Below are 57,671 nucleotides of genomic sequence, written 5' to 3'. Positions count from 1 at the left end.
CGTCCGCCGTGGATCAAAGCCTGCTGTACCCCTCGCCGTACAAAGAATTCTGGCAAGCGTTCTCGAAAAACAAGGGCGCGGTTGCCGGCCTGCTGTTCATGCTGCTGATCATTTTCTGCGCGATCTTCGCGCCGTGGGTCGCGCCGCATAACCCGAGCGAGCAATACCGTGACTTCCTGCTGACGCCACCGGCGTGGCTGGAAGGCGGGCAAATGCAGTTCCTGCTCGGCACCGACGAACTTGGTCGTGACCTGCTGTCGCGTCTGATCCAGGGTTCGCGCCTGTCGCTGCTGATCGGCTTGTCGTCGGTGGTGATGTCGTTGATTCCGGGGATCCTGCTGGGTCTGTTCGCCGGTTTCTTCCCGAAAGTGGTCGGCCCGACCATCATGCGTCTGATGGACATCATGCTGGCCCTGCCGTCGCTGCTGCTGGCCGTGGCGATCGTGGCCATCCTCGGCCCTGGCCTGATCAACACCGTGATCGCGATTGCCGTGGTTTCCCTGCCGTCCTACGTGCGTCTGACACGTGCCGCCGTGATGGGCGAACTGAACCGCGACTACGTTACCGCCGCGCGTCTGGCCGGAGCCGGTCTGCCGCGTCTGATGTTCATCACCGTGCTGCCCAACTGCATGGCGCCGCTGATCGTGCAGGCGACCCTGAGCTTTTCTTCGGCGATTCTCGATGCCGCCGCACTGGGCTTCCTCGGCCTCGGCGTACAACCGCCAACCCCTGAGTGGGGCACCATGCTGGCTTCGGCCCGCGACTACATCGAACGCGCCTGGTGGGTGGTAAGTCTGCCTGGCCTGACCATTTTGCTCAGCGTGCTGGCAATCAACTTGATGGGCGACGGCCTGCGCGATGCGCTGGACCCGAAACTCAAGAACGCCGCCTGAGGAGATTCAAATGTCACTGCTAGAAATCAAGAATCTCAACGTCCGCTTCGGCGACAAGACCGCCACGCCGGTGGTCGACGGCCTCGACCTCAAGGTCGACAAAGGCGAAGTACTGGCCATCGTTGGCGAGTCGGGTTCGGGTAAATCCGTGACCATGATGGCGCTGATGGGCCTGATCGAGCATCCCGGCATCGTCACCGCTGACTCGCTCAGTTTCGACGGCAAGGACATGCTCAAGCTGAGCAATCGTCAGCGTCGGCAGATCGTCGGCAAAGACCTGTCGATGGTTTTCCAGGACCCGATGACCGCGCTGAACCCGAGCTACACCGTCGGTTTCCAGATCGAAGAAGTGCTGCGCCTGCACCTGAAAATGTCCGGCAAGCAAGCGCGCAAGCGTGCCATCGAACTGCTGGAAAAAGTTGAAATCCCGGGCGCCGCCAGCCGTATGGACGCCTACCCGCATCAACTGTCTGGCGGTATGAGCCAGCGCGTCGCGATCGCCATGGCGATTGCCGGCGAGCCGAAATTGCTGATCGCCGACGAACCGACCACGGCCCTCGACGTGACGATTCAGGCGCAGATCATGGATCTGCTGCTGGCGTTGCAGAAAGAGCAGAACATGGGTCTGGTGCTGATCACCCACGACCTCGCGGTCGTTGCGGAAACCGCACAGCGTGTCTGCGTAATGTACGCAGGCCAGGCCGTAGAAGTCGGTCAGGTGCCGCAACTGTTCGATATCCCGGCGCACCCGTACAGCGAAGCGCTGCTCAAGGCGATTCCCGAGCACAGCCTCGGCGCCACACGTCTGTCGACCCTGCCGGGCATCGTCCCGGGCCGCTACGACCGTCCGCAGGGTTGCCTGTTGTCGCCGCGCTGCCCGTACGTGCAGGACAACTGCCGTACCCAGCGTCCGGGCCTCGATCCGAAAGCCAACAGCCTCGCCCGCTGCTTCTACCCGCTGAATCAGGAGGTGGCGTAATGGCCGTCGTACTTACCGCCCGCGACCTGACCCGTCACTATGAAGTCTCCCGTGGCCTGTTCAAGGGCCACGCCACCGTGCGCGCGCTCAACGGCGTGTCGTTCGAACTGGAAGCCGGCAAGACCCTCGCCGTGGTGGGTGAGTCGGGCTGCGGCAAATCCACCCTCGCCCGCGCCCTGACGCTGATTGAAGAGCCGTCGTCGGGCTCGCTGCAGATCGCCGGCCAGGAAGTTGCCGGCGCCGACAAGGCTGAGCGCAAGCAACTGCGCAAAGACGTGCAGATGGTGTTCCAGAGCCCGTATGCGTCATTGAATCCCCGGCAGAAAATCGGTGATCAACTGGCCGAGCCGCTGCTGATCAACACCAAGCTGTCGGCCACTGAACGTCGCGAGAAAGTCCAGGCGATGATGAAGCAGGTCGGCTTGCGTCCCGAGCATTACCAGCGCTATCCGCACATGTTCTCCGGTGGTCAGCGCCAGCGTATCGCCCTCGCGCGGGCGATGATGCTGCAACCGAAAGTGCTGGTGGCGGACGAACCGACCTCGGCGCTGGACGTGTCGATCCAGGCCCAGGTGCTCAACCTGTTCATGGACCTGCAGCAGGAGTTCAACACCGCCTACGTGTTCATCTCGCACAACCTCGCGGTGGTGCAGCACGTGGCCGATGACGTGATGGTGATGTACCTCGGCCGCCCGGTGGAACTGGGCCCGAAGAACGACATCTACGAGCGCCCGCTGCATCCGTACACCCAAGCGCTGCTGTCGGCGACCCCGACCATTCACCCGGACCCGAACAAGCCGAAAATCAAGATCGTCGGCGAACTGCCTAACCCGCTCAACCCGCCATCAGGCTGCGCCTTCCACAAGCGCTGCCCGTACGCGACCGAGCGTTGCAGCAAGGAAGAGCCGTTGTTGAGGGAACTGGATAATCGCCAGGTGGCCTGCCACTACGCCGAGCAGTTCCTCGACGGCGCGGCGTAAGCCACAGCAACCTGTAGGAGCTGACGAGTGCAACGAGGTTGCGATCTTTTGATTTTCAGAAGCAAGATCAAAAGATCGCAGCGTTCCGCAGCTCCTACAGGGGATTTGCGTCGAACCAGAGTTAACAAAAACCCCTTCCACCTCGATTGCGCATCAGTCGAGGCAGAAGGGGTTTTCTTTTGCCTTCGATCTATGTCTGGCTGTCGCCTTCGTCATCCGGATCATCGGTGTCCGGCTCGTCAGTGGTCGAGTCGTCATCATCGGCGCTGCCGCCCTGCCCCTGATCACCCGGCTCCGAGTCGGACTTGGCAAGCATCAGCCCGCTATGCCCGACCTGGCCGTTAAACGCCTGCGAATCGTGATCCTCGCACTCGGCCCACGCCGTTGCGGTACCGAGGGACAGCATCACCATCACTTTCAACAACATCAAAATCCGTAGCAATCTGCTTTTCATGGCCGACTCCATCCTGTTGCGCTAAGACATGCTTGCCGGACTGGCTCCGTGTGAAATCTAGTCGCGATCCGCCCGGCTCACCACTTAGGACGCGGCAGCTAGCGGAGAAATGCTATCGGCGGACAGATTGCTTTCGAATAAAGCCAATAACTGAAACAGCTAAGCGGCGCGCGTGGCCTGCCAGGTCAGCGGAATAGAGATCAACACCAGCAGCGCACTCATCAGCCACACGCTGTGCCCGCCATACTGGCCGTAGAGCTGACCGCTGAGCACCGGCGACAACAACGCGCTGGCGCTCCAGCTCATAAAGAACAAGCCGAAGTACTGACCGCTCTTGCCGCTCTGGGCAAAGAGCATTGCCAGTACATTCAACGGCGGCATGAACAGCGCCTCGCCCAGCGTCCAGATCAGCGTCGACAGACAGACAAAAGCCAAGCCGGAACCGAACGGCAACATCCCCAATCCACAGGCCAACAGCACACTGCCAACCAGCATCTGCCAACGCCAGCCCCAACGCTCCACCGAGTGCGATAGCGGGATTTGCAAAGCGATCACCAACAGCGCATTGAGCCCGAACTGCCAGCCGATCGCTTCCGTGCTCAGGTGGTAATAATCCCGCAGATAATTGCCCAGCGTGCTGTACACCGTGTCGAATGCAATGCCGAGCACGGCCGTCGCCGCCAGCAGCCAGAGGAACGGCTTGTCCCGATACGGCACGCTTGAGCCATCGGAGGAGTTGTCTTCAAGCACCAGCACCGGTCGCCGCCACGTCGTGCGCACGAACCACAGCAACGCCAGCATCGTCATCGCCGCACTGACAAAAAACACCCACCGAAAGTCAGCCTGCGCCAACACTCCACCCGCCACCCCGGCAGCGGCCATGCCCAGATTGCGCGCAACCCGACTCAATGCTTGCGCCCGCGAGCGCTGCGCAACTTCGCAATACTCCATGATCAGCCGCTGGTGCAACGTCCGAATCGCCCCGTCGATGACACCGCTGAGCAACAGCAAACCGGCCAACCACGGCACCTGCGTCACCAGCCCCAACAGCATCAGCACCCACACCGAAACGAAAAACAGCGCCGCCGTCAGCCGCGCCGTACGCACATGATCACTGAGCCAGCCACCGAGCATCGAACCAACCAGCAAGCCAGCGCCATACGCCGAGAGCAACCAGCCGACGGTTTCAATCGCCAGCCCCAACTCCTGACGCAGGTACAACGCCATGAACAGCTTGACCATGGCGCTTAGGCGATTGATGAATAAAAGCGCTGCGAGGACCCAGGCCATGGGGGTGAAATAGCCGGTGGGGTGCAGGAAGTGGGTCAGTCCTTTGAGCATGTAACGTCCGATGGGCGCGAGGGTTTGCTGAACAGTAGACGGGTTGGATTGGAATGTCGTGGGGGTGAGGTCAGGCGACGTAAAAGCAGAGTATGGCTACGACGCTGAAGGAAAATGCCTTACAGAGAAATCACCTGACCTGGATGCAACTCCGTTTTTCACGCGGCGCTGAAGATCAAAAGCCCCTCACCCTAGCCCTCTCCCGGAGGGAGAGGGGACTGTCCGGGTTGTTCGGGCAAGGTACGCCGACCTGAAATACCGAGCCGAACTCAGGATTTGAACAGCTCATCAATCGGCTCCCTCTCCCTCGGGAGAGGGCTGGGGTGAGGGGCAGCAACAATGCAAATCAAAAGCCGAACACCCACGCTTTTCTCCACTCAATAGGCCGAGTGTCAGCTCGCCTGCTCTTGATCTTGATCCACCGGCGACGTCGGAAGGCTGAGCGGAGGGATTGATCCGGGCGTGGGAGCGCAGCGACCGTCTGGCGCAGCCAGACACAGCGGAAGGAGGTGCAGCGAAGCAAACCGGAGCCGCTGCGCCCGGATCAGTCCCGGAGCGAAGGAACCCGAGCCTGCGAGGGCCGAACGCAGGAGCAAGCCTTTTGGGTTACCTTTTTGGCGTCTGAAAAAGGTGACTCGCCGTAAGGGCGAAACCGCCTGCCGCAACACCCGCAGAAACGGATATACACCCGGCAAAAAAAAGCCCCCAAGTCTTCACCTCAGGGGCTTTCGCACAACTCAGCTCAACGCTTAATGATGCTCCCGCGTCGCGCGGAATTTCACATCCGGCCAGCGCTCTTCCATCAACGCCAGATTCACCCGCGTCGGCGCCAGATAGGTCAGATGCCCACCGCCATCCAGCGCGAGGTTCTCCACCGCCTTGTTGGAAAACTCCTCAAGCTTCTTCTTGTCATCGCACTCGATCCAGCGCGCCGAATACACAGTGATCGGCTCATACGAGCACTCGACCTTGTATTCCTCTTTCAAGCGGCTGGCGACCACATCGAACTGCAGCACACCGACGGCGCCAAGAATGATGTCGTTGCTGCGCTCGGGGAAGAACACCTGGGTCGCGCCCTCTTCCGCCAACTGCTGCAGGCCCTGACGCAACTGCTTGGATTTCAGCGGATCACGCAGACGCACGCGACGGAACAGTTCCGGGGCGAAGTGCGGAATACCGGTGAAACCGAGGACTTCGCCTTCGCTGAAGGTGTCGCCGATCTGGATCGTGCCGTGGTTGTGCAGACCGATGATGTCGCCGGCGTAGGCCTCTTCGAGCTGTTCACGCTCGGAGGAGAAGAACGTCAGGGCGTCGCCGATGCGCACGTCCTTGCCGGTGCGTACGTGGCGCATCTTCATGCCTTTTTCGTACTTGCCGGAGCAGATACGCATGAAGGCGATGCGGTCGCGGTGTTTCGGGTCCATGTTCGCCTGGATCTTGAAGATGAAGCCCGAGAACTTCTCTTCCACCGGCTCGACGGTGCGTTCGTTGGCCACCCGGGCCAGCGGACGCGGCGCCCAATCGACGACAGCATCGAGCACGTGGTCGACACCAAAATTGCCCAGCGCGGTACCGAAGAACACCGGGGTCAGTTGACCGTCGAGGAATTCCTGCTGGTTGAATTCGTGGCAGGCGCCCTGCACCAGTTCCAGCTGTTCGATGAAGCGCTCGTACTCATCGCCCAAGTGCGCGCGCGCCTCGTCGGAGTCGAGTTTTTCGATGATCTTGGTTTCGGTGCGTTCGTGGCCATGACCGGCGGTGTAGACGATGATGTAGTCGTCAGCCAGGTGGTACACGCCCTTGAAGTCGCGATAGCAACCGATCGGCCAGGTGATCGGCGCAGCCTTGATCTTCAGAACGGCTTCGATTTCGTCGAGCAGTTCGATCGGGTCGCGGATGTCACGGTCGAGTTTGTTGATGAAGCTGACGATCGGCGTATCACGCAGACGGCAGACGTCCATCAGCGCAATGGTCCGTGGCTCGACACCTTTACCGCCGTCGAGAACCATCAACGCCGAGTCCACCGCTGTCAGGGTGCGGTAGGTATCTTCGGAGAAGTCTTCGTGGCCCGGGGTGTCGAGCAGGTTGATCATGTGTTCGCGATAGGGGAACTGCATGACCGACGTGGTAATGGAAATACCCCGCTGCTTCTCCATCTCCATCCAGTCGGATGTCGCATGGCGATCGGATTTGCGGGATTTCACCGTACCGGCCACTGCGATCGCCTTGCCCATCAACAGGAGCTTTTCGGTGATCGTGGTTTTACCGGCATCGGGGTGGGAAATAATGGCGAAAGTGCGGCGTTTCGCGACTTCGGCGGCCTGTTGGGTCATGGGAAATCGCCTGGCGGTGATTCAAAAAAGGGCGGCGAGTATAGCTTAAAAAGTGATCGCCAAACCACCGTCCCTCGGCCGCGCGAAACCCGTAGGAGCTGCCGCAGGCTGCGATCTTTTGATCGTGTTTTTTACCAGCAAAGTCAAAAGATCGCAGCCTTCGACAGCTCCTACAGGTGGCCAGATGGCATCTTATGTGGGAACCTTTTAAAGCTCGGAGACGTCCATCCCCTGTTACGAATTTTCGTCAGGGGCTGAAAAATCAGCAAGTTAGCCTGACGAGGCTGCGCTCATGGCTCGCTTTCACGCCGCTTGGCCGGTGCTGGAAAACGGCTACTTTTCGCGAACGCTGACTTCGGCAACCAGAAATGGTCCTGCCACGCGGAGCAGCGCTCGCCGACTACAAAAAAAGGAGTCCGCCTGTGGCTATCCGCTATGGCAAAGGGCTGATGGGAGGTGCGGTGGTGATCGCGCTCCTGGCCCTGCTGGTCCACTGGATCGGCATCAACACGATCGAACACTACCGCGACGATTTGTTGTTTTACCTGCAAGCTCATCTGATTCTTGTCCTCGCTTCCATGCTGGCCGCCCTTGTCGTGGGCATCCCCGCCGGCATCTTCCTCAGCCGCCCGACCATGGTCGGCCGCGCCGAACGCTTCATGCAGATCTTCAATATCGGCAACACCGTGCCACCGCTGGCCGTGCTCGCGATCGCGCTGGGCATCCTCGGCATCGGCAGTGGCCCGGCAATCTTTGCGCTGTTCCTCGCCTCCCTGTTGCCGATCGTGCGCAACACCTACGAAGGCCTGAAAAATGTGCAGGGCTCGCTGAAAGAAGCCGCAGTCGGCATCGGCATGACCCCGCGCCAAGTGCTGTGGAAAGTCGAATTGCCCAACGCCGTGCCGATCATCGTCGGTGGCGTGCGTGTCGCTCTGGCCATCAACGTCGGCACCGCGCCGCTGGCGTTCCTGATCGGCGCCAACAGCCTCGGCAGCCTGATCTTCCCCGGCATCGCCCTGAACAATCAGCCGCAACTGCTGCTCGGCGCCGCGTGCACCGCGCTGCTGGCGCTGCTGCTCGATGGCGTGGTCACCCTCGCCAGCCGTCTCTGGCTGGAACGCGGTTTGCGCCCGTCTTAAGGCTCTGCGAAGGAATATTTATGAAACGACTTAGCTTGATCGTAGGCTGCCTCATGCTGTTCGCAGGAATCGCGCAAGCCGCTGAAAAACCGCTCATCCGCCTCGGCGCGCGCGTATTCACCGAGCAGACCCTGCTCGCCGAAATCACCGCGCAATACCTGCGCAGCAAAGGCTACGACGCGCAGATCACTGGCGGTCTGGGCAGCAACCTCGCTCGCAGCGCCCACGAAAGCGGCCAGTTGGACCTGCTCTGGGAATACACCGGCGTGTCGCTGGTAGCCTACAACCACGTCACGGAAAAACTCGACAGCGCGCAGTCCTACGCCCGGGTCAAAGAACTCGACGCAAAAAAAGGCCTGATCTGGCTGACGCCGTCGAAATTCAGCAACACCTACGCCCTCGCCCTCCCCAAGAAAGTGGCTGAGGAATATCCGCAGATCGGCAACATCAGCCAGCTCAACGAAGTGCTGCGCGCCGAGGCCAAGACCAATCATCTGGTGGCGCTGGATACCGAGTTCGCCAACCGCTCGGACGGTCTCGACGGCATGGTCAAGCTCTACGACATGAACCTGACCCGCAAGAACATCCGTCAGATGGACGCCGGCCTGGTCTACACCGCGCTGCGCAACGGTCAGGTGTTTGCCGGTCTGGTCTACACCACCGATGGCCGGCTCAATGCGTTCGGCCTGAAGTTGCTGGAAGACGACAAGCATTACTTCCCCGACTACACCGCAGCTCCCGTAGTGCGTCAGGCCACGCTGGACGCCAATCCGAAACTGGCCGAGCAACTCAAGCCGCTGGCTGAACTGTTCGATGACGAAACCATGCGCCAGCTCAACGCGCGGGTGGATGTCGATCACGAAAGCCCATCGTCCGTTGCCGCCGATTTCCTGCGCCAGCATCCACTGAATTAAGAGAGGAGAAGTCATGGAATTTCTGAACGCCTTTTCCCATCTCGACTGGCAGCAGGTGATGCACCTGACCTGGCAGCACATCACCCTGGTCGGCATCGCCGTGACCCTGGCGATCGTCATCGGCGTGCCGCTGGGCATTCTGATGACGCGCTTTCCGAGCCTCGCCGGCCCCTTGCAGGCCAGCGCCACGGTGCTGCTGACCGTGCCGTCGATTGCCCTGTTCGGCCTGCTGCTGCCGTTCTACTCCAAGTTCGGCCAGGGCCTGGGGCCGCTGCCGGCGATCACCGCAGTGTTCCTTTATTCGTTGCTGCCGATCATGCGCAACACCTATCTCGCCCTGACTGGCGTTGAACCGGGCATCCGTGAAGCTGCACGGGGTATCGGCATGACCTTCGGCCAGCGCCTGCGCATGGTTGAACTGCCGATTGCGGTGCCGGTGATCCTCGCCGGTGTGCGTACCGCCGTGGTGATGAACATCGGCGTAATGACCATCGCCGCGACCATCGGCGCCGGCGGCCTCGGTGTGTTGATCCTCGCCTCCATCAGCCGCAGTGACATGTCGATGCTTATCGTCGGCGCGCTGCTGGTCAGTCTTCTGGCGATTTTCGCCGATCTCGTTTTGCAGTGGCTGCAACGCTCGCTGACTCCAAAAGGACTCCTGAAATGATCGAACTTCAAAACCTCAGCAAGACCTTCCAAAGCAACGGCAAAGATGTCAAAGCCGTGGACTCGGTAAGCCTGACCGTCAATGAAGGCGAGATCTGCGTGTTCCTCGGGCCATCGGGTTGCGGCAAAAGCACCACGCTGAAAATGATCAACCGCCTGATCAAACCGACTTCGGGCAAGATCCTCATCAACGGCGAAGACACCACCGATCTCGACGAAGTGACCCTGCGCCGCAACATCGGCTATGTGATCCAGCAGATCGGTCTGTTCCCGAACATGACCATCGAAGAGAACATCGTCGTCGTGCCGAAGCTGCTCGGCTGGGACAAACAGAAATGCCACGACCGCGCTCGCGAACTGATGAGCATGATCAAGCTCGAGCCCAAGCAGTATCTGCATCGTTATCCGCGGGAACTGTCCGGTGGTCAGCAACAGCGGATCGGCGTGATCCGTGCATTGGCGGCAGATGCCCCGCTGCTGTTGATGGACGAACCGTTCGGCGCGGTCGACCCGATCAACCGCGAGATGATTCAGAACGAGTTCTTCGAGATGCAGCGCGCGCTGAACAAGACCGTGATCATGGTCAGCCACGATATCGACGAAGCCATCAAGCTGGGCGACAAGATCGCCATCTTCCGCGCCGGCAAGCTACTGCAGATCGATCATCCGGACACCCTGCTCGCGCATCCGGCAGACGACTTTGTCAGCAGTTTCGTCGGCCAGGACAGCACGCTCAAACGTCTGTTGTTGGTGAAGGCGGAAGATGCGGCGGACAACGCGCCGTCGGTGAGCCCTGAGACGCCAGTGGCCGATGCGCTGGAATTGATGGACGAGCACGACCGTCGCTATGTCGTGGTCACTTGTGCCGAGAACAAGGCACTGGGTTATGTGCGCCGTCGCGACCTGCACCGCCAGACCGGCACCTGCGCGCAATTCCTCCGTGAATTCAACGCCACGGCGGCGTACGACGAGCACCTGCGCATCCTGCTGTCGCGCATGTATGAGTTCAACCGCGCCTGGTTGCCGGTGATGGACGCCGAACGGGTGTTCCTCGGCGAGGTGACGCAGGAGTCGATTGCGGCATACCTGAGCTCGGGACGTTCGCGAGGGATGAAGACCAATATCGTCTCGCCGGCTGAGACAGTAGTGGCTTGATCTCCGATTAGCCTGCGCAAATGCAGTCCCTTGTAGGAGTGAGCCTGCTCGCGATGGCGTCATCCCGGTCGACAAATATATTGTCTGGGAAAAAGCTATCGCGAGCAGGCTCACTCCTACAGGGATCGGTGTGAATTACCGATGTTCACAGGGCGGCAAAGAATCTCAACAAGCAAACCTGCAAAAGCCGCGCAGATTCACGACTTCCCCTCTCCAAAATCCCGCTCCTGACACTCCCTCGCTGCCAACGTCGCCGATGTTGCAGTTATCAGACTTATCGACAACTTGGCTGACAAAAACCTCGAACGTGCAGATATGTTTAACACTCGAAAATTCGCCGGGAACATCTGTCCGTCATCTCGGTCGGGTACAAGGAGTGATGAACGCGACGCACGTCAGAAGCGTGCAAAAACGCGACATTTTTAGTTGATCTCACGCCCCTCACGCCCTAAAGTTCGCGCCGAACGTCCATGCTGGAAACGATCCATCCGGCTCAAGTACTGACGACGAGACAGCAAGGCCAAGGGATAGCGGCACATCTCTGGGCCTTTTTGCTTTCGGCGACATGCCTTGGGAAGTAGGCGAACCAAAGTGGGGATACGGAGGGCGTTCATGCACCCATTGTTTTTACGAGTTTGCCCATAGGAGCACCCAGCATGTCGATCCAGGTCGAAGACTATTTCGCGCGCGCTACATTCGACAAAATGAAGGCGTTCGCCGACAAACAGGAAACCCCGTTCGTGGTGATCGACACCGCGATGATCGCCCAGGCCTACGATGACCTGCGCGCCGGTTTCGAATTCGCCAAGGTCTACTATGCGGTCAAGGCCAACCCTGCCGTCGAGATCATCGACCTGCTCAAAGACAAGGGTTCGAGCTTCGACATCGCCTCGATCTACGAGCTGGACAAAGTGATGGATCGCGGCGTCAGCCCGGACCGCATCAGCTACGGCAACACCATCAAGAAATCCAAGGACATCCGCTACTTCTTTGATAAGGGTGTGCGTCTGTTCTCCACCGACTCCGAAGCCGACCTGCGCAACATCGCCAAGGCTGCACCGGGTTCGAAAGTCTATGTACGTATTCTGACTGAAGGCTCGACCACGGCTGACTGGCCGCTGTCGCGCAAGTTCGGCTGCCAGACCGACATGGCCATGGACCTGCTGATCCTCGCCCGTGACCTCGGTCTGGTGCCGTACGGCATCTCCTTCCACGTCGGCTCGCAACAGCGCGACATCAGCGTCTGGGACGCGGCGATCGCCAAGGTCAAAGTGATCTTCGAGCGCCTGAAAGAAGAAGACGGCATTCATCTGAAGCTGATCAACATGGGCGGTGGCTTCCCGGCCAACTACATCACCCGCACCAACAGCCTGGAAACCTACGCCGAAGAAATCATCCGCTTCCTCAAGGAAGACTTCGGTGATGATCTGCCGGAAATCATCCTCGAGCCGGGCCGTTCGCTGATCGCCAACGCCGGCATCCTGGTCAGCGAAGTGGTGCTGGTTGCGCGCAAATCGCGCACCGCTGTCGAGCGCTGGGTGTACACCGATGTGGGCAAGTTCTCCGGCCTGATCGAAACCATGGACGAAGCGATCAAGTTCCCGATCTGGACCGAGAAGAAAGGCGAGATGGAAGAAGTCGTCATCGCCGGCCCGACCTGCGACAGCGCCGACATCATGTATGAGAACTACAAGTACGGTCTGCCGCTGAACCTGGCGATTGGTGATCGTCTGTACTGGTTGTCGACCGGTGCTTATACAACCAGTTACAGCGCGGTTGAGTTCAACGGGTTTCCGCCGTTGAAGTCGTTTTACGTGTAAGAACCTAAGCCGCAACGCAAAACGCCCATGATGAGTCATGGGCGTACTTAAGGGTTATTTTATATCCAGCTTTAAATCCAGCTACTCAAGCCGACTCAATATAGGAAGCAAATCTTCCGGCAACGTGGGAATATGCGCGAGAATTTTGGTGCGGCGTTCTTTTGCACTCATTTGACCGAAAAATTGATTCATTGCCTCGTTAACTTGACGTTCCCAGAAAAGTTTTCCGTGGACATAGTCCTTCAATTGCATTGTAACTGAGGACTGCAGAGCTGTCGTAAGCATCGTCTGAAAATCAGACATGATTCTCTGTGGTTCTAGATAAGCATCCCATTGATTCAGTATATTTAAAATATCACCATCATTTTGGACGGTGGCCAAGCTTTCAAATGATGCCAAGCTTTCTTTGAAGCCCCTGGCTCGCAGCCCCTCCCAAAGGGGAGTTACAACTTTCCATGCAACGCCATGTCTGACATATGAGGGCAAAGCACTCAAGATCCTGTTATCAAATAACTGTTTATCACCGCCAATTTTTGCTCGCTGCCTCTCTGGTAAAGCCAGCCAAATCTCGTCAGGAACAATTAGATAATTTTCAATACAAAATCGTGGGAGTATAATAAGATTCGGCAATTCAAGCGAATATCTCGCCAGCATGACAGAGTCCCACTCATCTCTATCGACAAGGCCTAACCAGCTTCGCTCCAGAGACAGCAACTCCCGAACACGCCGCTTATTTCCGGCAGAAACCACTACCCAGTTGCGCTCCCAATCCTGAACATGAAAAGCATTCAACAATAAAGACATCGCCTCAACATCATCGACGCCCTCTACTAGAAAAATGGATTTACTATGGTTTGGCGCGTAACGCTCAATTATTTTTTTTCTCTGCTCCTCAGGACTCATCAGTACCTCCGAGCAGAACACGATGACCAACGGTTTCATAACGACTCCACACATCAGGCATGTGTGAAGTTATAATTAACTGACCACCGTTATCATCGACAATCTGTTCAATCCGGGCGAGCAAACTTATTGCCAAAGAAGGATGCAAATACAGATCAGGCTCATCTATCAGTACAATTCCGCCTTTCTCCATCCAGCGACCCAACTGAAAAAGCAAAATTAATACCTGGTGTTCTCCAGAGCTCAAATCATCTAGAGTTATTATTTCTCCGTCTTCTGTAAGTACCTGAATTCTATTTTCACCTAGGACCACGGTTTTCAGTATCAATTTCCCGACTAGAAATCCATTCATTGCATCAACAATTCGTTCAAACATCGCATTGGATGCTGTCTTCACTGAGAGCAAAGATTCCTCCAGTTGGCCATCACCTCTTTCGGTAGGTCTATAACGGGATATCCAACGCTGCTGTAGGACCTCAGGTTTTATTTCACCACGCTTCCCCTTCGCTACAACCCACCTACGACTATCCGCATCCAAGAAAATCAGATTTGGTATCCTGCTGGGTTCTGGAGAAACCAACATTCTTTGTCGTTCAAGCGTCCATTGAGTAAACCATTCTTCCTCCTGAGGAAGCTCCAACACATGAGAAACTATTTTCTTTTTATCAAATTGCATTAATTCGCCGACAACCGCTGCGCCGGGCCAAGCTTTTTTTATTTGCCCTATAGAGTTTTCATCGCCGTTCACCAATAGAAGCTTTTCCTTCAAGTACGGCAAATCCTCTAGAACTAACACTACGCTTCCATAACCAAAAGCTTTCAACATCGCCTCGGTTTGCGCAGCAGTTGATTTGGCTCGCTTATTCAGCCAGAAGCCAAACATATTCCACATAATTGCGACTACACTGATAAGCGTTGTCTTACCGCAACCATTCGGACCACTAATCAGTATACGACTAGCCGTTTCGCCACTCCACTCATCTGAAAAATCAAAAGACTGGGTACCTAGCACGCCAAGCCTTGATATATGAATCTCACGAATTTTCATTAATCGGCCACCCTTTAACCACATACCACGTCAAATACGAAAAATCATTTCTTAAACCTCGGAAATGATTCTCAAATTATACTTCCTTGCATATTCGACTATTAAAATCTCCATCATTGACGCAACAGATCGCCGCTCCTGATCAGCCGCCATTTTAAGCAAATACTTGATTTCGGAAGAAGTTCGAATTGAAATTGTTTCGTTTTTTATACGAGACATGCGAGTGCCTAAGCTTAAATCATGTAGCGCAAATGTACTGCCTTTTGCACGCACAGCCTAGCGATTTGCCGGACACCCCGATTTGTTTAACCCCAGCTCACGTGATGTACCTTTATGTTACTCGAGTCAAAGCTTCTGCTTTTTTTAGGAACGCTTGGGCCATCGTCTTGAATTGCGGGCAGGAAATTCGGCATAGTTCATTTCCAGCCACCCGTAGAAAATGCGGACTCCCCCCGGCCAAGGCTTTTTCAAGCCAATCCACCGCCTCCTCAACCCGCCCCTCAGCCGCCAGCACCGCCGCATAACTGAATTGCCCACGAAAATCCCCACCCTCAGCCGAGCGCCGATACCACTCGCGCGCCGCCAGCGGATCCGCCGGACACACCTGCCCTTCCTCCAGATAGCGCCCCAGCAGATTCATCGATTTGGCATGGCCCAACTCAGCCGCGCGCCGATACAACGCCAACGCCTGCCGATGATCAACCGTCACCCCGCGACCGGTCGCTAGCAGATTGGCAAGGTTGTACATCGCCCAATCCAGCCCGGCTTCTGCGGCGATCCGATAATGCTGCGCCGCGATCGAGGCATCCGCCGCACAACCCCAACCATGCTCATGGCAACGCCCGAGCATGTTGCGCGCCATCAGATGCCCGCGCCCGGCGGCGATGCCGAACCAGCGCAGCGCCAGCGCTTGATCCTGCGCGATGCCCTGGCCATCGAGCAGGATCTGCCCGAGCAGCGCCTGCGCTTCAACCTCGCCCTCACCCGCCGCCAGCAAAATCGCCTGCGCCGCTCGAGCCGGGCTTTCTTCAAGCATCGCCGCCAACCCGGCGGCATCGAGGACTTCCTCGCGGCGTAGCAGGAAACTCATACCTCGACCCAACGCCGCAGCAGGTTGTGATACGTGCCGGTGAGGCGGATCAGCGAAGGGTGATCGGGAACGTCCTGAGTGAGCTGCTGAATCGCCGCGTCCATCTCGAACAACAACGCGCGCTGACTGTCTTCGCGCACCAGGCTTTGCGTCCAGAAAAACGACGCATAACGCGCGCCGCGAGTGACCGCATTGACCTTGTGCAAACTGGTGCCCGGATACAACACCATGTCGCCGGCCGGCAACTTCACTCGCTGGCTGCCGTAGGTGTCCTGAATCTCCAGCTCGCCGCCGTCGTAATCTTCCGGCTCGCTGAAAAACAGCGTCGCCGACAGATCGGTACGCACCCGCTCGATGCTGCCCTTGGGCTGGCGTACGGCATTGTCGATATGGAAATCGAAACTGCCGCCGGCGGTGTAACAGTTCACCAAGGGTGGAAAGACTTTGTGCGGCAATGCGGCGGACATGAACAGCGGATTTTTCCACAGCCGCTCAAGCATCGCCGCGCCGATTTCCTTGGCCAGCGGATGGCCTTCGGGCAATTGCAGGTTGTGCTTGGCCTTGGCCGACTGGAAGCCGGCAGTGATCTTGCCATCGGCCCAGTCCGCCTGCTCCAGAGCCTGGCGGATGCGCTGCACTTCGTCTTTTGCGAACAGCCCGGGAATGTGCAGCAGCATGGCGATGTCACCTGATGGCAAGAAGGCGGCAATGGTATTGATTCTTATTGACCGTGTAAAACCCGCGAGACGAACGAACAGGCAAAAACCGTAAGGGCAAATTGTAAAGAATGTAAATTCAATGCGAATAACAATGTTTCGCAATTGATACGAATACCTGTTTACCCTATATTCCGCCGCCTCAAATCCTTGGGGAGGGGAATAAAAATGGCACGTCAACACGCACAACTACCGGTCAGTTCACCACGTCTGCTCGCCTCGGCAATCGGTGTCGCCATCAGCGCCGGCTCCGCTGGCCAAATGGTCTTCGCAGTGGAAAAGACCGAGAGCAAAGCTTCCGGCAATGCCATTGCCCTGGACGCCACCGCCATCACCGGCGAAGCCCAGGATTCGACCTCCTACCAGGTCGAAAAAGCCTCCTCACCCAAGTACACCGCGCCGCTGGTCGACACGCCGCGCTCGGTCACGGTGATTCCGCAACAAGTGCTCAAGGACACCGGCGCGCTGAATATGCAGGACGCCTTGCGTACCGTGCCGGGCATCACCTTCGGTGCCGGTGAAGGTGGCAACCCCCAGGGCGATCGTCCGTTCATTCGTGGCTTCGACGCTCAGGGCGATACCTACCTCGACGGCGTGCGTGACACCGGTTCGCAGAGCCGCGAGATCTTCGCCGTGGAAAACATCGAAGTCAGCAAAGGCCCGAACTCGGCGATTGGCGGTCGTGGCGCAGCCGGTGGCAGCATCAACCTGGTGAGCAAGAAAGCGCACCTGGGCAACTCGTTCGACGGCGGCTTCACCTACGGCTCCGACCAGACCCAGCGCTACACCCTCGACGGCAACTACCAGTTCAGCGACAGCGCTGCCGGTCGTCTCAACCTGATGAGCCATGAGAGCAACGTCGCCAGTCGCGACAAGGTCGATTACGACCGTTGGGGCATCGCGCCGTCCCTGGCCTTTGGCCTGGGCACCGATACCCGCGTCAACCTCGACTACTACCATCTGGAAAGCAACGACACCCCGGATTCGGGCATCCCGTACACCATCCCAGCCGGTGGTTCCGGCGCACGCACCAAGTCCAATCCGGACAAGCCGTACGCCGGTGGCGATCACGACAACTTCTACGGTCTGGATCGCGATTTCCGCAAGGGCCGCACCGACACCGCGACCTTCGCCATCGAGCACGACCTGAACGATGCGCTGACCATCAAGAACACCCTGCGCCACGGCAGCAGCATGCAGGATTACATCCTCACCCAGCCGGACGACAGCAAGGGCAACGTCAACAATGGCAGCGTCTGGCGTCGCGTCAACACGCGGGTGAGCAACACCGAAACCACCACCAACCAGACAGACCTGTTCGGCACCTTTTACGTGGCCGGTTTCAAGAACAGTTTCTCCACCGGTGTCGAATACACCCGTGAGCAGAGCGAGAAATCCTCGTACAACGTCAACACCGACACCACGCCGCGCACCAGCGCCGTCACCACCAACTGCAACCCGGGCCTGATCGGCGCGGCCAGCGGTTACAACTGCACCTCGCTGTCGAACCCGAATCCGAACGACCCGTGGAACGGCGCAATCTCGCGCAACTACGCCGGCACTGACACCCAGGCCGACACCTACGCGCTGTACGTGTTCGACACGCTGGAGTTGTCCGAGCAGTGGCTGGTGAACATGGGCCTGCGTTACGACCACTTCGACACCGATTACAAGACCTACAACGCCGCTGGCCGCACCACCTCCAAGGGCGATGACACCAGCGAGTTCGTCACCGGCCAGTTCGGCGTGGTCTACAAGCCGGCGGAAAACGGCAGCATCTACGCCTCCTATGCGACCTCGGCGACGCCGCCGGGCAACACCTTGGGCGAAGGTCAGGAAGGTAACCCGCTGGGCGGCACGCCGGATCGCAGCGGCAATCTGCTGAGCAGCGACATGGAGCCGGAGACCACCAAGAACTACGAAATCGGCACCAAGTGGGATCTGCTCAATGATCGCCTGTCGCTGACCGCCGACATCTTCCGCACCGAGAAGGAAAACGCTCGCGTGCAAGTCGATACCAGTTCCTACGAGAACGCCGGCAAGACCCGCGTACAAGGCTTCGAACTGTCGGCCAGCGGCAAGATCACCGACAAGTGGCAGTTGTTTGCCGGTTACGCGTTCATGGATAGCGAACAGGTTGACGGTGGCCCGCTGGGTCGCGCCAACGACGGCAACGACCTGCCGAACACACCGAAAAACAGCGCCAGCCTGTGGACCACGTATCAGGTCACACCAAAGCTGACCATCGGTGGTGGCGCGTTCTACGTCGACGACGTCTATGGCAGTGTGGCTAACACGACAATGGTCGATTCCTATGTGCGTTACGACGCGATGGCAGCCTACAAGCTGACCAAGAATGTCGACCTGCAACTCAACGTGCAGAACCTGACCGACGAAACCTATTACGACAAAGCCTTCTCGACCCACTTCGCCAATCAGGCGGCGGGACGGACGGCGCTGTTGAGCACCAATTTCCACTTCTGACGATTTGGAACCTGTGGGAGCGAGCCTGCTCGCGAAGCAATCTTTCAGCAACATCGATGCTGACTGACACACCGCTTTCGCGAGCAGGCTCGCTCCCACAGGGAATGTGCCGCGAGGCTCGGCCCCGTTCATTCAGTTGAACGGGGCTTTTGTGTGTTACGCAAAACGCTTCTTGATAACCCACGGCATAATGCGCGCCGTGATGACAATTTCCGAATGGACGGCGAGTGACGTGTTGAAGAAAACCCTGTTCCAGTTGCACTGGTTTTTTGGCATCACCGCGGGGCTGGTGCTGGCCCTGATGGGCATCACCGGCGCGGCCTATTCGTTTCAGGACGAGATCCTGCGCGCGCTGAATCCGTCCGTTCTGCAGGTGGAAAAGCAGGCCGCCGGCGTGTTGCCGCCAGTTGAATTGGTCGAGCGCATCGAAGCCGCGTCCGGCAAGAAAGTCGCCATGCTCTGGGTCGAAACCGACAGCGGCCACGCCGCACGGGCCTACTTCACCCCACCCAAAGGCGAACGGCGTGGCGAGATGCGCTACTTCGATCCGTACACCGCCGAGTTCCAGGGCGACGCCACCGGTCAGGACTTCTTCGGCCTGATGCTGCAACTGCACCGCTTCCTCGCCATGGGCGACACCGGGCGCAACATTACCGGCGCCTGCACCTTGATGCTGCTGTTCTTCTGCCTCTCCGGCCTTTATCTGCGCTGGCCACGCCAGTGGAACAGCTGGCGCGTGTGGTTGACGCTAGACTGGAAAAAGAAGGGCCGCGCGTTCAATTGGGATCTGCACTCGGTGGCCGGCACCTGGTGTTTGCTGGTGTATCTGCTGCTGGCATTGACCGGATTGTCCTGGTCGTACGAGTGGTACAACAAAGGCCTGACCCGACTGCTTTCCGACGCGCCGCAAAACGAGCGCGTGCGCGGCGGTCGCGGACCGGCGCCAGAAGGCCCGGCATCGACGGCCGACTACGCGGCGATGTGGAGCAGCATCTACAGCGCTGCCGGCCCGGGTCTGGCGGCGTACAACATCCGCATGCCAGCGGTGGCCGGCCAGCCGGCGACGGTGTTCTACCTGCTCGACAGCTCGCCCCATGACCGCGCGCTGAACCAGATCACTCTCGACCCGGCCACCGGCGTGGTCAAACGCGTCGACCGCTATGCCGACAAGAGCTTCAAGGCACAACTGCTGACCAGCATTTACGCGCTGCACGTCGGCAGCTATTTTGGCCTCGTCGGGCGGATCATCGTGACGATGGCGGCGGTGTGCATGCCGCTGTTTTTCATCACTGGCTGGCTGCTGTATCTGGATCGCCGGCGCAAGAAAAAGCAGATCAAGGATGCCCGCCAAGGCCTCGCACAACCGACCGCTGATGCGTCGGCATGGCTGATCGGCTTCGCCAGCCAGAGCGGTTTCGCCGAGCAACTGGCGTGGCAGACCGCCGGGCAATTGCAGGCCGCCGGACTGCCGGTCAACGTGCAGCCCCTGGCCAATCTCAGCGAACAGGATCTGCGCGATTCGAACAATGCGTTGTTCGTGGTCAGCACCTTCGGCGACGGCGAAGCACCGGACAGCGCCCGTGGTTTCGAACGCAAAGTGCTGGCCAAGGCCTCGACGCTCGACGGCCTCAACTACGCCGTGCTCGGCCTCGGCGATCGGCAGTACGCGCACTTCTGCGGCTTCGCCAAACGCTTGCATCAATGGCTCGGCGAACACGGCGGCAAAACCATGTTCGCCCCGGTGGAAGTCGACAGCGGCGATCCTTACGCGCTGCGCCACTGGCAAACGCAACTCGGCCAGCTGACCGGACAGGCGCCGAGCGAAACCTGGCAAGCGCCCAGCTACGACAACTGGACACTGGTCCGCCGCGAACTGATGAACCCCGACAGCAGCGGTGCGCCGGTCTATCTGCTCGGCCTCAAGGCCCCGGACACCCGAAGCTGGCTGGCCGGTGACCTGGTCGAAGTGCTGCCGCGCAATTGCCCGTGGGCCATCGAACATTTTCTCGACGGCCTCGGTATTCGTGGCGAAACTCCGGTCAAGGTCAACGGCATCGACGAGCCGCTGGAAGTGGCACTCGCCTCACGCCAGTTGCCCGAGCACCGCGCGCATCTGGTCGGCCTGCACGCGCAATCGCTGGTCGATGCGATGGTGCCGCTAGCCCTGCGCGAATACTCCATCGCCTCGATCGCCGCCGACGGCGTGCTGGAGCTGATCGTGCGTCAGGAACAGCACAACGACGGCAGCCTCGGCATCGGCTCCGGCTGGCTCACCGAGCATGCGCCTGTGGGCGGCAGCATCACTTTGCGGGTGCGACGCAACAGTGGTTTCCATCTGCCGAACGAGCCGGTGCCGATGATCCTGCTGGGCAACGGCACCGGCCTCGCCGGCCTGCGCAGCTTGCTCAAGGCACGCATTGCCGACGGCCAGCAACGGCAGTGGCTGCTGTTCGGCGAGCGCAACCGCGAGCACGACTTCCTCTGCCGCGCCGAGCTGGAAGAGTGGCTGGTCAATGGTGATCTGGCGCGCCTGGATCTGGCGTTCTCCCGGGATCAGGCCGAGAAGATTTATGTGCAGGATCGCTTGCGTGAGTCAGCGGATGAATTGAAGAAATGGTTGGCTGATGGTGCCGTCATCTATATCTGCGGCAGCCTTCAAGGGATGGCCTCAGGCGTAGACCAGGCTCTCAACGATATCCTCGGCAGCGCCGAAGTCGAACGCCTGATCGAACAGGGCCGCTATCGCCGCGACGTTTACTGACGCCTGCGAGAAGCCCCTCACCCTAGCCCTCTCCCGGAGGGAGAGGGGACCGATTGGGGGATGCGCGAGATCGACGCCGACCTGAGCGCTCTTCGCCGAATCCAAAGCCATAATCACCTCGGTCTTCCAGGTCGATGCATGACGCAAGACACATCGGTCAGCTCCCTCTCCCTCTGGGAGAGGGCTGGGCGGGCGGCGTTCCGATGAGGGAAATGGGCTACGGTTAAATCTCCAGTCAACTTCACAAGGACCGTGAAGCCATGCCAAGCCGCCCCACCCTCGCCCAATTCGCCCGCCAGTTACGCACCAACCAGACAGATTGCGAACACCTGCTCTGGCAGCGTCTGCGTTCCCGGCAGATCGCCAACCTGAAGTTTCGTCGACAGTTTGCATGTCCGCCGTATGTGCTGGATTTTTATTGTGTGGAGTTGAGGTTGGCGATCGAGCTGGATGGGGGGCAACACTATGAAACGGCCGGGATGATTCACGACCGGCGCCGGTCGAACTTCCTGTATCTACAAGGCATTGAAGTCGTGCGATTCAGTAATCTTGAGGTGCTTCAGCAGATGGACGATGTGTTGGAGCAGATCATCAGAGTTGCGGCAGACCGGAGAATGCCCTCACCCTAACCCTCTCCCAGAGGGAGAGGGGACCGATTGGGGGATGCTGGAGATCGACGCCGACCTGAGCGTTCTTCGCCGAATCCAAAGCCATAATCCCCGCGGTCTCCCAGGTCGATGCATGACACAAGACACCTCGGTCGGCCCCCTCTCCCTCCGGGAGAGGGCTGGGGTGAGGGGCTTTTGATCTGGAATAATTAAACAGGCTGCAACTTCTGTTCAAACACCGCCACCCCATCCAGATCCCGCAACACCACACTCATCTCGCCACTCTGCGCTTCGATATTCACCTCACCGAAAAACTGAAACCCGGCAAACGGCGAGGTGTTTTGCGCGGGCGGCGCCTTCTCGAAAACGACCTCAGGCCCGAACGTCTTGTCCAACGGATTCGGCCCGAAACTGCCGGCATTCAGCGGCCCGGCGACGAATTCCCAGAACGGCTCGAAATCCTGAAACGCGGCGCGATCCGGGTGATAGTGATGCGCCGCGCAGTAATGCACATCCGCCGTCAAAAACACGAAATTGCGCACCTGCCGCGCGCGCAGGAATCCGAGCAATTCGGCAATTTCCAGCTCGCGCCCCTGTGCAGGTCCAGGGTCGCCATTGGCCACCGCTTCCCAACGTGCAACGCCCGGGCTGACCTCGCCGTCCGGGACGCCAAGGCCGATGGGCATGTCGGCGGCGATGACCTTCCACTGCGCCTTCGACGCCTGCAATTCGCGCTTGAGCCAGTCCAGTTGCTCGCGGCCGAGAAACGGTTTTGCCGCGCCGAGGTTGGCATCGTTGGCTTCGCGATAGCTGCGCATATCCAGCACGAACACATCGAGCATTGGTCCGTAGCTGAGCTTGCGATAAATCCGCCCGCCACCGTCCGCCGCTTGCAAACGCATCGGCGCATATTCGAGCCACGCCTGCCGCGCGCGGCCGACCAGTTTGTGGATATCTTTCTCCTGATAACGCTCATCCAGCTGTTTGCCCGGTGACCAGTTGTTGACCACTTCGTGGTCGTCCCACTGCCAGATCTGCGGCACTTCGGCGTTGAAGCGGCGGATGTTTTCGTCCATCAGGTTGTAGCGATAGTTGCCGCGATAGTCGTCGAGAGTCTGCGCGACTTTGCTCTTGGCTTCGGTGGTGACATTGCGCCAGATGCGCCCACTTTCGGTGGTCAGTTGCGCAGGCACCGGGCCGTCGGCGTAGATGGTGTCGCCGCTGTGGATAAAGAAGTCCGGCAGGCGCAGGCGCATGGCTTCGTAAATGCGCATGCCGCCGATGTCCGGGTTGATGCCGAAACCCTGGCCGACGGTATCCCCGCTCCAGACAAAACGGAGGTCACGCCTGGCCGTCGGCACGCTGCGCAGATGGCCGAACCACGGTTCGCTGGCAACGCCGCTCTGGGCGTCTTCGAAGTGCACGCGATAGAAGATTGCCTGGTTGGCCGGCAGGCCGGTGAGTTCGACGCGGGCGGTGAAATCGCTGCGCGCATCGGCCAGTGGCGAGACGAATTTGCGCGGGTTGCCGAACAGGCTGCCGGTATCCCACTCGACCACCATGCGCGCCGGGCGATCGCTGCGGCTCCAGATCATCGCGCGGTCGCCGAGCAGGTCGCCGGACTGCACGCCGTCGGTGAGCTGCGGACGATCCTTGACCGAGGCAATCACCGCCGGCGCCAGCCCCGGCAGCAACAGCCCGGCGCCCACCGCCTGCATGACGCGACGCCGGCCGAGGTTGAAATCGCTCATGGTGTTCTCCCTGCAAAAGGGAAAACTTAAGCACGGCTGTATGAATCCGCTATGACAACGCAGACTCCTGTGGGAGCGAGCCTGCTCGCGAAAGCGATGTGTCAGTCAACCTGGACGTCGCTGGCAGACCGCCTTCGCGAGCAGGCTCGCTCCCACAGGGTTTGGCGGGTGTCAGGCGTTGACGGGTTCGACTGCCAGCTCGACAGCCTCAGGCCTTTTGAGCAGCGCATACACCACCGCCGTGACCAGACTCCCCGCAACAATCGCCAGCAGATACAACAACGCATGGTTGATCGCGTTGGGAATCGCCAGCACGAACAAGCCACCGTGCGGCGCCATCAGCTTGCAGCCGAAATACATCGACAGCGCACCGGTCAGCGCGCCGCCGGCGATGCTCGCCGGGATCACCCGCAGCGGGTCTTTCGCGGCAAACGGAATCGCCCCTTCGGAGATAAAGCACAGGCCCAGCACGAACGCTGCTTTGCCGGCCTCGCGCTCGGTCTGCGCGAACTTGCGCCGGGCAATGAAGGTGGCGATGCCCAGGCCAATCGGCGGCACCATGCCGGCGGCCATGGTCGCGGCCATCGGTGCGTAACTCTGCGAGGCCAGCAGCCCCACCGAAAACGCATACGCAGCCTTGTTGATCGGCCCGCCGAGGTCGACGCACATCATGCCGCCGAGCAACACGCCGAGCAGAATCGCGTTGGTCGTACCCATGCTGTCGAGGAACTGCGTCAGCGCCGCGAGCATGCCGGCGACCGGTTTGCCGACCACGTAAATCATCACCAGACCGGTGACCAGACTGGCCAGCAACGGGATGATCAGAATCGGCTTCAACGCCTCCAGACTCTGCGGCAATTTCACATAGCGGGCGATGGCTTTGGCGGCGTAACCGGCGATGAAACCGGCAATGATCCCGCCAATAAACCCGGCGCCCAAGGTGCCTGCGAGCAAACCGCCGATCATCCCCGGCGCGAGGCCCGGACGGTCGGCAATCGAGTAGGCGATGTAACCGGCCAGCAGCGGCACCATCAGCTTGAACGCGGTTTCGCCGCCGATCTGCATCAGCGCCGCCGCCAGCGTGCCTTCTTCCTTGTACGCGGTGATGCCGAACACGAACGACAATGCGATCAGCAAACCACCCGCCACCACCATCGGCAGCATGTACGACACACCCGTGAGCAGGTGCTTGTAGACGCCGGTTTTCTCGGACTTGGCCGCAGCCTTGCCGTCGCTTGCCGCACTTTCTACAGCGCCTTCGGCCAGGGCTTTTTTCAGGGTCGCTTCGGACTGCTTCAGCGCAACGCCAGTGCCGCAGCGATAGATTTTCTTGCCGGCGAAACGCTCGGTGGCGACGTCGATATCTGCCGCCAGCAACACCACGTCGGCTTCGGCAATGGCCGTTGCGCTGAGTGGGGTTTTCGCGCCCACCGAGCCTTGAGTTTCGACCTGCAATTCATAGCCCAGACGCTTGGCGGTCTGCTGCAACGCTTCGGCGGCCATGAAGGTGTGGGCAACGCCGGTCGGGCAGGCAGTGATGGCGACGATGCGCGGCGCACGGGGCGCGTCACTCGCCGATTCGACCTCGCTGGCCACGTAGACTTCGGCTTCGTCAGCACCGCGACGCAGCACCGCTTCGACATCCTGCAAGGCTTGCGCCGGAGCAATCTGGAACACGCGCTTGCCGACAAACCGGCGCATGTCCACCGCGCCGGTGCTGACCAGCAACACCCATTCGGCGGCTTCGATGGTCGCCGCCGACAACTTGCGTTCCGGGTGCGCCGGATCGACCACTTCGACGCTGGTGCTCCAGCCCTGACGCTGCGCCGCTGCATCGAGCAGACGCGCGCACAGCACACTGGTGACCATGCCGTTCGGGCAAGCCGTAACAATGGCTAACTTCATGACAAACCCTCTTATTGTTCTGTCAGGGGGCGCACGCGCACGCCCTGTTCGAGCTGCGCCAGTTGCGCAGCGTCGTTGATGCCAAAACCGATCTGGGTCACCGCCATCGCCGCAATCGCGGTGGCGGTGCGCAGGGTTTGCTCCGGCGTATCAGCACTGAGCAGACCGTGGAGCATGCCAGCCAGCAATGAATCGCCGGCACCGACCGTGCTGGCCACGCTGACCTTCGGCGGCGAGGCATGCAGCGCCGAGCCGACACTGAACCAGTTCACCCCATCGGCGCCGTGGGAGATCACCACGTGCTCGATGCCTTGCCCATGCAAACGTGCGGCGGCTTGTGCTTCGGCGATCGGCGAGACCACTTCGCAGCCGAGGGCGTGGGCCAGTTCTTCGGTGTTCGGTTTGATCAGCCAGGGGCTGGCCTGCAACGCGGCGCGCAAGGCCTCGCCGCTGGAATCGAGGGCAACTTTCAGGCCGAGGGCATTGAGCTTTTCGATCAGCTCGCGCAACCACTGCGCAGTGACGCCGCGCGGCAAGCTGCCGGCGACCACCACCGCATCGTGCCCCGGTGCGATCTGCAACAGTCGATCAAGCAGAGCTTGCTGCGCTGTTGCATCGACCACTGGCCCCGGGCCGTTGATGTCGGTGATGCGCCCGTCCTGTTCGGCGACTTTGATGTTGCTACGCGTCTCGCCGGGCACGCGGATGAACGCGTCGACGAAACCGCGCTTGGCGAACAGGGTTTCGAATGCTTGCAGATTGTCTTCGCCGAGAAAGCCGCTGACGGTGACCTGATGGCCAAGGTCCGCCAGCACCTGGGCGACGTTGACGCCCTTGCCCGCAGCGTGGGTGTGCATCTCGTCGCTGCGATTGACCTGACCGGCTTCCAGCCGCGACAGCTCAACGGTGAGGTCGAGTGCCGGGTTGAGGGTCAGGGTGAGAATCTTGGCCATTACAGGGCCTCCACTAATGCGCGCACTTCATTCGCGCTGCCCACGGCCAGGGCCTGTTGAGCGAGGGTTTGCGCCTGGGTCAGGCTGAGTTCACGGATGCGCGCCTTGACTTCGGCAATGCTGCGACCGGACACACTGAGCTCATCGACGCCGAGGCCGACCAGCACCGGCACCGCCAGCGGATCGGCCGCCAGCTCGCCGCAGACACCGACCCATTTGCCATGGGCATGGGCGGCGCGCACGGTGATGTCGATCAGTTGCAGCACCGCCGGGTGCAAGCCGTCCGCTTGTGCGGACAGGGTCGGATGACCACGGTCGATGGCCAGGGTGTATTGCGTAAGGTCGTTGGTGCCGACACTGAAGAAGTCGACTTCCTTGGCCAGCACCGGCGCGAGCAATGCGGCGGACGGCACCTCGATCATGATCCCCAGTTGCAGATCGGCGACCGGAATTTCCTTGCGCAGACGCTCGGTCATGTCGCGGGCCTGACGCCACTCTTCGACGCTGCCAACCATCGGGAACATGATCCGCAGCGGACGGTTGTCCGCCGAGCGCAGCAAGGCACGCAGTTGCGCTTCCATGATCTGCGGACGCTGCAAGGTCAGGCGAATGCCGCGCACGCCGAGGAACGGGTTTTCTTCCTTGGCGATCGGCCAATACGGCAACGGTTTGTCGCCGCCGACATCGAGCGTACGCACCACCAGCGGCCGCCCGGCGAGACCATCGAGGACGCGACGGTACTCGGCCTCTTGCGTTGCCTCGTCCGGTGCCTGCGGGTGGGCCATGAAAATCAGTTCGGTGCGCAGCAGGCCGATGCCTTCGGCGCCCTGCTCCACCGCGCTGGTCACGCCTGCGCTTTCGCCGATGTTGGCGAACACTTCGACCGCATGACCATCGGAGGTGTGCGCCGGTTGATGGCGTTGTTCGGCGGCAATCTTCAGGCGTTGCTCGCGGGTGTCGCGTTCTTCAGCGGCGCGTTGCAGCGTCACGGCATCGGCGTCGACATGCAGGCGCCCGCGTTGACCGTCGAGCAACAGCGGCGTGCCAGGCTCGAGCAACAACACCGCCGCGCCGGCGCCAACCAACGCCGGAATACCGAGGGCACGGGCAACGATGGCGCTGTGCGCGGTAGCGCCACCGCGCGCGGTGAGGATCCCCGCCACTCGCGCAGGATCCAGCCGCGCCACATCGGATGGGCCGACTTCGTCCATCACCAGAATGTACGGTTGCTCCGGCTCGTTCGCGGTCTGCACGCCACACAACTGCGCCAGAACCCGGCGACCGATGTCACGCAGATCCGCGGCACGTTCGGCAAGCAAAGCGTCCTGCAGCAATTCCTGCTGTTTGGCCGCCGCTTCGATCACCGCCATCCACGCCGCTTCGGCGCTTTCGCCTTGCTTGAGGCGGGTGTCGACTTCGTCGGTCAGATCCGGGTCGTCGAGCATTTCCTGGTGGGTGATGAAAATCTCCCGGATCGCTTTGGCCTTGCTGCGCTCGATCAAGCCCTGAATATCACGCCGCACGTCGCTCAGCGCTTGGTTGAGGCGCTCGCGCTCGATCGCCGCCGACTCGCCGCGCAACGGGTAATCGATGGCCTGCAGCACCTGAATGTGCGCCGGGCCGATGGCGATGCCCGGTGCGGCAGGAATCGCCCGCAACAGGCTGCCGGAGGCCGGAGCGACCAGCACTTCGGCGATGTCGGCGATCACTTCGCGCTGCTGACTGACGGGCGGCAGCGGCTCGACTTCTTCACCGAGGCCTTCTTCAATCGCCGCAAGCAGAGCCGGCAAGGCATCGGCGGCGATGCTCGGTTCGGCGATAAGCTCCAGCACCTGACCGCGTCGGGCGCCAAGACTCAGCAGTTTGCTCAGGCTCTTCACCGACACGGCACTGTCAGTGCTGTCGACGATGCGCACGCGAATTTCGCCATCAAAGCTTTTCGCCAGTTGCGCGAGAATTTTCGCCGGGCGCGCGTGCAGACCGTGGGCATTGGCCAGGGCAATACGTGCACTCGGCCAATCGGCGGGCAGTTCACCGCCGAGCACTTCGAGGACTTTGCGGCTGCTGGTGGCGCGGCCCAGTTCGTGACCGCGACCTTCGATCAGCAACGCGCACAAACGCTCGAGCAGGGCCTGATGCGCTTCGCCCAGACTGGCGAGGCAGAACAGACCGCTGAGCGGCTGGCCGAGATAGCGCATCGGTTTGTCCGGGGTGACGAACGCCAGTCCCGGACGCTTCACGGTTTGCTCGCTGTGCAGCCACCACAGGCCATCGCCCAATGGCAGCGCTTCAACTTGCTGCAACACGCCGGCAAAGCCGTTGCTCACGCAGTCGGCCTGACGCAGCAGACGCGCGCCGCGCCAGACCAGCTCTTCGAAGTCGTCGGCCGACACACCGAGACCAATCATCTGTGCGTCCAGCGCCAATTCCTGCGGCGCGCCTTGCAGCAGTTTCAACAACGCTTCGGGCGAGCTGGCGCGACGCAGGGCCTGGCCCAGATCGGTCTCGCCGAGGGCGCGGGTCAGCAGTTGCAGCAGGCGCAGGTGTTCATCGGATTTCGCCGCGATGCCGATCGCCAGATAAACGATCTGGCCATCGCCCCAGTCGACACCATCGGGAAACTGCATCAGGCGCACGCCGGTCGCGAATACCTGATCGCGGGTTTCCGGGGTGCCGTGGGGAATGGCGATGCCTTGACCGAGAAAGGTCGAGCCCTGGGCTTCCCGGGCCTGCAGGCCGGCGAGGTAACCGTCGGCCACCAGACCGTCGGCGACCAGATGACTGGCCAGCAATTGCAGGGCGGCGGGTTTATCCACGGCCGACTGGCCCATGGATATCTGCTCTATAGTGAGCTCGAGCATGCGATCTCCTTTTTGGCGCAGTTCAACGCCAGGTATTGTTTTGAATGGTTCACAGCTTAGGCGCTCTGCCGCGCTTTTCAGCGGCAGTTTTGGCGGTTTCACGGCAGGACCGGCCAAAGGCGTCTAAAACGTAGAAAATACGCTTGCTGAAACGTTTAATCTAGATTGATCGGCACGTTACTCGATAATGTCTCATCCTTGAAGTCCAACTGGTCGGATCTGCCCAGGCAACAAGTCGGCTGCCCTTATCGGGTAGGATTGGCGAAAATGTCGCGGCATGCTCGAAAAAACAAGGAAATACCGGGTTGAAACTCAGTGATATCGCGCGGTTGGCCGGCGTCTCCGTCACCACCGCCAGCTACGTCATCAACGGCAAGGCCGAACAGCAACGCATCAGCAACGCGACCGTCGAGCGCGTGCGCGCGGTGGTCGATCTGTATGGCTTTACGCCCAATCCGCAGGCGGCCGGCCTGCGCAGTCGGCACACGCGCACCCTGGGTTTTATCCTGCCGGATCTGGAAAACCCCAGTTACGCGCGGATCGCCAAGTTGCTCGAACAAGGCGCGCGGGCGCGCGGTTATCAATTGCTGATCGCCAGCTCCGACGATGCGCCGGACAGCGAACGTCAGCTCCTGCAGCTGTTCCGCGCCCGGCGTTGCGATGCGCTGATCGTTGCCAGTTGCCTGCCCGCCGGTGATGACAGCTATCGGCAGTTGCAGGCCAAGGGTCTGCCGATCATCGCCATCGACCGGGTCATGGAGCCGGAGCATTTCTGCTCGGTGATCAGCGACGACCGCGAGGCCAGCCTGCACCTGACCCAGAGCCTGCTCGATCCGCAGCCCAAGCAGATCGTGCTGCTCGGCGCCCGCCCGGAATTAAGCATCAGCCAGGAACGTGCTGCCGGTTTCCGCGAAGCGCTCAACGATTTCAAAGGCGAGGTGCTGGTCGAGCACGCCGAGTCGTTCAGCCGCGAGTGCGGCAAGCAATTGATGGAAGAACTCCTGCAGCGTCTGGGGCATTTGCCTGACGCGCTGGTGACCACTTCCTACGTACTGCTGCAAGGCGTGTTCGATGCGTTGCATGATTTCCCGCTGAAATCACGGCCGCTGCGCCTCGGCACGTTCGGCGACACGCAGTTGCTGGATTTCCTGCCGCTGCCGGTCAACGCCATGTCCCAGCAACACCAGTTGATCGCCGACAAGGCGCTGCAACTGGCGCTGGCCGCGGTCGAGCAGGACGATTACCAACCGGGCGTGCAAGCCATTGCGCGGACCTTCAAGCAGCGGATTCACCGGGACTGAAGCGTGGAGCTGATCGACAGTCACACCCACCTCGACTTCCCCGACTTCGACGCCGATCGCGCGGCGCTGCTGGCCGAAAGCCGCGCCCTCGGCGTGCGGCGCATCGTCGTGCTCGGCGTGCATCAGGGCAACTGGCAACGGGTCTGGGATCTGGTGCAGAGCGATGCCGACCTGTATGCGGCGTTCGGTCTGCATCCGGTGTTCCTCGATCAGCATCGCCCCGAGGATTTGCTCGCACTGGGTGACTGGCTGACGCGTTTGCGCGGGCATCGGCAATTGTGCGCGGTGGGCGAGATAGGCCTGGATCATTTCATCGAAACCCTGGATCGCGAGCGCCAGCAGGCGTTGTTCGAAGCGCAGCTGCAGCTGGCGGCGGATTTCGACTTGCCGGCGCTGATCCACGTTCGCCGCAGCCATGCGGCGGTAATCGCCACGCTAAAACGCTTCAAGCTCAAACGCGCCGGTATCATCCACGCCTTCGCCGGCAGCCGCGAAGAAGCGCGGGAATACATCAAGCTCGGTTACAAACTGGGTCTTGGCGGTGCACCGACCTGGCCGCAGGCATTGCGCATGCATCGGGTCCTGCCGGAACTGCCACTGCACTCGGTGGTGCTGGAAACCGACTCACCGGACATGGCCCCCGCCATGTTCCCCGGCCAGCGCAACAGCCCGGCGCATTTGCCGGCGATTTGCGCGGCGCTGGCCGAGCTGATGAATATCACTCCAGAACAACTCGCCAACGTCAGTACCGCCAACTGCTGCGAAGTCTTCGGCTGGTAGGACCTACCCGGGTAGGAGCTGACGAGTGCAACGAGGCTGCGATCTTTTGATCTTCAAATGCAAAGTCAAAAGATCGCAGCCTCGTTGCACTCGTCAGCTCCTACAGGGGGACGGTGTATGGCTCAGACTCGGAAAGCGCTGATCAGTTGTTTGAGTTCAACCACCTGCGCGGACAGTGCGCGGCTGGCATCTTCGGTTTGGTGTGCGCCTTGCGCCGTGCGTTCGCCGGCGCGGTTGATCTCGACGATGTTCTGGTCGATGTCATGCGCCACGGCGGTCTGCTGTTCGACGGCAGCGGCGATCTGCTGGTTCTGGTCGACAATCATGCCCACCGCGCCAAGAATATTTTCCAGCGCTTGCTGGACCTTCTCCGACTGGCCAACAGTGCCATTGGCCATCTGATGGCTGACGCCCATGGCCTTCACCGCCGCGCCAACGCCGCCATGCAGTTTGGCGATCGTCTGCTCGATCTCTTCGGTCGATTGCTGGGTGCGCTTGGCCAGTGTGCGCACTTCATCGGCGACCACGGCAAAGCCGCGGCCCTGCTCGCCGGCCCGCGCCGCTTCGATCGCGGCGTTGAGCGCCAGCAGGTTGGTCTGTTCGGCGATGCTCTTGATCACTTCCAGCACACGGCTGATCGACTGGCTGTCGCTGGCCAGTTGATTGATCACCAGCACCGACTGATCAATCTCGCTGGCCAGCGCGGCAATGCTGCCCTGCTGCGATTCCACCAGACCACGCCCGCTGAGGGTTTCGTCGTTGACGCTGTGGGCGCTGCTCACCGCAGCGGCGGCACTGCGGGCAACTTCCATTGAAGTCGCCGACATCTGGTTCATCGCCGTCGCCACTTGTTCGATTTGCGTACGCTGCCCGGCGACAGCCTGATTGCTCTGTGCCGACACGCTTTCCACCTGCCCAGCCTGACGCTCGACCTCGCCGACGGTGTGGCCGACGCGTTCGATCAAGTCGTGAATCTTCTTCACCGTGCCGTTGAACACCTCGCCCAACTCGCCCAGCTCATCGCGGCTGCTGGCCTTGAAGTTGACGGTCATGTCACCGGCCGCGACCTTGTCCATCATCGCCCCCAGGCTTTTCAGGGTGGTGCGGGTCGAGGCGTAGAAACCGCCATAAAGATAGAAAATCAGCACGAACACCACCGACAGCGCAGAGGCCTGCAGGATCATGTGCGTGCGGTTCTGCGCCAGACGCTGCTGCAACTGGCTGTCGAGAAATTTCAGCGTGGCCTGATTGAGCTGGTAGGTGTGTTCCATCAGCCCGGTGACCTGATCGTAAAATGCCTGCCACGGCGCATCGAGGGTGTCGGCCATCACCACTTGCTCTTCGAACAGTTCGCTGGCCTGCTTCAGCGACGCCTTGCTGTTCTCAGCCTGCGCGCTAAGGGATTCGCGCGCGGCGTTGCTGGAACCGAGGGCGTCCTGCAGCTTCAGTGCGTACTCGGCCTGGAGTTTTTCGATCTGCACCAGCAATTCGTCAAAACGTGTGCTGGAAGAACTGTTGAGAAAGCCTTGGCCCAACGAATACGAACCCATTGCCCGGCCTTCGCCGAGGGTTTGCGTGACGCTCGGGGTGATCAGCGTGACCAGTTCGCTGAGCTGGCGAATGTCGCTCTGGTTGTCGCGGCTCAACCCGGCCTGACTGGTGATGATCTGGCTGAAAATCTGCGCACTGGCCAGCAATTTGCCAATCAATGCGCTTTTGCTTTGCAGCGAGCTCTCCGCTTGCTGGGCCTTGAACGCGGCGATCATTTCATCGCGTTTGGCTTCGAATTGCCTGATCTGCTCGGGATCTTCGGTCATCGCCGTCAGCCCTTCGAGGCGCGCGAGCACGGCTTGCTCCAGCGTCTGGATCTGCGCTTCGACATTGCCGGCCTTGCCGGACTGGCCGAGGGTGACGTCGATCTGCACCAGATTGTTCAGGGTTTCCAGATCGCGGCGCAGGCTCAGGCTGCTGCCCAGCAGGTCGAGGCTTTGCAGTTCGACACGGGTGCCCTGAAATTCGCGATAGGAGTCGCGTACCAGATAGAAATTGGTCACCAGCATCGGCACCAGGAACAGCACGCTGATCAGGCTGAACTTCATGCCGAAGCTCAGACGGTTCATCAGCGAGACGGCGGGATAGAGCAAGCTCTTCACTGGAAGTCTCCCTTGGTTTTTCTTGTTTTTATTGGCAGGCGCGGGGCGACAGCAGATAGCCACTATCGGGCGCTAACTCTGTATAGCGCAAATCGGCGGGGGGTTTTGTAACTTAAGGTTAATGGGCGATGCAGTAATCGCCAAAATCAAAAGCGAAAAGATCGCAGCCTTCGGCAGCTCCTACAGGGAAATGCGATCCCGTGTAGGAGCTGCCGAAGGCTGCGATCTTTTGCTCTTGCTCTAATCAGTGAACCAGAACAGTCCACAAGGCAAACCCGGCATACCACAGCACCGCCGCGCGCAGCAGCAGTTCCCACAGGCAGTCGAGGGTGTTGATGCCATCCGGGCCGACCGCTGGCGGCGGGATCTCTCCAGCGGCGAGGCCGACCTTGTTGATCAACTGCGCAGCGCTGATGTTCCAGTTCAGCAGCTCGTGCAGCATCACGCGGCTGACCGCGACGAAGTTGCCAACCAGGGCCAGACTCGCCGCCAGCAAACGCACCGGCACCCAATCGAAGGCATGACGCAACTGCGCAGCGCGCTCGACCAGCGCCGGGTTTGTACCGTGCTCTTCGGCCAACGCCAGCAAACGATAGGCCAGTGCCGCTACCGGACCGAGGAGGAAGTACCAGAAGATCACCGCGAAGAAACTCTGATACGCCTGCCACAGCAGATGCCCCTGCACTTGCTCAAGCAATTGCTCGCCGCTGTCGGCGCAGATGTCCAGGTCGCGCTTGGCCACGTGGGCCGCCGCTTGCAGATCCTCACGGCGCCAGGCATCGCGGAACGGCCCGAGGCCGCCGAGCAGATCGCCACGCCCGAGGCTGTAAATGACCACCAGCAAATGCACCGGCAGCGCCAGCAAACCGTACGCCACCGGTTCCAGTACCAACAGCAACAGCGCCAGCAACGCCACCGGGAACAGCACCAGAATCGTCAGCACCAGCCACGGTTGTTTCGCCAATCGTTCGCTGCTTTCGAGTTTGTGCAGCTCGCGGATCCATCCGCCATCGCGTTGAAGCCGATGGCGCAGGGCCGAAAACTTCTCGATCCACAGCGCCAGCAGTAACACCAGAAAACTCATTGTCCTTCCTCTTTTGCCAGGGCCGCGCGGTAGCGTGCCCAGTCGAATGCCGGTCCCGGATCGGTCTTGCGCCCCGGCGCGATATCGCTGTGGCCGCAGATGCGCTGATCGGTGATCGCCGGAAAACGTTGCTGCAACTGCCGGGTCAGCGCCGTCAACGAGCAATATTGTTCGTCGGTGAACGGCAGATCATCGGTGCCTTCCAGCTCGATGCCCACGGAAAAATCGTTACAGGTTTCACGACCTTCGAACACAGAAACGCCGGCATGCCACGCCCGCGCAAGACAAGAGACAAACTGGGTGACCTTGCCGTCACGTTCGATCAGAAAATGCGCCGAGACGCGCAGGTCAGCGATGCCTGCAAAGTACGGGTGTTCGGTGACATCCAGACGATTCTGGAAAAATTCCTGCACCTTGCCCGTGGCGAATTGCGCCGGCGGCAGGCTGATGTTGTGGATGACCAACAGGGACACTTCGCCCGCCGGGCGCTCATTGAAGTTGGGCGACGGGCAGATCTGCACGCCATGACACCACCCGCTCGCGGGATCCAACTGCATACCGATTCCTTCAACGCCGACCATTTGGGCGCCCAGTATGCCGCGATCCGCCCTCACCGTGCGATCAGTTGCCGCGATTGAGTCGCCGCAGGTCGCCCAGCACCGTTTCCAGTGCGCGGTCGAACAACAAGGTGTCATCCAGCACGCGCGCGACGCCACGGCTCAATGCCAGGGCCAGATCGGTGCGGCTGCGCTCCAGCACTTTCATGCCAGTACGGTCGACGAAGACATATTTGCCGGTCTCCTCGATGATCGCCGCGAGCTTGCAACGCAAGGTCTGTTCGTCGTCCTCGTCGAACACCACCCAGTTACCCACACGCAACTGCTCGATCTCAGACAGAGCGGCATCGTCTTGCGCAGGGCGCGGCGATGGCGTGGCTGCAGTTTGGTCGGTGCTGTGCTGCAAGACCTGGGGCGTGACTTCGATCAGCGGCGTAACGCCGTGATCGGCGTCGTCGGAGCGCTCCAGCACGCGCACGTGCAGCGCCTCCAGTTCACTGAAGAATTCGCTGGTGGCAAACGGGTCGAACGCGGTGCTGCTCAGGCCATCGCGCAGCGACTTGAGCAAACCCGGTACCAGTGCCAGCAGGCGCAGGCTGGATTCGCCGTCGTCATGGCGTTGCACACTCCAGATCAACTGCTCCATGGTCTGCACATCGGCGTGCCACTCAGCGGACTGATCGCCATGCTTGAGACAGGTCAGCAACAGCACGTTGCTCCAGGCCTGCTGGACGAAACTGACCACCGAGGCCGGCAGCGCTTTGCCCAGCAACGCCTGCTGCAACGCCTGTGCAACGCGATGCTGAGCCAGTTCGGCTTTTGCCCGGCCTTCCTCGGCATCACGCAAGCGTTGTTCGAGCAGTTCGGTGCGGCGACGTTCTTCCTGAGTGAAGGTGAGAAAGTCGGCGAGCAGTTCGGAGAAGATCGCCGGGTCGTCGACAAACTCGCTCAGCAAGCGCTGCACCACTTGCTCGATGCGCACGTAGAGGCTGTCGCGCTCAGCACCGTCGCAATCGCTCCAGCCCATGGCAGCTTCGGCGATTTCGTTGAGCAGGCGCCGCGCCGGGTGTGTGCTGCGGCTGAAGAAACTCTTGTCCAGCACAGCGATTTTGAGCATCGGGATCTGCAATCGGGCGATCAGCGCCTTGAGCGCGTCTGGCACGTTGCGATCGTCGAGGATGCAGTCGAAGACCATGGCGATCAGGTTGATCACATCTTCGTCGGCGGTCGCGACAACGCGGGAGCGGCCACTTCTGACGCTGACCCGGGTCAGCAGCTGTTCGAGCTGGTGGCGCAGATCGAAATCTTCCTGGGCCTCGAGCGCCGGTACGTACTGCTGCAAGTGCGACAACAAACGCAGCAGATCGCGGGTGTTGATCGGATGCGCCGGGGCGCCGGGTTCCAGTGTCGGTGTGACTCGGCCGCGCACGTGGGCGAGCAATTGCTGCAGCGCCGCAAACACCTCTTCCACGCCCTCGTCCGCTGGCGGCAGCTCGTCGAGGTCCTCAATCAACGTCTCGCTGTCCGCAGGCTCGACCATGCGACGGGGTATGGCCGGTTTCAGATGCGGCAATACGCCGGTGGCGAGCAGCAACTGATTGGCCTCGGCATACAGCTGCTCGGTGTCGGCCAGCACGTAGCGTTCGAACAGTTTGAGCAGGATCAGCTTGACCTTGATCTCGACGCCAAGATTACGCCCGGCCTGCAGGAAATATTCGCAGAGCATCGCCGGACTCAGCGGATTGTGCTGATCGTCGAGACGCTTGCCGAGCATCGAGCTGAACCGCGCGGTCAGTTGATCGAGGGCAAAGCCGTCGCGCTTGAGCACGCGGCTGACCATGGTCTGCACGGCCACGGTGCGCTCCATGGCATCGGTGCGCGGCGCCGACTCTTCGACCACCGGCGTGCGTGGCAGGGTGTTGGCGGCGGGGTCGTATTGGGTAAGGCCGGCGAAGGCTTCGAAAAACAATTCGAGAAAGCCACGCTCGATGTTCTTGCGCTTGAGGCGCAGGTCGCGCATGGCTTCGAAAAAGATGTTCTGATCGACATCGTTGCGCGCCCGGTCGGCCATTTCGAACAGCGTGTCGTCGGCGTTATCGAACAGCTCCTGCAAATCGTGGCGCAACTGCTGCGCAGCCTTGTCGCGGACTTGCAGCAGAATCACCGGCAAGCGGGCAAGCGGCGAGTGGTCCGCCAGATCGGCAGTCGCCCGGTGCAGAGGCACCACTTTCCCGTCGTTGCGCATCCAAGCCTCCTGGAACGGTGATTCGGTTCGTCGCTTTGACACTGCTCCAGCGGAGTCGTTCGTCAAAGCCATGACGTCAAATACAAGGCGGATTATCTGGTAAAAGATGGCGACGATGCTATAGGCCTCAGGGTTTCCCCTATACGCCACGCGCCGGGCACTCAGGTCAGGAAAATCGACCAGATGCGTCAGGCGCGCGCGTTCTCGCCTTGGGTTGGCTCGCGCCCTGCCCCTATAATCGAACCACTTTGTTTGTGGAGTCCGTTATGCTGAATCTACGTCTCGCCGATCTGACCGCCGAAATCGAAAACAACGTGCGCCGTGCGTTGCTCGAAGACGTCGGCAGCGGCGACATCACCGCGCAACTGATCCCGGCCGAACGCCTGGCCAAAGCCACCATCATCACCCGTGACGACGCCGTCATCTGCGGCACCGCGTGGGTCGATGCGGTGTTTCGCCAGCTCGATCCGCGTGTGGCGGTGCATTGGCAAGTGGTCGACGGCCAGCGGGTCAAAGCCAATCAGCCGCTGTTTCACTTGGAAGGCCCGGCTCGCTCATTGCTGACGGGTGAACGCAGCGCGTTGAACTTCCTGCAGTTGCTGTCTGGCGTGGCGACGCGCGCGCAGTACATGGCGGACTTCGTCGGCGAAACGCAGGTCAAGTTGCTCGACACCCGCAAGACCTTGCCCGGCCTGCGCCTGGCGCAGAAATACGCGGTGACCTGCGGCGGCTGCCACAACCACCGGATCGGTCTGTACGACGCCTTCCTGATCAAGGAAAACCACATTGCCGCCAGCGGTGGCATCGCCGAAGCCGTGGCCGCCGCGCACAAGATCGCCCCGGGCAAACCGGTGGAAATCGAAGTGGAAAGTCTTGAGGAATTGAAGCAAGCGCTGGAAGCCGGCGCCGACATCATCATGCTCGACGAACTGAGCCTGGACGACATGCGCGAAGCGGTACGCCTGACCGCCGGCAAAGCGAAACTGGAAGCCAGCGGCGGCATCAACGAAAGCACGCTGCTGCCGATCGCCGAAACGGGCGTGGATTACATTTCCATCGGCGCGATGACCAAGGATGTCAAAGCGGTGGATCTGTCGATGCGCTTGAGCCTCTGAGCATTCGCGCAAGAAAAAACGCCAGCCTGTTGAGGCTGGCGTTTCTGTTTCAGACCACCAGATTATTCATCTCGCAGTACTCGTCCCACTCGACACCCAAGACTTCAGCCGCTTCCTTGTGCAGCACGAGGCGCTGCGCCTCGAACTCCTCCGGCGTGCTCGTGTACTTGAGGGTCAGCTCCCACGGCTGCAAGCCCTGCGCTTCGGCTTCGTCTTCGAAGGCCCACTGGATCTGGTCTTTCTGATCATCGGGACTCAGGTCCTTGATCTCTTCCTTCAGGTCCGGCACATCCAGAAGGTATTTTTCCAGCGCTTGTTCGTGGCGTTGCTCTTGGGTCAATTCAGTCATGGGGTTCTCGCTGATCTTGAGAATGGAGGATGGATCTGGATCATCAAGGATCTCTCTGACGCGGACTGGCCGGCCTTCGGAACCATTCGGGATCATCTGAAAACTGCTAAGCAATGCTCATGCACGCACCGAATATAGGACGTTTGCATGACGAATTACACGGGTCTTTACATCTCTTGCACAAAAAGCTGACCTGCGGAACATTAAACGACGTGACGCGATGAGGAGATGGTGCCCGAGACAGGAATCGAACCTGCGACCTTCGCGTTACGAGTGCGCTGCTCTACCGGCTGAGCTACACGGGCGGTGGGCTAAACCTAGCACCGGTTTTCACAAAAGCAAAGATCGCAGCCTGCGGCAGCTCCCACATGATCGGATTATCAAACCGCTTCTGTAGGAGCTGCCGCAGGCTGCGATCTTTTGCTCTTTATTCAAGGCAAAAAAATGCCCCCGCCGTTTTCACGGCGGGGGCATCTTCATTGCGCTAAAACCTTGGGCTGATTAAACGCCCGAAGCCTTGGCAGCTGCCACGTCTTTGATGGACAGCTTGATACGGCCGCGGTTGTCCACGTCCAGTACCAGCACTTCGACTTCCTGGCCTTCTTTGAGGATGTCGGTGACTTTCTCTACGCGAGCGTCGCTCAGCATCGAGATGTGCACCAGACCGTCCTTGCCCGGCAGGATGTTGACGAACGCGCCGAAGTCGACGATGCGCTCAACCTTGCCGACGTAGATCTTGCCGATCTCGGCTTCTGCAGTGATGCTCAGAACGCGCTGACGCGCTGCTTCTGCGGCATCCTTGGTTTCGCCGAAGATCTTGATCGAGCCGTCGTCTTCGATATCGATCGAAGCCTTGGTTTCTTCGCAGATCGCACGGATGGTCGCGCCACCTTTACCGATAACGTCACGGATCTTGTCGGTGTCGATCTTCATCGCGATCATGGTCGGAGCGTTGGCCGACAGTTCGGTACGCGACTGGCCAATGATCTGGTTCATCTGGCCGAGGATGTTCAGGCGCGCTTCAAGGGCCTGGCCCAGAGCGATTTCCATGATCTCTTCGGTGATGCCCTTGATCTTGATGTCCATCTGCAGCGCGGTAACGCCTTTGGCGGTACCGGCTACCTTGAAGTCCATGTCGCCCAGGTGATCTTCGTCGCCGAGGATGTCGGTCAGGACGGCGAACTTCTCGCCTTCTTTAACCAGACCCATGGCGATACCGGCCACCGGTGCTTTCATCGGCACACCAGCATCCATCAGTGCGAGGGAAGCGCCGCACACGGAAGCCATCGAGCTCGAACCGTTGGATTCGGTAATTTCCGACACTACGCGGATGGTGTACGGGAACACGTCAGCGGCTGGCAGCATGGCCGAAACCGAACGACGGGCCAGACGGCCGTGACCGATTTCGCGACGACCGGCGCCACCCATGCGACCACACTCGCCGACCGAGAACGGCGGGAAGTTGTAGTGCAGCATGAACGGGTCTTTCTTTTCGCCTTCCAGGGTGTCCAGCAGCTGCGCGTCACGGGCGGTGCCCAGTGTTGCCACAACCAGTGCCTGGGTTTCGCCACGGGTGAACAGCGCCGAACCGTGAGTCTTCGGCAGAACGCCGACTTCGATGTTCAGCGGACGTACGGTGCGGGTGTCGCGACCGTCGATACGAGGCTTGCCGTTGACGATGTTTTCGCGAACGGTGCGGTATTCGATTTCGCCGAAGGCCGCTTTGACTTCAGCAGCGCTAGGCTGGCCTTCTTCACCGGACAGCTTGGCAACCACCTGGTCACGCAACTCGCCCAGACGCGCGTAGCGGTCGGCCTTGATGGTGATGGTGTAAGCCTGGGAGATCGCTTCGCCGAACTCGGCACGGATCGCGCCCAGCAGCTCGGTGGCTTCAGGCTGTGGAGCCCAGTTCCAGGTTGGCTTGGCGGCTTCGGCAGCCAGTTCTTTTACAGCGTTGATCACAACCTGGAATTCGTCGTGAGCGAACAGTACCGCGCCCAGCATCTGGTCTTCGGTCAGCTCTTTGGCTTCGGATTCAACCATCAGCACGGCGTCGGAAGTACCGGCAACGACCATGTCCAGGCTCGAAGCGGCCTGCTGTTCGTAAGTCGGGTTCAGCAGGTAGCCGGTGCTTTCGTGGAACGCCACGCGAGCGGCGCCGATCGGGCCGTCGAACGGAATGCCGGAAATGGCCAGGGCCGCCGAGGTACCGATCATCGCAGCGATGTCCGGATCGGTCTTCTTGCTGGTGGAAACGACGGTGCAGACAACCTGCACTTCGTTCATGAAGCCTTCTGGGAACAGCGGACGGATCGGACGGTCGATCAGTCGGGAAGTCAGGGTTTCTTTCTCGGAGGGACGGCCTTCACGCTTGAAGAAACCGCCAGGGATCTTACCGGCAGCGTAAGTCTTTTCCTGGTAGTGAACGGACAGAGGGAAGAAGCCCTTGCCCGGATCGGCTTGCTTTGCACCGACGACAGTCACCAACACGCTGACGTCGTCGTCAACGGTGACCAATACTGCGCCGGAGGCCTGACGGGCGATACGGCCTGTCTCGAGGGTAACGGTCGATTGACCGAACTGGAATTTTTTGATTACCGGGTTCACGGTGTCCTACCTTCTTTGTGGCTCTTGGGGGAAACGGTTTCTTGCGAATTCTTGGGCAATCTCGGGAATCGGCCCGATGGCAATTGTCCGGGTGTTACAGGTAAAGCCATGCTGCAGATAAAACTTGAGGCTGGGAGCCTGCAAGACGTCAGCGGAAAACCGCTGACGCCCGACAGACCACCAACCTCATAGCGCAATCGCTGATTAGCGACGCAGACCCAGGCGAGCGATCAGCGCGGCGTACCGGCTTACGTCCTTGCCTTTCAGGTAGTCCAGCAGCTTGCGACGCTGGTTAACCATGCGGATCAGACCACGACGGGAGTGGTGATCTTTACCGTTGGCCTTGAAGTGACCTTGCAGTTTGTTGATGTTGGCGGTCAGCAGTGCAACCTGCACTTCTGGCGAACCAGTGTCACCAACAGCTTGCTGGTAGTCAGCAACGATTTGAGCTTTTTCTTGAACGTCGAGAGCCATGAGGCAATCCTTCCTTATCAGGAAACTGTTTCAGGGAAACAGCTTCAACAGGCCAGGGACAAATCCCTGTATCTATAAATGAGTAGTGACCATGCCTGTTAACAGCCACACTCGCCGGCCCGCTTACGCAGACCGGTTCCGGTCATTCTGACCGAATCAAGCGACGCGGCGCGATGCGCGCGTCTTCGCTCACTTCACCGATACCGATGAAGCGACCATTGTGATCCTGTACTCGTACCATGCCGAACTTCGGTGCATCCGGGGCACGTACCGGCTGGCCGTTGAGCCAGTAGAACGCGCTCGCTTCCGAGAAGTGCAGCAACGGCCAATCCTGCAGGCCGCTGTCCGATGGCATCAGGAAGCGGTCGACCGCTTCATTGCCGCCTTCGGCATGTACCGCTTCCAGCTCTTCGAGGGTCACGGTCTGCGCGAGGGTGAAAGGCCCGGCCTGGGTCCGACGCAATTCTGCGACGTACGCACCACAACCGAGTTGCTCACCGATATCCTCCACCAGGGTACGAATATAGGTGCCCTTGCTGCAGTCCACCGCAAGCCGCGCAGTATCGCCTTCGAAGGCCAGCAATTCCAAGCGCGCAATAGTAACAGAACGCGGTTCGCGCTCCACTACTTCGCCTGCACGTGCCAGTTTGTACAGCGGCTGGCCATCACGCTTGAGTGCCGAGTACATCGGCGGTATCTGACTGATTTGCCCACGAAATTTCGGCAGAACCGCTTCGACATCGGCGCGACCAACGGTCACCGGACGCTCCTGCAAAACCTCGCCTTCGGCATCGGCCGTGGTGGTGGTCTTGCCCAGTTGCGCCAGGGTTTCATAGCCCTTGTCGGAATCGAGCAGGTACTGCGAGAACTTGGTCGCCTCGCCGAAGCACAGCGGCAACACGCCGGTGGCCAGCGGGTCGAGGCTGCCGGTGTGGCCGGCCTTCTCGGCATTGAGCAGCCAGCGCACCTTCTGCAACGCGGCGTTGGAAGTGAAACCCAACGGCTTGTCGAGCAGGATGATGCCGCTGACGTTACGACGGATACGTTTGACCTGAGCCACCGAATTACTCCTTGGTGTCTTCAGGTGCTGGAGCGGCAACGTGCTGATTGTCTTCAGCCACGGCGCGCTCGATCAGTGCCGACAGGTGCGCACCACGCACGACGGATTCGTCGTAGTGGAAGTGCAATTGCGGCACGCTGCGCAGCTTCATTTCGCGGGCCAATTGCATACGCAGGAAACCTGCGGCGGCATTGAGCACCTTGATGCTTTGCGCGATGTCTTCAGCGTTGTCCTGGCCCATCACGGTGATGAAAATCTTCGCATGACCGACGTCACGGGACACTTCCACAGCGGTGATGGTGACCAGGCCGACGCGCGGGTCTTTGACTTCGCGACGGATCAGTTGCGCCAGCTCGCGCTGCATCTGATCGCCGATACGTTGGGTACGGCTGTATTCTTTTGCCATGATTTGTTACCTGTTACTGCCCAGCGGTGAAACCCGCAAGGTCTGAAAGCGGCAAACGCCCGGCCTGACAAAAGCCAGACCGGGCGTTGCGTTTAGAGTCCGGACGCTGGGCCGTGCATTTGTATGCTACGGCCCATCGTGGCCCTTGAAGTGCGCGAGTCAGAGGCTGCGAGCAACCTGAACCTTCTCGAAGACTTCGATCTTGTCGCCGACTTTGACGTCGTTGTAGCTCTTCACGCCGATACCGCATTCCATGCCGGCACGTACTTCGGAAGCGTCATCCTTGAAGCGGCGCAGGGATTCCAGCTCGCCTTCGAAGATAACGATGTCTTCACGCAGTACACGGATCGGACGGTTACGGTGCACGACACCTTCGATCACCATGCAACCGGCGATCGCGCCAAACTTCGGCGAACGGAACACGTCACGCACTTCGGCCACACCCAGGATGTTCTCGCGAACATCGCTGCCGAGCATGCCGGTCAGGGCTTTCTTGACGTCTTCGATGATGTCGTAGATCACGTTGTAGTAACGCATATCCAGACCTTCCTGCTCGACGATCTTGCGAGCGCCAGCATCGGCACGCACGTTGAAGCCGAACAGTACAGCGTTGGAAGCCAGTGCCAGGTTGGCGTCGGATTCGGTGATACCACCGACACCGCCACCCACGACGCGCACTTGTACTTCGTCGTTGCCCAGGCCATTCAAGGCACCGTTCAACGCTTCCAGCGAACCACGGACGTCGGACTTGAGGACGATGTTGAGCGTCTTCTTCTCGGCCTGACCCATGTTTTCGAAGATGTTTTCCAGCTTGCCGGCGTGAGCGCGAGCCAGTTTGACTTCGCGGAACTTGCCTTGACGGAACAGAGCCACTTCACGGGCTTTCTTCTCGTCGGCAACCACGCTCATCTCGTCGCCAGCGTCCGGGGTACCGTCCAGGCCGAGGATCTCGACAGGGATGGATGGACCGGCTTCCTTGATTGGCTTGCCGTTCTCGTCGAGCATGGCACGTACGCGGCCGTAGTTCGAACCGACCAGGACCATGTCGCCTTGACGCAGAGTACCGTCCTGAACCAGCACGGTTGCCACCGGGCCACGACCCTTGTCGAGACGCGATTCAACCACCACACCACGGCCCGGAGCCGACGGAGTAGCTTTCAGTTCGAGAACTTCGGCCTGCAGCAGAACGGCTTCAAGCAGCTCGTCCACGCCAGTACCCATCTTCGCCGAAACCGGTACGAATGGCGTGTCGCCACCCCAGTCTTCGGAAGTCACGCCGTGAACTGACAGTTCGCTGCGGATGCGATCGAGATCGGCGCCCGGCTTGTCGATCTTGTTCACTGCAACCACCAGCGGTACGCCAGCTGCCTGAGCATGCTGAACGGCTTCGATGGTTTGCGGCATCACGCCGTCGTCCGCTGCAACCACAAGGATCACGATGTCGGTCGCCTTGGCACCACGGGCACGCATTGCGGTAAACGCAGCGTGACCCGGGGTGTCGAGGAAAGTGACCATACCGCGATCAGTCTCAACGTGGTATGCACCGATGTGCTGGGTGATACCGCCGGCTTCGCCAGCAGCTACCTTGGCACGACGGATGTAGTCGAGCAGGGAAGTCTTACCGTGGTCAACATGGCCCATTACGGTCACGACTGGTGCACGGGAGAACGACTCACCTTCAAACTTCAGGGACTCGGCCAGGGAATCTTCCAGGGCGGTGTCGCTGACCAGGGTCACTTTGTGGCCCAGTTCTTCGGCTACCAGTTGAGCAGTTTCCTGATCAAGCACCTGGTTGATGGTCGCTGGGGTACCCAGTTTGAACATGAACTTGATGATTTCAGCAGCCTTGACCGACATCTGGTTGGCCAGATCGCCAACCGTGATGGTCTCGCCGATCTGCACGTCACGCACGACAGGGCCGGTCGGGCTCTGGAAACCGTGGGCGTTGCGCTTCTTCAGCTTGGCCTTGCCGCGACCACCACGACGGAAGCCATCGCTTTCTTCGTCGGTAGTGCGTGGCGCGACACGTGGCGCCGGAGCTTTTTCCTTGACCGATGCGCGATGCGGAGCGTTTTTGCGCTCGCCATCACCGCCGCCGCTGCGACGATTGTTGTCATCGGCACGTGGCTTGTCCGGACGGCGCTGTTCGTTCTGCTTGTTGCGAACGTCAGCCGATGGAGCAGGAGCAGCAGCCACCACCGGTGCGCTTTCACGAACAGGTTCGGCAGCGGCTGCCGGTGCCGCAACGGCATCGCTGGCAGCGGTTTGCGCAGCAGCAGGCTGGCGACGCGCTTCTTCTTCGGCGCGTTGCTTGGCTTCTTCTTCAGCCTTCTGACGGGCAGCATTTTCTACTGCGCGACGCTCATCCAGTTCACGCTTGCGCTCGGCTTCGATTTCTTCCGGGCTGCGCTGTACGAAAACTTTCTTCTTGCGAACTTCAACGCTGATGCTCTTGCTACCAGCCACACGCAGGGTGCTGGTGGTTTTACGCTGCAGCGTGATCTTGCGTGGTTCTTCCACTTTCGCCTTGTGACTGCTCTTCAAGTGAGTCAGCAGGGATTGCTTCTCACTGTCAGTCACATTTTCGTCGGCGGCGGTGTGCGGCAGACCTGCCTCACGCATCTGCTGCAACAGGCGCTCTACCGGTGTTTTGACCTCATCGGCCAGTTGTTTCACCGTGACTTGCGTCATGCACTTCTCTCCTCAGGCCGCGCCTAATTACTCGAACCAGTGGGCTCGGGCGGCCATGATCAACTTGCCGGCACGATCATCGTCAATGCCGTCGATGTCGAGCAGGTCGTCAATAGACTGCTCGGCCAGGTCTTCGCGGGTAATTACGCCGCGCACCGCCAGTTCCATCGCCAAATCCTTGTCCATACCCTCAAGCGAGAGCAGGTCTTCGGCCGGATGGGCGTCTGCCAGCTTTTCCTCAGTAGCGATGGCTTTGGTCAACAAGCGATCCTTGGCGCGAGCACGAAGCTCGTTGACGATTTCCTCGTCAAAGCCGTCGATGTTGAGCATTTCCTCCACCGGTACGTAGGCAATCTCTTCCAGGCTGGTGAAGCCTTCATCTACCAGCACCTGAGCCAGTTCTTCGTCGACTTCCAGCTCGTCGATGAAGTTGCGCAGGATGTCGCCGGTTTCTGCTTGCTGCTTAGCCTGGATGTCCGATTCGGTCATCACGTTCAGGGTCCAGCCAGTCAATTGGCTGGCCAGACGCACGTTCTGACCACCACGACCGATGGCCTGAGCCAGATTGTCTGCGCCAACGGCGATGTCCATTGCATGGGCATCTTCGTCAACGATAATTGCCGCAACCTCGGCCGGGGACATGGCGTTGATCACGAACTGGGCCGGGTTGTCGTCCCACAGCACGATATCAACACGCTCGCCGCCCAACTCACCCGACACCGCCTGGACACGCGAACCGCGCATACCGATGCAGGCACCTTGTGGATCAATGCGCTTGTCCTTGGAGCGGACGGCGATCTTGGCACGCGAACCCGGATCACGGGAGGCGGCCATGACCTCGATGAGGCCCTCAGCAATTTCCGGCACTTCGATACGGAACAGCTCGATCAGCATTTCCGGCGCGGTACGCGACAGGATCAGCTGCGGGCCGCGGTTCTCGGTGCGGATTTCCTTGAGCAGCGCACGCAGACGCACGCCGACACGGAAGGTTTCGCGAGAAATGATGTCTTCGCGGGCCAGCAACGCTTCAGCGTTGTTGCCCAGATCGACGATCACGTTGTCGCGGGTGACTTTTTTCACGGTGCCGGAGATGATTTCTCCCAGGCGCTCGCGATAGGCGTCGACCACTTGAGCGCGCTCGGCTTCGCGAACTTTCTGCACGATGACCTGCTTGGCAGTCTGTGCAGCGATGCGGCCGAACTCGATGGATTCGATTTTCTCTTCGACGACGTCACCGACCTTGGCGCCAGGATGCGTTTCGGCAACCTTGCTTGGCCAGGTCTCGATGGCCGGATCGTCGAGATCATTCTCTTCGACGACCGTCCAGCGACGGAAGGTTTCGTAGGAACCGGTGTGGCGGTTGATTTCCACACGCAGGTCCACTTCGTCTTCAAAACGCTTTTTGGTAGCAGTGGCCAGAGCCAGCTCCAGCGCTTCAAAAATTACGCTTGCCGGTACACCCTTTTCATTGGATACCGACTCAACAACCAGCAGTACTTCTTTGCTCATCGTACGCCTCGCCTTTCGCAAGCCATTGGATCCGCGGGATCCGCGTCTCAGTCAAAACTGGGAATAATGTTGGCCTTGTCGATCATATCGATCGGCAACAGGAACTCGTGGTCTTCTACCTGCACCACGACGTCCTGCTCTTCTACACCGCGCAGAAGGCCCTGAAAGTTGCGTCGACCTTCGAAAGGCGAGCGCAGCTTGATCTTCACTTGTTCACCGGCAAATTTGGCAAACTGCTCAAGAGTGAACAGCGGGCGCTCCATGCCAGGCGAGGAAACTTCAAGGGTGTATTCAACGGAGATCGGATCTTCAACATCCAGAACGCCGCTGATCTGACGGCTGACAATGGCGCAATCGTCCACCAGCACGCCACCCTCTTTATCGATATAAACGCGCAACATCGAGTGACGACCCTGAGCCGAAAACTCGATACCCCAGCATTCATAGCCCAGGGCCACGACCACCGGGGCCAGCAAGGCCTGCAACTCTTCTAGCTTGCTCGACACCTGAACCCCCTAGTGCATGATATGTGCATGCTTTGCAAAATAAAAAAATGGGCATAACGCCCATCCTTGAAACGCCGTCGAACAGCGGCGTTGGAAGTATCCAGCTAACAAAAAGCCCCTTAAAAGGGGCTCCTTAAACTGGTTGCGGGGGCCGGATTTGAACCGACGACCTTCGGGTTATGAGCCCGACGAGCTACCAGACTGCTCCACCCCGCGACAAAGCTGGGGCGGAAGTATACGACCGATCCCTTTTAGGGTCAATGTAACCTTCCACCTGCAAGAAAGCCCGCAACAGCGGGCTTTCTTGACTAATTGGTACCGAGAAGGGGACTCGAACCCCTACACCCTATGGGCACAACCACCTCAAGGTTGCGTGTCTACCAATTCCACCACCTCGGCAATACTACGTTTGAAACCCTTCTTACTTCTGCTCTTGAGCTGGAGGCACGTCAGTCGCTGGAGAAGCCGACTTTTGCTCTTGAAGCACCGGGACATCATCAGAAGCCGGTTGTTGCTTAGGTACTTCCAACACCGCTGGATCTGGCAGACCTGCTTGAGTCAGCTGATGAGCTTTCTCTTTAGCAAAGTAACCTAACCCCAAGCTGGTTATGAAGAAACCGGCGGCAAGTATAGCAGTAAACTTACTAAGAAAGGTAGAGGAACCTTGGCTTCCGAACACAGTATTTGAAGCACCTGCTCCGAAAGACGCGCCAGCGTCCGCACCCTTACCCTGCTGCAGCAAAACCAGAGCAACTACGCCCAATGCACCCAGCAGATGAAAAACGACTACGACTGTTTCCAGCATTTTTTCAGTTTCCCGCGGCGCGACAGATCGCACCGAACTCATCTGCATTCAGGGAGGCTCCACCAATGAGCCCCCCATCGATATCCGGCATGCCGAACAGTTCGACCGCATTGGCCGCCTTCACGCTGCCGCCGTATAGAAGCCGCACATTTCGTGCGACTTCAGAATTCTCTGCCGCCAACTGCTCGCGAATGGCTTTATGCACATCCTGAGCCTGTTGCGGCGTTGCAGTCAGCCCGGTACCAATGGCCCAGACCGGCTCGTAAGCAATGACTGCCTTGGCAAAAGCGCCGACACCCAGCTCCTCGATGATGCTGCCCAGCTGACGCCCGACAACTTCAAGAGTTTTCCCGGCTTCGCGCTGCTCGAGGGTTTCCCCTACACACAACACCGGGATCAAGCCACATGCCTGTGCCGCTGCGAACTTGCGATTCAGCATCCCGTCTCGCTCGCCCAGAATCTGGCGGCGTTCGGAGTGCCCGACAAGCACCAGGGAACAACCTGCATCCACCAACTGACTGGGAGCAATCTCACCGGTCAGCGCACCTTGCATGGCTTCCACCGCAGAATTCTGCGCGCCGACCGAAATCGACTTGCCTTTCAAGCCATCAATCACTTGATTGATATACAAGCAAGGCGGGAACACCGCGACATCAACACCGCTAGGCAAGGCCAGATGACGAAGGCCGTTGATCAGCTCAGCGACGCTGGCGCGGGTACCGTGCATCTTCCAGTTACCAGCTACCATAGGGCGACGCATGCTGTACCTCGTCGGTCAAAGTGGGCGCAGATGTTACCCAACACAATCATGGCTTGCAAGCCGTATCAGGCAGAAACTTCGGTTACCAGTTTTGCCAGCTCTTCGGCATAGCCGCGAACCTGGTTTTCGTCCTCGCCTTCGACCATTACGCGCACCAGAGGCTCTGTGCCGGACTTGCGCAGAAGCACGCGACCGCGCCCCGCCATCGCCTGGGTTACACGGGCACTGGCCTCCTTGACAGCTGGATGCTCCAGCGGGCTTTCGCCGCCACCGAACCGAACGTTGATCAGCACCTGAGGGCACTTGCGCAGCGCCTGCCGGGTTTGCGCAAGCCCTTCATTGCGGGATTTCAAAGCCATCAACACTTGCAACGCTGCGATGATCGCGTCGCCCGTAGTGGTGTGATTGAAGCAGACGACATGCCCGGAGTTTTCGCCACCCACCAGCCAATTACGCGCCTGCAGTTCGGCGATGACGTAACGGTCACCGACATTGGCACGAACGAAAGGAATAGAAAGATCCGCCAACGCCAGCTCGAGGCCGAGGTTGCTCATCAACGTACCGACGACACCACCCTGCAACTTGCCGCGCTCATGCAGATCGCGAGCAATGATAAACAGCAAATCGTCACCATCAACGATGGTGCCAGTATGATCAACCATCAACACCCGATCGCCGTCACCATCGAAGGCGATGCCCAGGTCGGCATGCTCGGCCAGCACCGCAGCCTGTAAGGGCCCCATGTGCGTGGAACCGCAGTTGTCGTTGATGTTCAGCCCGTTCGGCTGGGCAGACAATACGACAACTTCGGCGCCCAACTCACGAAAGACGCTTGGCGCGACCTTATAGGTAGCACCGTGGGCACAGTCGATGACGATCTTCAGGCCGGAAAAATTGGTCCCGGTAGGCACGCTGCTTTTACAGAACTCGATATAGCGGCCCGATGCGTCATTGATTCGCGAGACTTTGCCGATCTTGCTCGATTCGACAACGGTCATCGGCGTATCCAGCAACTCTTCGATCATCAACTCCAGCTCATCCGGCAGCTTAGTGCCTTTGCCGGAAAAGAACTTGATGCCGTTGTCGTCATGCGGGTTGTGCGATGCACTGATCACGATCCCGGCTTCAGCCTGGAAAGTGCGCGACAGGTAGGCGATGGCTGGCGTCGGCATCGGGCCGAGCAGCATCACATCGGCACCCGCCGAGGTCAGCCCCGCTTCGAGCGCGGATTCGAACATATAGCCGGAGATCCGCGTGTCCTTACCGACCAGCACCTTGCACGCCCCCATCTTGCGGAACGCCATGCCAGCGGCCCAGCCAAGCTTGAGCATGAAATCAGGCGTGATCGGGTATTCACCAACGCGACCGCGAATGCCGTCGGTACCAAAATATTTCTTGCTCATAAGTGCTCCATCATTCTTATTCGGCTGATTCTACGGCCGCGATCATTGCCACTACATCGACAGTTTCCGCCACATCGTGGACGCGCAATATCCGCGCGCCCTTTACCGACGCCAGCGCCGCCAGCGCCAGACCGCCAGGCAGACGCTCGCCTACGGGACGGTTCAAGGCGTGGCCAATCATACTCTTGCGCGAAACACCTACCAGCAGAGGGCGACCCAGTGCATGCAGGGCCTCCATGTGCTTGAACAAGCTTAGATTGTGCTGCAGGGTTTTGGCGAAGCCGAAGCCGGGATCAAGAATGATCCGCTCGGCAGGAATGCCCGCCTGCGCGCACTGATCCATGCGCTCGGCCAGAAATTCGCCCACCTCGCGAGTGACATCCTGATACTGCGGATTATCCTGCATATCGCCCGGCTCGCCGAGCATATGCATGAGGCAGACCGGCAACCCGGTCGCCGCTGCCGCATCCAGCGCACCATCGCGACGCAGCGAACGCACGTCGTTGATCAATCCAGCGCCAAGCCGTGCGGTTTCGCGCATGACTGCCGGTGTGGAAGTATCAACCGAAATGATGACATCCAGCTCGCGATTGATCAGCTCGACAATCGGTGCGATGCGCTCAAGCTCTTCCAGAGGAGAAACCGCTCGCGCACCCGGCCGGGTCGATTCGCCGCCGACATCGATCAGCGTCGCACCGGCAAGCACCATCGCTTCGGCATGGCGCAGAGCCGCGTCGAGCTGGCTGTAGCGGCCGCCATCAGAAAAAGAATCAGGGGTGACATTGAGAATGCCCATGACATGCGTCTGGGCCAAATCAAGAACCCGGTTGCCGCAAGGCAACCGGGTCAGGGACTGAACAGAAGTCATTTCAAACCTTAAACGTCAGCAGCCGGACCGCCAATCGGTTTTTCCGGACGCTCGTCCTGCACCACAGGTGGCGGAGGTGTACCGGCGCCACCGGACCAATCACGCGGCTCACGAGGTGTACGCCCTGCCATGATGTCGTCAATCTGCTCGGCATCAATGGTTTCGTACTTCATCAGCGCATCAGCCATGGCATCCAGCTTGTCACGATTATCCGTAAGGATCTGCTTGGCGGTGCCGTAGCACTGATCGATGATGCTGCGCACTTCGGAGTCGATCAGCTTGGCCGTCTCACCGGAGAAGCTGGCAGCCTGACCGCCACCGCCGCGACCGAGGAACACTTCGCCCTCTTCTTCGGCGTACATCAGCGGACCGAGTTTTTCCGACAGACCCCACTTGGTCACCATGTTCCGGGCAATCTGACTTGCACGCATGATGTCGTTGGAGGCACCAGTGGTCACACCATCAAAGCCCAGGGTCATTTCTTCAGCGATACGGCCACCGTACAGCGAGCAGATCTGGCTGATCAACGCACGCTTGGACAGGCTGTAGCGATCTTCTTCCGGCAGGAACATGGTCACACCCAGCGCACGACCGCGCGGGATGATCGAGACCTTGTAGACCGGATCATGCTCAGGTACGACGCGACCAACAATGGCGTGGCCCGCTTCGTGATAAGCAGTGTTCTGTTTTTCTTTCTCGGACATGACCATGGATTTGCGCTCGGCGCCCATCATGATCTTGTCTTTGGCTAGCTCGAACTCTTTCATCTCGACGATACGCTTGCCGCTACGTGCCGCGAACAGTGACGCCTCGTTGACCAGGTTGGCCAGGTCCGCACCGGAGAAGCCCGGCGTACCGCGCGCAATGACTGCCGGCGCAACGTCGTCGCCCATTGGCACTTTGCGCATGTGCACTTTGAGAATCTGCTCGCGACCACGAATGTCCGGCAAGCCAACCACCACCTGACGGTCGAAACGGCCAGGACGCAACAGCGCAGGGTCGAGCACGTCGGGACGGTTGGTTGCGGCGATCACGATGATGCCGTCGTTCATTTCGAAGCCGTCCATCTCTACCAGCAACTGGTTGAGAGTCTGCTCACGCTCATCGTGACCACCACCCATACCGGCACCACGATGGCGGCCCACGGCATCGATTTCGTCGATGAAGATGATGCACGGTGCGTGCTTCTTGGCCTGCTCGAACATGTCGCGGACACGGCTGGCGCCGACACCGACGAACATTTCGACAAAGTCGGAACCGGAAATGGTGAAGAACGGCACTTTCGCTTCGCCAGCAATCGCCTTCGCCAGCAAGGTTTTACCGGTACCTGGCGGGCCGACCATCAGCACACCGCGTGGAATGCGGCCGCCCAGACGCTGGAACTTGCCCGGATCACGCAAGAACTCGACCAGTTCGCCGACTTCTTCCTTGGCTTCGTCGCAACCGGCAACGTCAGCCAACGTGGTTTTCACCTGATCTTCGGAGAGCAGGCGCGCCTTGCTCTTGCCGAAGCTCATCGGCCCGCCCTTGCCACCGGCACCGCCCTGCATCTGGCGCATGAAGAACATGAACACCGCGATGATCACCAGGATCGGGAAGCTGGCCACCAGAAGCTGGGTCCAGATGCTTTGCTGTTCAGGCTGCTTGCCTTCAACCACAACGTGGTTGTCGACCAGATCGCCGATCAGGCCATTGTCCTGGATTGCCGGACGAATGGTCTTGAAGCTGTCGCCATCGGTGCGCTTGCCGGTAATCACATAGCCATCGACGGCTACGCGCTCGACCTTGCCATCCTTGACCTGCTGGATGAAGTCGGAATAGTTGAGGGTCTGCGGCTCGTTAGGGCTGGAGAAGTTGTTCATCACCGTCACCAGGACAGCCGCGATGATCAACCACAGGATCAGATTCTTTGCCATATCGTTCAATTAACTACCCTCTGAAGCAAGCTCCGCTACTGGCGCGCGCTTCGCATGATATTCACCGGCCTAACTTACTACATTACCTACAACTCTGGCAGGCGCCGTCTGTAACCCTTTGTGAAACACTTTCTACACAATATTCGCTTATGGCCGCAGAGCGAAATATGAAAAACCTATCGCCCTGCCGAAAAACCTCGTTTTACGCATCACCGCCGCGATAACCCCAGGCCAGCATGTACTGCTCACGGGAGCTGCCACGGGAAGAGTCTGGCTTGATCATCTGGATCTTGTCGAATTTCTTGCGAGCATCCTTCAGATAAACATCGAACCCTTCGCCCTGAAAAATCTTGATGACGAAATTGCCACCGGGCTTGAGGATCCGCTCCGCCAGATCCAGCGCCAGCTCACAAAGGAACATGGCCTTGGGCATATCCACTTCGGGCGTACCACTCATATTGGGGGCCATATCGGAAATCACAAGGTCCACCTGCGAATTACCGACGGCCTCAAGGATTTCGGCAAGCACCGAGTCTTCAGTGAAGTCACCTTGAATGAAGGTCACGTCCGGAATGCCGTCCATCTCAAGGATGTCAGAAGCGATCAGACGCCCCTGACCACCGATCAGCCGGCTGGTGACCTGCGACCAGCCGCCCGGGGCCGCGCCGAGGTCGACCACGCTCATGCCCGGACGGATCAATTTGTATTTTTCCTGGATCTCCAGAAGCTTGTAACTTGCACGCGAACGGTAGCCATCCTTCTGCGCCTGCTTCACATAAGGATCGTTGACATGTCTTTTCAGCCAACCAAGGCTTGTCTTGGAACGCGCCATTGGGCACCTCGATGATTAGGGTCGTGATTAGTTGGGCGGATCCACGAACCCTCGGGTAAAATGGCCGCCATTTTACAGAATCCAGACGAAAGGGTCAGATTATGCCGCTCACTCCAGAGCAGAAGAAACAGTACAAATCCATCGGCCACCACCTCAAACCAGTGTTGACGGTGGCGGACAACGGTTTGACTGAAGGTGTTTTAGCCGAACTTGAACGCGCCCTGGCGGATCACGAGCTGATCAAGATCAAGCTCAACATCCTCGACCGCGAGTCGCGCCTGGCGCACATCGCCGAACTGTGCAAAGTCGGCAAAGCGGACCTGGTTCAGGTCATCGGCAAGATGGCTCTGGTCTACCGCAAGAACTTCAGCGTCAACAAGCAGCTGTCGAACGTTCATCGCTTCAAGTGATGCGCAGGGTCAAGGGTGTGCTTCGCACACCCTGCCACTCCATCCAGGCACCGGCTGCATGACCAGCACCAGCCCGGAAAACCCCAGCACCAGATAACTGAATACCTGCCAGCGCTGCGCATCCGGCCAGCCGACACGCACGGCGACATACATCGCGCACGCGTACAACGCCATCAACAGCACCTGCCCGCGAAAATCCCGCCATAGACTGCCAAGGCCTTCGGCCTGCACCAGCACCAAAGCCTGAAAAATCACGCACAGAGCGGCGAATCCCACCACCAGCACTTCGAATGCACTGGCAACTTCGTCGATCAACAGCGGCGCCAGACCGATCTGGCCTAACGCCGGCTGCAAACCAATGTGAATCAACCATAGACCACCGACCCAAAGCATCTGGGTCAGTTGCCAAAGCATGGCGCCCGCATGCAGCGGGCGCCTTCTTTCAGATGTGACGAACTTCGACAATCTCATACTCGATCACGCCGCCTGGCGTTTTGACGGCGACCACGTCGCCCTCTTCCTTGCCAATCAAGGCGCGGGCCAGCGGCGAACCGACGGAAATCTTGCCGAGTTTGAAGTCAGCCTCATCCTCACCCACGATGTGGTATGTGACGCTTTCATCAGTCTCGACGTTGGCGATTTCGACGGTGGTACCGAAAATCACTTTGCCGGTATGCGGGATGGTCGTGACATCGATGATGACCTGATTCTGAATCCGGCCTTCGATGTCACGAATCCGCGCCTCGACCATGCCCTGCTGTTCGCGCGCGGCATGGTATTCAGCGTTTTCCTTCAAGTCACCCAACTCGCGGGCCGTACCGATGTCCTGGCTGAGCTTCGGACGAACGACCTTGGTCAGGTGAGCATGTTCTTCTTCCAGAGCTTTGGCGCCCTGAACAGTCATGGGGTACTTGGTTATGCTCATGCCTTCAATCCTGCGTGTAGATCCTGCAAGCGGCGCACGGTTTTTTCCGGACCGAACTTCAGCGCTTCGCAGATCGCTTCGCCCGCAGCGATGGTGGTGGTGCAGTAGATCTTGTGCTGCAGGGCGTTGCGACGAATGGAGTACGAATCGGCGATCGACTGACGACCTTCGGTGGTGTTGATGATCAGGGTGACTTCGTCATTCTTGATCATGTCGACCACGTGCGGACGACCCTCGGTCACCTTGTTCACGCGGCGCACTTTCAGGCCTGCCGCTTCGATCAGCTTGGCAGTGCCGGCAGTGGCGACCACTTCGAAGCCCAAGTTGATCAGATCTCGGGCCACGCCTGCAACCAGTGGCTTGTCGTCATCGCGCACACTGATGAACGCGGTACCGCCGGTCGGCAGCACTTCGCTGGCGCCCATCTGCGCTTTGGCGAAAGCTTCACCGAAGGTGTCGCCGACGCCCATCACTTCACCGGTCGACTTCATCTCTGGGCCGAGGATCGGGTCGACGCCAGGGAACTTGGCGAATGGGAATACCGCCTCTTTCACGCTGTAGAAATTCGGGATGATTTCCTTTGTGAAGCCGATTTCCTTCAGGGTCTTACCGGCCATCACGCGGGCAGCGATCATCGCCAGGGAAACACCGATGCACTTGGATACGAACGGCACGGTACGCGAGGCGCGCGGGTTGACTTCGATGACGTAGATGTCTTCGCCCTGCAAAGCCAATTGCACGTTCATCAGGCCGACAACGCCGAGTTCAAGGGCCATTTTCTTGACCTGTTCGCGCATCTCGTCCTGGATGTGCGCCGGCAGCGAGTAAGGCGGCAGCGAGCACGCGGAGTCACCGGAGTGAACGCCCGCCTGCTCGATGTGCTGCATGATCGCGCCGATTACCACATCTTTGCCGTCGCAAACCGCGTCCACGTCCATTTCGATGGCGCAGTTGAGGAAGTGGTCGAGCAGCACCGGGCTGTCGTTGGACACTTGCACCGCGTCACGCAGGTAACGCTTGAGCTCGTCTTCCTTATAAACGATTTCCATCGCACGGCCGCCCAGTACGTAGGACGGGCGCACCACCAGCGGATAACCGATTTTCGCGGCAGCGCGAACGGCTTCGTCTTCGCTGCGCACGGTGGCGTTTGGCGGCTGACGC

The 57,671-nt window shown here is 59.7% G+C and carries 47 protein-coding genes and 3 tRNA genes (2 of these 50 running past the window's edge); 15 read left to right on the top strand and 35 right to left on the bottom strand.

Annotation, left to right across the window (positions count from 1 at the left end; all coding sequences use genetic code 11):
* The 3 genes in view from J2Y90_RS09965 to J2Y90_RS09955 are tightly spaced (at most 10 nt apart) and all read left to right on the top strand, a layout consistent with a single transcriptional unit that may run on beyond the window.
* Positions 1 to 893: the 3' portion of an ABC transporter permease subunit gene (locus tag J2Y90_RS09965; protein ID WP_016771721.1), read on the top strand. Its footprint begins 34 nt before the window's first position; only the last 893 of its 927 coding nucleotides appear in the window; its start codon lies off the left edge, out of view; it ends in the stop codon at positions 891 to 893.
* A 10-nt stretch (positions 894 to 903) separates the two neighbouring features.
* Positions 904 to 1,872: an ABC transporter ATP-binding protein gene (locus J2Y90_RS09960; protein WP_039759474.1), complete on the top strand. Its 969-nt coding sequence runs from the start codon at positions 904 to 906 to the stop codon at positions 1,870 to 1,872.
* Complete coding sequence (locus J2Y90_RS09955) at positions 1,872 to 2,852, top strand: peptide ABC transporter ATP-binding protein (protein WP_253498989.1); 981 nt, start codon at positions 1,872 to 1,874, stop codon at positions 2,850 to 2,852. Before J2Y90_RS09960 ends, J2Y90_RS09955 begins: the two co-directional genes overlap by 1 nt.
* 190 nt (positions 2,853 to 3,042) lie before the next feature.
* On the opposite strand, the gene J2Y90_RS09950 is transcribed toward J2Y90_RS09955, so the two are convergent.
* The 3 genes from J2Y90_RS09950 to J2Y90_RS09940 form a co-directional block, all read right to left on the bottom strand.
* The gene (locus J2Y90_RS09950) at positions 3,043 to 3,306 is read right to left on the bottom strand and encodes a hypothetical protein (protein WP_253498986.1); all 264 of its coding nucleotides are present in this window, start codon (positions 3,304 to 3,306) and stop codon (positions 3,043 to 3,045) included.
* A 159-nt stretch (positions 3,307 to 3,465) separates the two neighbouring features.
* Entirely contained in the window at positions 3,466 to 4,647 is a 1,182-nt protein-coding gene (locus J2Y90_RS09945; RefSeq protein WP_253498983.1) for an MFS transporter, read from the bottom strand.
* A 749-nt stretch (positions 4,648 to 5,396) separates the two neighbouring features.
* On the bottom strand, positions 5,397 to 6,980 hold the full coding sequence (locus J2Y90_RS09940) for a peptide chain release factor 3 (RefSeq protein WP_016771727.1): 1,584 nt from the start codon (positions 6,978 to 6,980) through the stop codon (positions 5,397 to 5,399).
* Between the two features lie 449 nt (positions 6,981 to 7,429).
* Here J2Y90_RS09940 and J2Y90_RS09935 point away from each other — a divergent pair, with 449 nt between their 5' ends.
* From J2Y90_RS09935 to J2Y90_RS09915, 5 genes are all read left to right on the top strand, one after another.
* Positions 7,430 to 8,119: an ABC transporter permease gene (locus J2Y90_RS09935; protein WP_172667905.1), complete on the top strand. Its 690-nt coding sequence runs from the start codon at positions 7,430 to 7,432 to the stop codon at positions 8,117 to 8,119.
* A 20-nt stretch (positions 8,120 to 8,139) separates the two neighbouring features.
* Positions 8,140 to 9,033, top strand: a complete 894-nt coding sequence (locus J2Y90_RS09930) for a glycine betaine ABC transporter substrate-binding protein (protein ID WP_253498980.1) — start codon at positions 8,140 to 8,142, stop codon at positions 9,031 to 9,033.
* A gap of 13 nt (positions 9,034 to 9,046) precedes the next feature.
* Complete coding sequence (locus tag J2Y90_RS09925; RefSeq protein WP_042608800.1) at positions 9,047 to 9,700, top strand: ABC transporter permease; 654 nt, start codon at positions 9,047 to 9,049, stop codon at positions 9,698 to 9,700.
* Positions 9,697 to 10,854 carry an osmoprotectant ABC transporter ATP-binding protein OsmV gene (locus tag J2Y90_RS09920; protein WP_253498977.1) on the top strand — a complete coding sequence of 386 codons (1,158 nt, stop codon included), beginning with the start codon at positions 9,697 to 9,699 and terminating at the stop codon, positions 10,852 to 10,854. Before J2Y90_RS09925 ends, J2Y90_RS09920 begins: the two co-directional genes overlap by 4 nt.
* A gap of 656 nt (positions 10,855 to 11,510) precedes the next feature.
* Positions 11,511 to 12,674 (top strand): type III PLP-dependent enzyme, encoded by a 1,164-nt coding sequence (locus J2Y90_RS09915; protein WP_253498974.1) that lies wholly within the window; start codon positions 11,511 to 11,513, stop codon positions 12,672 to 12,674.
* A gap of 81 nt (positions 12,675 to 12,755) precedes the next feature.
* On the opposite strand, the gene J2Y90_RS09910 is transcribed toward J2Y90_RS09915, so the two are convergent.
* The 4 genes from J2Y90_RS09910 to J2Y90_RS09895 all read right to left on the bottom strand — a co-directional run bounded on the left by J2Y90_RS09910 (position 12,756) and on the right by J2Y90_RS09895 (position 16,392).
* The gene (locus tag J2Y90_RS09910) at positions 12,756 to 13,616 is read right to left on the bottom strand and encodes a DUF4435 domain-containing protein (protein ID WP_253498971.1); all 861 of its coding nucleotides are present in this window, start codon (positions 13,614 to 13,616) and stop codon (positions 12,756 to 12,758) included.
* Positions 13,567 to 14,625, bottom strand: a complete 1,059-nt coding sequence (locus J2Y90_RS09905) for an ATP-binding protein (RefSeq protein WP_253498968.1) — start codon at positions 14,623 to 14,625, stop codon at positions 13,567 to 13,569. Before J2Y90_RS09905 ends, J2Y90_RS09910 begins: the two co-directional genes overlap by 50 nt.
* A gap of 331 nt (positions 14,626 to 14,956) precedes the next feature.
* Positions 14,957 to 15,715: a tetratricopeptide repeat protein gene (locus J2Y90_RS09900; RefSeq protein ID WP_253498965.1), complete on the bottom strand. Its 759-nt coding sequence runs from the start codon at positions 15,713 to 15,715 to the stop codon at positions 14,957 to 14,959.
* Positions 15,712 to 16,392, bottom strand: a complete 681-nt coding sequence (locus tag J2Y90_RS09895; protein WP_065615770.1) for a Fe2+-dependent dioxygenase — start codon at positions 16,390 to 16,392, stop codon at positions 15,712 to 15,714. Before J2Y90_RS09895 ends, J2Y90_RS09900 begins: the two co-directional genes overlap by 4 nt.
* A 207-nt stretch (positions 16,393 to 16,599) precedes the next feature.
* Between J2Y90_RS09895 and J2Y90_RS09890 the strand changes: the two genes are divergently transcribed.
* From J2Y90_RS09890 to J2Y90_RS09880, 3 genes are all read left to right on the top strand, one after another.
* The gene (locus J2Y90_RS09890; protein ID WP_253498962.1) at positions 16,600 to 18,915 is read left to right on the top strand and encodes a TonB-dependent receptor; all 2,316 of its coding nucleotides are present in this window, start codon (positions 16,600 to 16,602) and stop codon (positions 18,913 to 18,915) included.
* Between the two features lie 232 nt (positions 18,916 to 19,147).
* Positions 19,148 to 21,676 carry a PepSY domain-containing protein gene (locus J2Y90_RS09885; protein ID WP_253505112.1) on the top strand — a complete coding sequence of 843 codons (2,529 nt, stop codon included), beginning with the start codon at positions 19,148 to 19,150 and terminating at the stop codon, positions 21,674 to 21,676.
* 260 nt (positions 21,677 to 21,936) lie between these two features.
* On the top strand, positions 21,937 to 22,305 hold the full coding sequence (locus J2Y90_RS09880) for an endonuclease domain-containing protein (RefSeq protein ID WP_253498959.1): 369 nt from the start codon (positions 21,937 to 21,939) through the stop codon (positions 22,303 to 22,305).
* A gap of 188 nt (positions 22,306 to 22,493) precedes the next feature.
* Here the strand turns inward: J2Y90_RS09880 and J2Y90_RS09875 are convergent, their stop codons facing one another.
* From J2Y90_RS09875 to ptsP, 4 genes are all read right to left on the bottom strand, one after another.
* Entirely contained in the window at positions 22,494 to 24,035 is a 1,542-nt protein-coding gene (locus J2Y90_RS09875; RefSeq protein WP_253498956.1) for an alkaline phosphatase D family protein, read from the bottom strand.
* A gap of 171 nt (positions 24,036 to 24,206) precedes the next feature.
* Positions 24,207 to 25,940: a PTS fructose-like transporter subunit IIB gene (locus J2Y90_RS09870; protein ID WP_253498952.1), complete on the bottom strand. Its 1,734-nt coding sequence runs from the start codon at positions 25,938 to 25,940 to the stop codon at positions 24,207 to 24,209.
* 11 nt (positions 25,941 to 25,951) lie between these two features.
* Positions 25,952 to 26,893 carry a 1-phosphofructokinase gene (pfkB, locus tag J2Y90_RS09865; protein ID WP_253498949.1) on the bottom strand — a complete coding sequence of 314 codons (942 nt, stop codon included), beginning with the start codon at positions 26,891 to 26,893 and terminating at the stop codon, positions 25,952 to 25,954.
* Positions 26,893 to 29,754 (bottom strand): phosphoenolpyruvate--protein phosphotransferase, encoded by a 2,862-nt coding sequence (ptsP, locus tag J2Y90_RS09860; protein ID WP_253498946.1) that lies wholly within the window; start codon positions 29,752 to 29,754, stop codon positions 26,893 to 26,895. The genes pfkB and ptsP overlap by 1 nt, the downstream gene beginning before the upstream one ends.
* Positions 29,755 to 30,059: 305 nt before the next feature.
* On the opposite strand from ptsP, the gene cra reads away from it, so the two are divergent.
* Together cra and J2Y90_RS09850 are read left to right on the top strand one after the other, a co-directional pair.
* On the top strand, positions 30,060 to 31,055 hold the full coding sequence (gene cra, locus J2Y90_RS09855) for a catabolite repressor/activator (RefSeq protein ID WP_253498943.1): 996 nt from the start codon (positions 30,060 to 30,062) through the stop codon (positions 31,053 to 31,055).
* A gap of 3 nt (positions 31,056 to 31,058) precedes the next feature.
* Positions 31,059 to 31,835, top strand: coding sequence for a TatD family hydrolase (locus J2Y90_RS09850; RefSeq protein ID WP_253498940.1), 777 nt, complete (start codon positions 31,059 to 31,061; stop codon positions 31,833 to 31,835).
* A gap of 122 nt (positions 31,836 to 31,957) precedes the next feature.
* On the opposite strand, the gene J2Y90_RS26740 is transcribed toward J2Y90_RS09850, so the two are convergent.
* From J2Y90_RS26740 to J2Y90_RS09830, 4 genes are all read right to left on the bottom strand, one after another.
* Positions 31,958 to 32,647 carry a methyl-accepting chemotaxis protein gene (locus J2Y90_RS26740; protein WP_437180698.1) on the bottom strand — a complete coding sequence of 230 codons (690 nt, stop codon included), beginning with the start codon at positions 32,645 to 32,647 and terminating at the stop codon, positions 31,958 to 31,960.
* A 1,585-nt stretch (positions 32,648 to 34,232) separates the two neighbouring features.
* Positions 34,233 to 35,072: a regulatory signaling modulator protein AmpE gene (ampE, locus tag J2Y90_RS09840; RefSeq protein ID WP_253498934.1), complete on the bottom strand. Its 840-nt coding sequence runs from the start codon at positions 35,070 to 35,072 to the stop codon at positions 34,233 to 34,235.
* The gene (ampD, locus tag J2Y90_RS09835) at positions 35,069 to 35,629 is read right to left on the bottom strand and encodes a 1,6-anhydro-N-acetylmuramyl-L-alanine amidase AmpD (RefSeq protein WP_253498931.1); all 561 of its coding nucleotides are present in this window, start codon (positions 35,627 to 35,629) and stop codon (positions 35,069 to 35,071) included. The genes ampE and ampD overlap by 4 nt, the downstream gene beginning before the upstream one ends.
* Before the next feature lie 64 nt (positions 35,630 to 35,693).
* Complete coding sequence (locus J2Y90_RS09830) at positions 35,694 to 37,874, bottom strand: DUF1631 domain-containing protein (protein WP_253498928.1); 2,181 nt, start codon at positions 37,872 to 37,874, stop codon at positions 35,694 to 35,696.
* Positions 37,875 to 38,140: 266 nt separating this feature from the next.
* Between J2Y90_RS09830 and nadC the strand changes: the two genes are divergently transcribed.
* Complete coding sequence (gene nadC, locus J2Y90_RS09825; RefSeq protein WP_253498925.1) at positions 38,141 to 38,989, top strand: carboxylating nicotinate-nucleotide diphosphorylase; 849 nt, start codon at positions 38,141 to 38,143, stop codon at positions 38,987 to 38,989.
* Positions 38,990 to 39,038: 49 nt separating this feature from the next.
* Here nadC and J2Y90_RS09820 read toward each other — a convergent pair whose 3' ends face one another.
* From J2Y90_RS09820 to rlmE, 17 genes are all read right to left on the bottom strand, one after another.
* The gene (locus tag J2Y90_RS09820) at positions 39,039 to 39,338 is read right to left on the bottom strand and encodes a DUF6388 family protein (RefSeq protein WP_042608866.1); all 300 of its coding nucleotides are present in this window, start codon (positions 39,336 to 39,338) and stop codon (positions 39,039 to 39,041) included.
* Positions 39,339 to 39,567: 229 nt separating this feature from the next.
* Positions 39,568 to 39,643 (bottom strand) — tRNA-Thr (locus J2Y90_RS09815).
* Positions 39,644 to 39,839: 196 nt separating this feature from the next.
* A complete protein-coding gene (gene pnp, locus J2Y90_RS09810; RefSeq protein ID WP_116657710.1) occupies positions 39,840 to 41,945 on the bottom strand; it encodes a polyribonucleotide nucleotidyltransferase in 2,106 nt (701 codons plus the stop codon).
* Between the two features lie 204 nt (positions 41,946 to 42,149).
* Positions 42,150 to 42,419, bottom strand: coding sequence for a 30S ribosomal protein S15 (rpsO, locus tag J2Y90_RS09805; protein WP_016771751.1), 270 nt, complete (start codon positions 42,417 to 42,419; stop codon positions 42,150 to 42,152).
* A gap of 142 nt (positions 42,420 to 42,561) precedes the next feature.
* Positions 42,562 to 43,479, bottom strand: a complete 918-nt coding sequence (gene truB, locus J2Y90_RS09800; protein ID WP_253498922.1) for a tRNA pseudouridine(55) synthase TruB — start codon at positions 43,477 to 43,479, stop codon at positions 42,562 to 42,564.
* 4 nt (positions 43,480 to 43,483) lie between these two features.
* Positions 43,484 to 43,885, bottom strand: coding sequence for a 30S ribosome-binding factor RbfA (rbfA, locus tag J2Y90_RS09795; protein ID WP_016771753.1), 402 nt, complete (start codon positions 43,883 to 43,885; stop codon positions 43,484 to 43,486).
* A gap of 159 nt (positions 43,886 to 44,044) precedes the next feature.
* Positions 44,045 to 46,576, bottom strand: coding sequence for a translation initiation factor IF-2 (infB, locus tag J2Y90_RS09790; RefSeq protein ID WP_042608863.1), 2,532 nt, complete (start codon positions 46,574 to 46,576; stop codon positions 44,045 to 44,047).
* A gap of 27 nt (positions 46,577 to 46,603) precedes the next feature.
* A complete protein-coding gene (gene nusA / locus J2Y90_RS09785) occupies positions 46,604 to 48,085 on the bottom strand; it encodes a transcription termination factor NusA (RefSeq protein WP_253498919.1) in 1,482 nt (493 codons plus the stop codon).
* A 47-nt stretch (positions 48,086 to 48,132) separates the two neighbouring features.
* On the bottom strand, positions 48,133 to 48,591 hold the full coding sequence (gene rimP / locus J2Y90_RS09780; protein WP_007973115.1) for a ribosome maturation factor RimP: 459 nt from the start codon (positions 48,589 to 48,591) through the stop codon (positions 48,133 to 48,135).
* Positions 48,592 to 48,730: 139 nt separating this feature from the next.
* Positions 48,731 to 48,807: transfer RNA gene (locus J2Y90_RS09775), tRNA-Met, on the bottom strand.
* Positions 48,808 to 48,904: 97 nt separating this feature from the next.
* Positions 48,905 to 48,990: transfer RNA gene (locus J2Y90_RS09770), tRNA-Leu, on the bottom strand.
* A 22-nt stretch (positions 48,991 to 49,012) separates the two neighbouring features.
* The gene (secG, locus tag J2Y90_RS09765) at positions 49,013 to 49,396 is read right to left on the bottom strand and encodes a preprotein translocase subunit SecG (RefSeq protein ID WP_123418240.1); all 384 of its coding nucleotides are present in this window, start codon (positions 49,394 to 49,396) and stop codon (positions 49,013 to 49,015) included.
* Between the two features lie 4 nt (positions 49,397 to 49,400).
* Positions 49,401 to 50,156 (bottom strand): triose-phosphate isomerase, encoded by a 756-nt coding sequence (gene tpiA, locus J2Y90_RS09760; protein WP_042608862.1) that lies wholly within the window; start codon positions 50,154 to 50,156, stop codon positions 49,401 to 49,403.
* Between the two features lie 65 nt (positions 50,157 to 50,221).
* Complete coding sequence (gene glmM, locus J2Y90_RS09755) at positions 50,222 to 51,559, bottom strand: phosphoglucosamine mutase (RefSeq protein ID WP_253498917.1); 1,338 nt, start codon at positions 51,557 to 51,559, stop codon at positions 50,222 to 50,224.
* 16 nt (positions 51,560 to 51,575) lie between these two features.
* Positions 51,576 to 52,427, bottom strand: coding sequence for a dihydropteroate synthase (gene folP / locus J2Y90_RS09750; protein WP_253498915.1), 852 nt, complete (start codon positions 52,425 to 52,427; stop codon positions 51,576 to 51,578).
* Between the two features lie 8 nt (positions 52,428 to 52,435).
* Positions 52,436 to 54,343, bottom strand: a complete 1,908-nt coding sequence (ftsH, locus tag J2Y90_RS09745; protein WP_137215575.1) for an ATP-dependent zinc metalloprotease FtsH — start codon at positions 54,341 to 54,343, stop codon at positions 52,436 to 52,438.
* Positions 54,344 to 54,545: 202 nt separating this feature from the next.
* The gene (rlmE, locus tag J2Y90_RS09740; protein WP_039759551.1) at positions 54,546 to 55,175 is read right to left on the bottom strand and encodes a 23S rRNA (uridine(2552)-2'-O)-methyltransferase RlmE; all 630 of its coding nucleotides are present in this window, start codon (positions 55,173 to 55,175) and stop codon (positions 54,546 to 54,548) included.
* A 101-nt stretch (positions 55,176 to 55,276) separates the two neighbouring features.
* On the opposite strand from rlmE, the gene J2Y90_RS09735 reads away from it, so the two are divergent.
* Positions 55,277 to 55,585, top strand: coding sequence for a YhbY family RNA-binding protein (locus J2Y90_RS09735; protein ID WP_003221534.1), 309 nt, complete (start codon positions 55,277 to 55,279; stop codon positions 55,583 to 55,585).
* A gap of 9 nt (positions 55,586 to 55,594) precedes the next feature.
* Here J2Y90_RS09735 and J2Y90_RS09730 read toward each other — a convergent pair whose 3' ends face one another.
* The 3 genes in view from J2Y90_RS09730 to carB are tightly spaced (at most 28 nt apart) and all read right to left on the bottom strand, a layout consistent with a single transcriptional unit that may run on beyond the window.
* Positions 55,595 to 55,999, bottom strand: a complete 405-nt coding sequence (locus J2Y90_RS09730) for an MFS transporter (protein WP_253498913.1) — start codon at positions 55,997 to 55,999, stop codon at positions 55,595 to 55,597.
* A gap of 28 nt (positions 56,000 to 56,027) precedes the next feature.
* A complete protein-coding gene (gene greA, locus J2Y90_RS09725) occupies positions 56,028 to 56,504 on the bottom strand; it encodes a transcription elongation factor GreA (RefSeq protein WP_039759729.1) in 477 nt (158 codons plus the stop codon).
* 2 nt (positions 56,505 to 56,506) lie between these two features.
* Positions 56,507 to 57,671 carry the end of a carbamoyl-phosphate synthase large subunit gene (gene carB / locus J2Y90_RS09720; protein ID WP_039759558.1) on the bottom strand. It continues 2,057 nt past the right edge of the window, so the window shows 1,165 of its 3,222 coding nt (coding positions 2,058–3,222); its start codon lies beyond the right edge, outside the window; it ends in the stop codon at positions 56,507 to 56,509.

It is taken from the genome of Pseudomonas koreensis, assembly GCF_024169245.1.
Taxonomy (GTDB): Bacteria; Pseudomonadota; Gammaproteobacteria; order Pseudomonadales; family Pseudomonadaceae; genus Aquipseudomonas; species Aquipseudomonas koreensis_F.
Note: the sequence above shows the minus strand (reverse complement) of the source record. Positions and strands in the feature narration are given on the sequence as shown.

What these genes read in the sequence shown, in the direction of transcription:
- J2Y90_RS09930 (WP_253498980.1), top strand. Translation starts at nt 8,140, where the DNA reads ATGAAACGACTTAGCTTGATCGTAGGCTGCCTCATGCTGTTCGCAGGA.
- ftsH (WP_137215575.1), bottom strand. Translation starts at nt 54,343, where the DNA reads ATGGCAAAGAATCTGATCCTGTGGTTGATCATCGCGGCTGTCCTGGTG.
- ampD (WP_253498931.1), bottom strand. Translation starts at nt 35,629, where the DNA reads ATGCAGTTGGATCCCGCGAGCGGGTGGTGTCATGGCGTGCAGATCTGC.
- ptsP (WP_253498946.1), bottom strand. Translation starts at nt 29,754, where the DNA reads ATGCTCGAGCTCACTATAGAGCAGATATCCATGGGCCAGTCGGCCGTG.
- rbfA (WP_016771753.1), bottom strand. Translation starts at nt 43,885, where the DNA reads ATGGCAAAAGAATACAGCCGTACCCAACGTATCGGCGATCAGATGCAG.
- J2Y90_RS09875 (WP_253498956.1), bottom strand. Translation starts at nt 24,035, where the DNA reads ATGAGCGATTTCAACCTCGGCCGGCGTCGCGTCATGCAGGCGGTGGGC.
- glmM (WP_253498917.1), bottom strand. Translation starts at nt 51,559, where the DNA reads ATGAGCAAGAAATATTTTGGTACCGACGGCATTCGCGGTCGCGTTGGT.
- J2Y90_RS09935 (WP_172667905.1), top strand. Translation starts at nt 7,430, where the DNA reads ATGGGAGGTGCGGTGGTGATCGCGCTCCTGGCCCTGCTGGTCCACTGG.
- infB (WP_042608863.1), bottom strand. Translation starts at nt 46,576, where the DNA reads ATGACGCAAGTCACGGTGAAACAACTGGCCGATGAGGTCAAAACACCG.
- J2Y90_RS09940 (WP_016771727.1), bottom strand. Translation starts at nt 6,980, where the DNA reads ATGACCCAACAGGCCGCCGAAGTCGCGAAACGCCGCACTTTCGCCATT.
- J2Y90_RS09890 (WP_253498962.1), top strand. Translation starts at nt 16,600, where the DNA reads ATGGCACGTCAACACGCACAACTACCGGTCAGTTCACCACGTCTGCTC.
- J2Y90_RS09870 (WP_253498952.1), bottom strand. Translation starts at nt 25,940, where the DNA reads ATGAAGTTAGCCATTGTTACGGCTTGCCCGAACGGCATGGTCACCAGT.
- folP (WP_253498915.1), bottom strand. Translation starts at nt 52,427, where the DNA reads ATGACTTCTGTTCAGTCCCTGACCCGGTTGCCTTGCGGCAACCGGGTT.
- J2Y90_RS09905 (WP_253498968.1), bottom strand. Translation starts at nt 14,625, where the DNA reads ATGAAAATTCGTGAGATTCATATATCAAGGCTTGGCGTGCTAGGTACC.
- J2Y90_RS09910 (WP_253498971.1), bottom strand. Translation starts at nt 13,616, where the DNA reads ATGAAACCGTTGGTCATCGTGTTCTGCTCGGAGGTACTGATGAGTCCT.
- pfkB (WP_253498949.1), bottom strand. Translation starts at nt 26,893, where the DNA reads ATGGCCAAGATTCTCACCCTGACCCTCAACCCGGCACTCGACCTCACC.
- J2Y90_RS09730 (WP_253498913.1), bottom strand. Translation starts at nt 55,999, where the DNA reads ATGCTTTGGCAACTGACCCAGATGCTTTGGGTCGGTGGTCTATGGTTG.
- nusA (WP_253498919.1), bottom strand. Translation starts at nt 48,085, where the DNA reads ATGAGCAAAGAAGTACTGCTGGTTGTTGAGTCGGTATCCAATGAAAAG.
- rlmE (WP_039759551.1), bottom strand. Translation starts at nt 55,175, where the DNA reads ATGGCGCGTTCCAAGACAAGCCTTGGTTGGCTGAAAAGACATGTCAAC.
- J2Y90_RS26740 (WP_437180698.1), bottom strand. Translation starts at nt 32,647, where the DNA reads ATGGAAGTTGCCCGCAGTGCCGCCGCTGCGGTGAGCAGCGCCCACAGC.
- J2Y90_RS09925 (WP_042608800.1), top strand. Translation starts at nt 9,047, where the DNA reads ATGGAATTTCTGAACGCCTTTTCCCATCTCGACTGGCAGCAGGTGATG.
- J2Y90_RS09820 (WP_042608866.1), bottom strand. Translation starts at nt 39,338, where the DNA reads ATGACTGAATTGACCCAAGAGCAACGCCACGAACAAGCGCTGGAAAAA.
- tpiA (WP_042608862.1), bottom strand. Translation starts at nt 50,156, where the DNA reads ATGCGTCGCCCTATGGTAGCTGGTAACTGGAAGATGCACGGTACCCGC.
- J2Y90_RS09960 (WP_039759474.1), top strand. Translation starts at nt 904, where the DNA reads ATGTCACTGCTAGAAATCAAGAATCTCAACGTCCGCTTCGGCGACAAG.
- J2Y90_RS09895 (WP_065615770.1), bottom strand. Translation starts at nt 16,392, where the DNA reads ATGCTGCTGCACATTCCCGGGCTGTTCGCAAAAGACGAAGTGCAGCGC.
- J2Y90_RS09915 (WP_253498974.1), top strand. Translation starts at nt 11,511, where the DNA reads ATGTCGATCCAGGTCGAAGACTATTTCGCGCGCGCTACATTCGACAAA.
- J2Y90_RS09880 (WP_253498959.1), top strand. Translation starts at nt 21,937, where the DNA reads ATGCCAAGCCGCCCCACCCTCGCCCAATTCGCCCGCCAGTTACGCACC.
- J2Y90_RS09945 (WP_253498983.1), bottom strand. Translation starts at nt 4,647, where the DNA reads ATGCTCAAAGGACTGACCCACTTCCTGCACCCCACCGGCTATTTCACC.
- secG (WP_123418240.1), bottom strand. Translation starts at nt 49,396, where the DNA reads ATGCTGGAAACAGTCGTAGTCGTTTTTCATCTGCTGGGTGCATTGGGC.
- J2Y90_RS09735 (WP_003221534.1), top strand. Translation starts at nt 55,277, where the DNA reads ATGCCGCTCACTCCAGAGCAGAAGAAACAGTACAAATCCATCGGCCAC.
- J2Y90_RS09830 (WP_253498928.1), bottom strand. Translation starts at nt 37,874, where the DNA reads ATGCGCAACGACGGGAAAGTGGTGCCTCTGCACCGGGCGACTGCCGAT.
- rpsO (WP_016771751.1), bottom strand. Translation starts at nt 42,419, where the DNA reads ATGGCTCTCGACGTTCAAGAAAAAGCTCAAATCGTTGCTGACTACCAG.
- ampE (WP_253498934.1), bottom strand. Translation starts at nt 35,072, where the DNA reads ATGAGTTTTCTGGTGTTACTGCTGGCGCTGTGGATCGAGAAGTTTTCG.
- J2Y90_RS09950 (WP_253498986.1), bottom strand. Translation starts at nt 3,306, where the DNA reads ATGAAAAGCAGATTGCTACGGATTTTGATGTTGTTGAAAGTGATGGTG.
- nadC (WP_253498925.1), top strand. Translation starts at nt 38,141, where the DNA reads ATGCTGAATCTACGTCTCGCCGATCTGACCGCCGAAATCGAAAACAAC.
- J2Y90_RS09920 (WP_253498977.1), top strand. Translation starts at nt 9,697, where the DNA reads ATGATCGAACTTCAAAACCTCAGCAAGACCTTCCAAAGCAACGGCAAA.
- J2Y90_RS09955 (WP_253498989.1), top strand. Translation starts at nt 1,872, where the DNA reads ATGGCCGTCGTACTTACCGCCCGCGACCTGACCCGTCACTATGAAGTC.
- J2Y90_RS09900 (WP_253498965.1), bottom strand. Translation starts at nt 15,715, where the DNA reads ATGAGTTTCCTGCTACGCCGCGAGGAAGTCCTCGATGCCGCCGGGTTG.